Annotated in this window: 55 protein-coding genes (2 of these 55 cut by a window edge); 21 read left to right on the forward strand and 34 right to left on the reverse strand. The window is 70.4% G+C overall.

Annotated features, from left to right (window positions below):
• Nucleotides 1-1,007: the 3' portion of an ROK family protein gene (locus tag ACIA1L_RS12275; RefSeq protein WP_396072721.1), read on the forward strand. The gene continues 106 nt to the left of window position 1, outside the view; only the last 1,007 of its 1,113 coding nucleotides appear in the window; the start codon falls outside the window, past its left edge; it ends in the stop codon at nucleotides 1,005-1,007.
• Here ACIA1L_RS12275 and ACIA1L_RS12280 read toward each other — a convergent pair whose 3' ends face one another.
• From ACIA1L_RS12280 to ACIA1L_RS12290, 3 genes are read right to left on the reverse strand one after another with little or no spacing between them, the layout of a single operon-like run.
• A complete protein-coding gene (locus ACIA1L_RS12280) occupies nucleotides 1,008-2,153 on the reverse strand; it encodes a PQQ-binding-like beta-propeller repeat protein (protein WP_396072722.1) in 1,146 nt (381 codons plus the stop codon). It lies immediately after the preceding gene.
• A gap of 38 nt (nucleotides 2,154-2,191) precedes the next feature.
• The gene (locus ACIA1L_RS12285; RefSeq protein ID WP_396072723.1) at nucleotides 2,192-2,650 is read right to left on the reverse strand and encodes an SRPBCC family protein; all 459 of its coding nucleotides are present in this window, start codon (nucleotides 2,648-2,650) and stop codon (nucleotides 2,192-2,194) included.
• Between the two features lie 58 nt (nucleotides 2,651-2,708).
• Nucleotides 2,709-3,509: a hypothetical protein gene (locus ACIA1L_RS12290; RefSeq protein ID WP_396073048.1), complete on the reverse strand. Its 801-nt coding sequence runs from the start codon at nucleotides 3,507-3,509 to the stop codon at nucleotides 2,709-2,711.
• A 225-nt stretch (nucleotides 3,510-3,734) separates the two neighbouring features.
• On the opposite strand from ACIA1L_RS12290, the gene ACIA1L_RS12295 reads away from it, so the two are divergent.
• Nucleotides 3,735-5,042, forward strand: coding sequence for an ROK family protein (locus ACIA1L_RS12295; protein ID WP_396072724.1), 1,308 nt, complete (start codon nucleotides 3,735-3,737; stop codon nucleotides 5,040-5,042).
• 67 nt (nucleotides 5,043-5,109) lie between these two features.
• Here the strand turns inward: ACIA1L_RS12295 and ACIA1L_RS12300 are convergent, their stop codons facing one another.
• The 5 genes from ACIA1L_RS12300 to ACIA1L_RS12320 all read right to left on the reverse strand — a co-directional run bounded on the left by ACIA1L_RS12300 (nucleotide 5,110) and on the right by ACIA1L_RS12320 (nucleotide 8,926).
• Complete coding sequence (locus ACIA1L_RS12300) at nucleotides 5,110-6,714, reverse strand: tetratricopeptide repeat protein (protein WP_396072725.1); 1,605 nt, start codon at nucleotides 6,712-6,714, stop codon at nucleotides 5,110-5,112.
• Between the two features lie 18 nt (nucleotides 6,715-6,732).
• Nucleotides 6,733-7,122: a PPOX class F420-dependent oxidoreductase gene (locus ACIA1L_RS12305; protein WP_396072726.1), complete on the reverse strand. Its 390-nt coding sequence runs from the start codon at nucleotides 7,120-7,122 to the stop codon at nucleotides 6,733-6,735.
• 68 nt (nucleotides 7,123-7,190) lie between these two features.
• The gene (gene ispF, locus ACIA1L_RS12310; RefSeq protein ID WP_396072727.1) at nucleotides 7,191-7,676 is read right to left on the reverse strand and encodes a 2-C-methyl-D-erythritol 2,4-cyclodiphosphate synthase; all 486 of its coding nucleotides are present in this window, start codon (nucleotides 7,674-7,676) and stop codon (nucleotides 7,191-7,193) included.
• Nucleotides 7,677-7,680: 4 nt separating this feature from the next.
• Nucleotides 7,681-8,385 (reverse strand): 2-C-methyl-D-erythritol 4-phosphate cytidylyltransferase, encoded by a 705-nt coding sequence (gene ispD, locus ACIA1L_RS12315; protein ID WP_396072728.1) that lies wholly within the window; start codon nucleotides 8,383-8,385, stop codon nucleotides 7,681-7,683.
• A gap of 55 nt (nucleotides 8,386-8,440) precedes the next feature.
• The gene (locus ACIA1L_RS12320) at nucleotides 8,441-8,926 is read right to left on the reverse strand and encodes a CarD family transcriptional regulator (protein WP_041832964.1); all 486 of its coding nucleotides are present in this window, start codon (nucleotides 8,924-8,926) and stop codon (nucleotides 8,441-8,443) included.
• Nucleotides 8,927-9,260: 334 nt separating this feature from the next.
• On the opposite strand from ACIA1L_RS12320, the gene ACIA1L_RS12325 reads away from it, so the two are divergent.
• Nucleotides 9,261-10,040, forward strand: coding sequence for a hypothetical protein (locus tag ACIA1L_RS12325; protein ID WP_396072729.1), 780 nt, complete (start codon nucleotides 9,261-9,263; stop codon nucleotides 10,038-10,040).
• A gap of 3 nt (nucleotides 10,041-10,043) precedes the next feature.
• On the opposite strand, the gene ACIA1L_RS12330 is transcribed toward ACIA1L_RS12325, so the two are convergent.
• From ACIA1L_RS12330 to ACIA1L_RS12340, 3 genes are read right to left on the reverse strand one after another with little or no spacing between them, the layout of a single operon-like run.
• Nucleotides 10,044-11,105, reverse strand: coding sequence for a type III polyketide synthase (locus tag ACIA1L_RS12330; protein ID WP_396072730.1), 1,062 nt, complete (start codon nucleotides 11,103-11,105; stop codon nucleotides 10,044-10,046).
• Nucleotides 11,106-11,116: 11 nt separating this feature from the next.
• Nucleotides 11,117-12,274: an acyl-CoA dehydrogenase family protein gene (locus ACIA1L_RS12335; RefSeq protein WP_396072731.1), complete on the reverse strand. Its 1,158-nt coding sequence runs from the start codon at nucleotides 12,272-12,274 to the stop codon at nucleotides 11,117-11,119.
• A complete protein-coding gene (locus ACIA1L_RS12340; protein WP_396072732.1) occupies nucleotides 12,271-13,005 on the reverse strand; it encodes a methyltransferase domain-containing protein in 735 nt (244 codons plus the stop codon). Before ACIA1L_RS12340 ends, ACIA1L_RS12335 begins: the two co-directional genes overlap by 4 nt.
• A gap of 47 nt (nucleotides 13,006-13,052) precedes the next feature.
• Here ACIA1L_RS12340 and ACIA1L_RS12345 point away from each other — a divergent pair, with 47 nt between their 5' ends.
• From ACIA1L_RS12345 to disA, 4 genes are all read left to right on the forward strand, one after another.
• Nucleotides 13,053-13,892, forward strand: coding sequence for a UbiA family prenyltransferase (locus ACIA1L_RS12345; protein ID WP_396072733.1), 840 nt, complete (start codon nucleotides 13,053-13,055; stop codon nucleotides 13,890-13,892).
• A gap of 82 nt (nucleotides 13,893-13,974) precedes the next feature.
• On the forward strand, nucleotides 13,975-14,757 hold the full coding sequence (locus ACIA1L_RS12350; protein WP_396072734.1) for a hypothetical protein: 783 nt from the start codon (nucleotides 13,975-13,977) through the stop codon (nucleotides 14,755-14,757).
• Nucleotides 14,758-14,808: 51 nt separating this feature from the next.
• Nucleotides 14,809-16,215: a DNA repair protein RadA gene (gene radA / locus ACIA1L_RS12355; RefSeq protein ID WP_396072735.1), complete on the forward strand. Its 1,407-nt coding sequence runs from the start codon at nucleotides 14,809-14,811 to the stop codon at nucleotides 16,213-16,215.
• A gap of 205 nt (nucleotides 16,216-16,420) precedes the next feature.
• Nucleotides 16,421-17,524 (forward strand): DNA integrity scanning diadenylate cyclase DisA, encoded by a 1,104-nt coding sequence (disA, locus tag ACIA1L_RS12360; protein ID WP_396072736.1) that lies wholly within the window; start codon nucleotides 16,421-16,423, stop codon nucleotides 17,522-17,524.
• 104 nt (nucleotides 17,525-17,628) lie between these two features.
• Here the strand turns inward: disA and ACIA1L_RS12365 are convergent, their stop codons facing one another.
• The 3 genes from ACIA1L_RS12365 to ACIA1L_RS12375 form a co-directional block, all read right to left on the reverse strand.
• Nucleotides 17,629-18,363, reverse strand: a complete 735-nt coding sequence (locus tag ACIA1L_RS12365; RefSeq protein ID WP_396072737.1) for an adhesin — start codon at nucleotides 18,361-18,363, stop codon at nucleotides 17,629-17,631.
• A gap of 82 nt (nucleotides 18,364-18,445) precedes the next feature.
• Nucleotides 18,446-18,997 carry a peptide deformylase gene (locus tag ACIA1L_RS12370; protein WP_396072738.1) on the reverse strand — a complete coding sequence of 184 codons (552 nt, stop codon included), beginning with the start codon at nucleotides 18,995-18,997 and terminating at the stop codon, nucleotides 18,446-18,448.
• A complete protein-coding gene (locus ACIA1L_RS12375) occupies nucleotides 18,994-19,497 on the reverse strand; it encodes a glycine cleavage system protein R (protein ID WP_396072739.1) in 504 nt (167 codons plus the stop codon). Before ACIA1L_RS12375 ends, ACIA1L_RS12370 begins: the two co-directional genes overlap by 4 nt.
• A gap of 25 nt (nucleotides 19,498-19,522) precedes the next feature.
• Here ACIA1L_RS12375 and ACIA1L_RS12380 point away from each other — a divergent pair, with 25 nt between their 5' ends.
• On the forward strand, nucleotides 19,523-20,425 hold the full coding sequence (locus ACIA1L_RS12380; protein ID WP_396072740.1) for an A/G-specific adenine glycosylase: 903 nt from the start codon (nucleotides 19,523-19,525) through the stop codon (nucleotides 20,423-20,425).
• On the opposite strand, the gene ACIA1L_RS12385 is transcribed toward ACIA1L_RS12380, so the two are convergent.
• The 10 genes from ACIA1L_RS12385 to ACIA1L_RS12430 form a co-directional block, all read right to left on the reverse strand.
• Complete coding sequence (locus ACIA1L_RS12385) at nucleotides 20,407-20,955, reverse strand: DUF4291 domain-containing protein (protein ID WP_396072741.1); 549 nt, start codon at nucleotides 20,953-20,955, stop codon at nucleotides 20,407-20,409. The genes ACIA1L_RS12380 and ACIA1L_RS12385 overlap by 19 nt on opposite strands.
• 88 nt (nucleotides 20,956-21,043) lie before the next feature.
• A complete protein-coding gene (locus ACIA1L_RS12390) occupies nucleotides 21,044-23,566 on the reverse strand; it encodes an ATP-dependent Clp protease ATP-binding subunit (RefSeq protein WP_396072742.1) in 2,523 nt (840 codons plus the stop codon).
• A gap of 405 nt (nucleotides 23,567-23,971) precedes the next feature.
• Nucleotides 23,972-24,325 (reverse strand): Lsr2 family protein, encoded by a 354-nt coding sequence (locus ACIA1L_RS12395; RefSeq protein WP_396072743.1) that lies wholly within the window; start codon nucleotides 24,323-24,325, stop codon nucleotides 23,972-23,974.
• Between the two features lie 468 nt (nucleotides 24,326-24,793).
• Nucleotides 24,794-25,555 carry a type III pantothenate kinase gene (locus ACIA1L_RS12400; RefSeq protein ID WP_396073049.1) on the reverse strand — a complete coding sequence of 254 codons (762 nt, stop codon included), beginning with the start codon at nucleotides 25,553-25,555 and terminating at the stop codon, nucleotides 24,794-24,796.
• A 195-nt stretch (nucleotides 25,556-25,750) separates the two neighbouring features.
• Nucleotides 25,751-26,611, reverse strand: a complete 861-nt coding sequence (nadC, locus tag ACIA1L_RS12405; protein ID WP_396072744.1) for a carboxylating nicotinate-nucleotide diphosphorylase — start codon at nucleotides 26,609-26,611, stop codon at nucleotides 25,751-25,753.
• The gene (locus ACIA1L_RS12410; RefSeq protein WP_396072745.1) at nucleotides 26,608-28,254 is read right to left on the reverse strand and encodes an L-aspartate oxidase; all 1,647 of its coding nucleotides are present in this window, start codon (nucleotides 28,252-28,254) and stop codon (nucleotides 26,608-26,610) included. The genes nadC and ACIA1L_RS12410 overlap by 4 nt, the downstream gene beginning before the upstream one ends.
• Before the next feature lie 61 nt (nucleotides 28,255-28,315).
• On the reverse strand, nucleotides 28,316-29,242 hold the full coding sequence (locus tag ACIA1L_RS12415; protein ID WP_396072746.1) for a septum formation family protein: 927 nt from the start codon (nucleotides 29,240-29,242) through the stop codon (nucleotides 28,316-28,318).
• Nucleotides 29,243-29,409: 167 nt separating this feature from the next.
• Nucleotides 29,410-29,838 (reverse strand): aspartate 1-decarboxylase, encoded by a 429-nt coding sequence (panD, locus tag ACIA1L_RS12420; protein ID WP_396072747.1) that lies wholly within the window; start codon nucleotides 29,836-29,838, stop codon nucleotides 29,410-29,412.
• Entirely contained in the window at nucleotides 29,838-30,671 is an 834-nt protein-coding gene (gene panC / locus ACIA1L_RS12425) for a pantoate--beta-alanine ligase (protein WP_396072748.1), read from the reverse strand. Before panC ends, panD begins: the two co-directional genes overlap by 1 nt.
• Nucleotides 30,668-31,561, reverse strand: a complete 894-nt coding sequence (locus tag ACIA1L_RS12430; protein ID WP_396072749.1) for a Rossmann-like and DUF2520 domain-containing protein — start codon at nucleotides 31,559-31,561, stop codon at nucleotides 30,668-30,670. The genes panC and ACIA1L_RS12430 overlap by 4 nt, the downstream gene beginning before the upstream one ends.
• Before the next feature lie 137 nt (nucleotides 31,562-31,698).
• Between ACIA1L_RS12430 and ACIA1L_RS12435 the strand changes: the two genes are divergently transcribed.
• The 4 genes from ACIA1L_RS12435 to ACIA1L_RS12450 all read left to right on the forward strand — a co-directional run bounded on the left by ACIA1L_RS12435 (nucleotide 31,699) and on the right by ACIA1L_RS12450 (nucleotide 35,431).
• Entirely contained in the window at nucleotides 31,699-32,673 is a 975-nt protein-coding gene (locus ACIA1L_RS12435) for an SAM-dependent methyltransferase (protein WP_396073050.1), read from the forward strand.
• Between the two features lie 14 nt (nucleotides 32,674-32,687).
• A complete protein-coding gene (locus ACIA1L_RS12440) occupies nucleotides 32,688-33,812 on the forward strand; it encodes an NADH-quinone oxidoreductase subunit D (protein ID WP_396073051.1) in 1,125 nt (374 codons plus the stop codon).
• A 74-nt stretch (nucleotides 33,813-33,886) separates the two neighbouring features.
• Entirely contained in the window at nucleotides 33,887-34,162 is a 276-nt protein-coding gene (locus tag ACIA1L_RS12445) for a hypothetical protein (protein ID WP_396072750.1), read from the forward strand.
• Nucleotides 34,163-34,852: 690 nt separating this feature from the next.
• On the forward strand, nucleotides 34,853-35,431 hold the full coding sequence (locus ACIA1L_RS12450; protein ID WP_396072751.1) for a hypothetical protein: 579 nt from the start codon (nucleotides 34,853-34,855) through the stop codon (nucleotides 35,429-35,431).
• A gap of 1 nt (nucleotide 35,432) precedes the next feature.
• On the opposite strand, the gene ACIA1L_RS12455 is transcribed toward ACIA1L_RS12450, so the two are convergent.
• From ACIA1L_RS12455 to ACIA1L_RS12465, 3 genes are all read right to left on the reverse strand, one after another.
• Complete coding sequence (locus ACIA1L_RS12455; RefSeq protein ID WP_396072752.1) at nucleotides 35,433-36,431, reverse strand: glycine betaine ABC transporter substrate-binding protein; 999 nt, start codon at nucleotides 36,429-36,431, stop codon at nucleotides 35,433-35,435.
• Nucleotides 36,432-36,634: 203 nt separating this feature from the next.
• Nucleotides 36,635-37,348, reverse strand: a complete 714-nt coding sequence (locus tag ACIA1L_RS12460) for an ABC transporter permease (protein WP_396072753.1) — start codon at nucleotides 37,346-37,348, stop codon at nucleotides 36,635-36,637.
• Nucleotides 37,345-38,067, reverse strand: coding sequence for an ABC transporter permease (locus ACIA1L_RS12465; protein WP_396072754.1), 723 nt, complete (start codon nucleotides 38,065-38,067; stop codon nucleotides 37,345-37,347). Before ACIA1L_RS12465 ends, ACIA1L_RS12460 begins: the two co-directional genes overlap by 4 nt.
• A gap of 2 nt (nucleotides 38,068-38,069) precedes the next feature.
• Here ACIA1L_RS12465 and ACIA1L_RS12470 point away from each other — a divergent pair, with 2 nt between their 5' ends.
• Nucleotides 38,070-39,221 (forward strand): ABC transporter ATP-binding protein, encoded by a 1,152-nt coding sequence (locus ACIA1L_RS12470; RefSeq protein ID WP_396072755.1) that lies wholly within the window; start codon nucleotides 38,070-38,072, stop codon nucleotides 39,219-39,221.
• A gap of 13 nt (nucleotides 39,222-39,234) precedes the next feature.
• On the opposite strand, the gene ACIA1L_RS12475 is transcribed toward ACIA1L_RS12470, so the two are convergent.
• The 6 genes from ACIA1L_RS12475 to folP all read right to left on the reverse strand — a co-directional run bounded on the left by ACIA1L_RS12475 (nucleotide 39,235) and on the right by folP (nucleotide 42,995).
• Nucleotides 39,235-39,516, reverse strand: coding sequence for a hypothetical protein (locus ACIA1L_RS12475; protein WP_396072756.1), 282 nt, complete (start codon nucleotides 39,514-39,516; stop codon nucleotides 39,235-39,237).
• A 20-nt stretch (nucleotides 39,517-39,536) separates the two neighbouring features.
• Nucleotides 39,537-40,712 carry an ABC transporter permease gene (locus tag ACIA1L_RS12480; protein WP_396072757.1) on the reverse strand — a complete coding sequence of 392 codons (1,176 nt, stop codon included), beginning with the start codon at nucleotides 40,710-40,712 and terminating at the stop codon, nucleotides 39,537-39,539.
• A 72-nt stretch (nucleotides 40,713-40,784) separates the two neighbouring features.
• The gene (locus ACIA1L_RS12485) at nucleotides 40,785-41,264 is read right to left on the reverse strand and encodes a DUF3180 domain-containing protein (RefSeq protein ID WP_396073052.1); all 480 of its coding nucleotides are present in this window, start codon (nucleotides 41,262-41,264) and stop codon (nucleotides 40,785-40,787) included.
• 35 nt (nucleotides 41,265-41,299) lie between these two features.
• Entirely contained in the window at nucleotides 41,300-41,827 is a 528-nt protein-coding gene (folK, locus tag ACIA1L_RS12490) for a 2-amino-4-hydroxy-6-hydroxymethyldihydropteridine diphosphokinase (RefSeq protein ID WP_396072758.1), read from the reverse strand.
• Complete coding sequence (folB, locus tag ACIA1L_RS12495; RefSeq protein WP_396072759.1) at nucleotides 41,824-42,183, reverse strand: dihydroneopterin aldolase; 360 nt, start codon at nucleotides 42,181-42,183, stop codon at nucleotides 41,824-41,826. The genes folK and folB overlap by 4 nt, the downstream gene beginning before the upstream one ends.
• Nucleotides 42,180-42,995: a dihydropteroate synthase gene (gene folP / locus ACIA1L_RS12500; RefSeq protein WP_396073053.1), complete on the reverse strand. Its 816-nt coding sequence runs from the start codon at nucleotides 42,993-42,995 to the stop codon at nucleotides 42,180-42,182. Before folP ends, folB begins: the two co-directional genes overlap by 4 nt.
• 393 nt (nucleotides 42,996-43,388) lie before the next feature.
• Between folP and ACIA1L_RS12505 the strand changes: the two genes are divergently transcribed.
• Genes ACIA1L_RS12505 through ACIA1L_RS12535 form a run of 7 tightly spaced genes read left to right on the forward strand, consistent with a single transcriptional unit; the run spans nucleotide 43,389 to nucleotide 52,377 of the window.
• Nucleotides 43,389-43,682, forward strand: a complete 294-nt coding sequence (locus ACIA1L_RS12505; RefSeq protein WP_396072760.1) for a hypothetical protein — start codon at nucleotides 43,389-43,391, stop codon at nucleotides 43,680-43,682.
• Nucleotides 43,683-43,695: 13 nt separating this feature from the next.
• Nucleotides 43,696-44,058: a hypothetical protein gene (locus tag ACIA1L_RS12510; RefSeq protein ID WP_396072761.1), complete on the forward strand. Its 363-nt coding sequence runs from the start codon at nucleotides 43,696-43,698 to the stop codon at nucleotides 44,056-44,058.
• Between the two features lie 43 nt (nucleotides 44,059-44,101).
• The gene (locus ACIA1L_RS12515; protein WP_396072762.1) at nucleotides 44,102-48,121 is read left to right on the forward strand and encodes an ATP-binding protein; all 4,020 of its coding nucleotides are present in this window, start codon (nucleotides 44,102-44,104) and stop codon (nucleotides 48,119-48,121) included.
• A gap of 1 nt (nucleotide 48,122) precedes the next feature.
• Nucleotides 48,123-50,084, forward strand: a complete 1,962-nt coding sequence (locus ACIA1L_RS12520; RefSeq protein ID WP_396072763.1) for an MFS transporter — start codon at nucleotides 48,123-48,125, stop codon at nucleotides 50,082-50,084.
• A gap of 6 nt (nucleotides 50,085-50,090) precedes the next feature.
• Nucleotides 50,091-50,642: a hypothetical protein gene (locus ACIA1L_RS12525; RefSeq protein WP_396072764.1), complete on the forward strand. Its 552-nt coding sequence runs from the start codon at nucleotides 50,091-50,093 to the stop codon at nucleotides 50,640-50,642.
• Nucleotides 50,639-51,775: a M23 family metallopeptidase gene (locus ACIA1L_RS12530; RefSeq protein ID WP_396072765.1), complete on the forward strand. Its 1,137-nt coding sequence runs from the start codon at nucleotides 50,639-50,641 to the stop codon at nucleotides 51,773-51,775. Before ACIA1L_RS12525 ends, ACIA1L_RS12530 begins: the two co-directional genes overlap by 4 nt.
• Nucleotides 51,775-52,377, forward strand: coding sequence for a hypothetical protein (locus ACIA1L_RS12535; protein ID WP_396072766.1), 603 nt, complete (start codon nucleotides 51,775-51,777; stop codon nucleotides 52,375-52,377). Before ACIA1L_RS12530 ends, ACIA1L_RS12535 begins: the two co-directional genes overlap by 1 nt.
• On the opposite strand, the gene ACIA1L_RS12540 is transcribed toward ACIA1L_RS12535, so the two are convergent.
• On the reverse strand, nucleotides 52,378-52,818 hold the full coding sequence (locus ACIA1L_RS12540; protein WP_396072767.1) for a hypothetical protein: 441 nt from the start codon (nucleotides 52,816-52,818) through the stop codon (nucleotides 52,378-52,380).
• A gap of 285 nt (nucleotides 52,819-53,103) precedes the next feature.
• Here ACIA1L_RS12540 and ACIA1L_RS12545 point away from each other — a divergent pair, with 285 nt between their 5' ends.
• Nucleotides 53,104-55,415, forward strand: partial view of an FtsK/SpoIIIE domain-containing protein gene (locus tag ACIA1L_RS12545; RefSeq protein WP_396072768.1) — the 5' portion only. It continues 274 nt past the right edge of the window; 2,312 of the gene's 2,586 nt are visible here — the first part of the coding sequence; it begins with the start codon at nucleotides 53,104-53,106; the stop codon falls past the right edge of the window.

Here is a 55,415-nt window from a genome sequence, read left to right on the forward strand (position 1 = left end):
AGCTGGTCGGGCGGCTGGGCCAGGCCGAGCTGCTGGCCGAGGGTCCAGCGGCCCCGAGCGGGGCGCGCGGCCGCCCCACCACCGCGCTCATTCCGCATCCGCGCGGGCCACTGATCGCGGCCGCGTCCATCACCCACGAAGCCTGGCGGACCGACATCGTCGAGCTGGGCGGCGGCATCCTCGCCACCGCTGGCGAAGAGCTGGGCGGTCGCGACGGCACGGCGGTCGTCGCCGCCATCGGTGCGGCCGTCGCCGAGTTGCGCCGCCGATTCACCGGCCGGATCCGCGGCATCGGCATTGCGGTGCCGGGCACGGTCTCTCGCGATCTCATGCTCGATGCCAGCAACCTCGGTTGGCATGACGTCGACCTGGCCGCCGCCTGGCCGGGCGCCGAGATCTTCGTGGCGGGCAACGACGCGACGCTGGCCGCTTCGGCCGAATCACACCGCGGCGTCGCCGTCGGCGCGTCTGTCGCCCTGCACCTGCGGATCGAAGCCGGGCTCGGCGGCGCCGTCGTCAACGGCGGGCAGGTCCTCGTGGGCGCGCTGGGCGCGGCCGGCGAGTTCGGGCACATGCCATTCGGCGACCCGGCCGTCCGCTGCCCGTGCGGCGCCTACGGCTGTTGGGGCACGGCCGTCGCAGGCTCGGCCTTGGCGCGCCTGCTGGGCCACGAGCAACCCCGCGACGCCATTTCGTACGCCCGCCGAGTGATCACCTCGGACAGCCCAGAGGCGGCCGCCGCCACGGCCACCGTGGCAGCCGCGCTGGGCCGGGGCATCGCGGGCCTGGTCAACGGTCTGGACCCGGATCTCGTGACGTTGGGCGGTCTCGGGGTGGACCTGCTGACTGCCGCCCCCGACCGGATCGAGGAGGCGTACCGGGCCGGCCTCATGGGCTTCCGTCGCGCCTCGCCCCCGCCGGTGTGGGCAGCCACGCTCGGCGACGACGGCCCGTTGGCCGGTGCCGCCGAGGAAGCCTGGACCGCCCTGCTCACCAACCTGGGCTAGCTAGATCGCGGCGACGAGCTCCGGGTCCATCGTGTAGTAGTGGTCGTGCTCGTCCGGGTCAGCACCTGCGGTCGGGCGCAGTCGTTCGATCGCCACGAAGGTGTCAGTCACCTGCCACAGGTGCGGCTTCCACGGCGTTTTCGCCTCGTCGCTCACGTAGGCCCGGAACCGTGCGAGCTGCGTTCCGGTACGCCCATCCAGGGTCACCAGCTCGTACTCCGGCGTGAGCAGGACGACCTTGTTCGCCCGTACGCCGAGCACTTGGGCGGTGCCGACCCACCGCCAAGTGGCCGTGCCGGAGGCGGTGACCGCGCCGTCGGAGGTTTGCAGGACAACCCCGCCCGCAGCGGTGGCACCGGCCTGGTCCAGGGCCGGAGCGCGTGCCGGGCGGCGGTCTGCGGCGAGCCAACCCTGGCCCGAGGCGTCCCGCAGCCCCTGGCACGCCGAACGGGCCACGTCGCAGCCGACCGGCGCAGACGGGCCGGTGGGCCAGCCGCGCACCGGTTCGCCGGAGAGGACGTCCCAGGCACCGCCAGCGCACACGAAGCGTCCCCCGGCGGTGACGAACGAGTCGTCGGCGCAGCCCGCGGGGATGGCGGCACTCCAGCGTCGGGAGCCGTCTGCGGCCGACCAGGCCAGCAGTTCCAGCCCGGACGCGACCAGCACGCTGGTGCCCGCCACGTGCAGCCCGGGCGGCGCCCAGACCGGCTCGGCCCCGGTCCGTCCGGCGAACTCCGGCCCTGCCGGTCCCGGCGTTCGCCAGGCGACCGTGCCGGTCCGCGCGTCGAGCGCCACCAATTCCCCGTCGGTCCACCGGCTCACCACGGTGCTGCCGACCGCCACCACGCCGCTGACCTGGGCCGGCCAGCGCCGGAACGACCAGTACGGCGTGCGCATCTTGCGCGTCTCGACCGGGCCGTCCGCCTTCACGATGCGCTGCCCGGCGAACACCCGAACCCGCCCGTCGACGATCAGCGGCGCCATCATGCTCTTGCCTGTGACGCCGGGTGCGAGCACCGAGGAGACCGGGTAGGACCCGGTAGCGGCTTCGAGCACTTCGGCGGGTCCGAGCACCCGCCAGCTGATCAGACCGCCGGCCGCGAGCACGACGATGGCCGCGAAGGCGCGCAACAGGTTCCGGGTCACCCTCGGCACAGTAATGTCCGGGTTCACCCCGCGGGCAGTCAGGCGGCTGCGGCGAGGTCGTCCAGGTCGCGGCGGAGTGCGCCTTCGACCGTACGCGCGGCGAGCCCGCCGAAGACCAACGCCAGGAACCGTCCGGCCGGGGCGGTCGGCGCACCGTCCTGCACCACGGTGACCATCGTGTCGCCCCGGTGCCGGCCCTCGACGACGGGCACGAAGGTGTAGGTCATCCGGTAGTCGGCGCCGATCCCGGGGGACGCGACGACGAACCGCTCGGGGGCCACGCACTCGCGTACCCGAAATTCCTCGGTGATCTCTCCGCCGTCGACCATCGTGCGGGTCTCGCGCCACGCTGTCTCGGCACCGAACGTCCCGCCGGTCAGCAGCTCGACCCGGGTGACCGTGGACAGCCACTCGCAGCGGCGGGGCAGGTCGGTGAAGACCCGCCACACGTCGGCGATCGGCGCCTCGACCAACCGTGTCACCGCGACCGTGGACATTGCGTGACCTCCCGCGTACACGGTACGGCGACTCGTCCGCCGAAGACAGACATTCCGGTTACCGATCCGCGCTCTTTCCGCTGGCGCGGCCATCGCTGATCAGTCCCAGCCGGATCAGCTCGGTCAACGGCTCCAACACGTTGCCCGCGCCGAACCCCACCCACAGGGGGCGTTCGTCGTCACGCCGGGCCCGGGCCGGTTCGACGAGCGGCAGCGGGTGGGTCGCCGCCAGCACCTCGGCGACCTCGGCCACTTCCCCACCCTCGTCCGCGAAGGCGGCGGCCACCAGGACGTTGAGGAAGCCGTGGTGGGTGAAGCCGGTCTCCGGATCGGTGTGCCGCAACGCGTGCCGCAGTCCCGCCGCGAGTTTGAACGACAGCCCCCGGTCCCGGCACGCGCAGATCACCGCGGCCAGTTCGACCGGGGTGGGGAACAGCTCGGCGGCCAGGCCGCCGACCCGAAATTTCGGAAAGATCGGCAAGCCTTGGGTACGGGCGGCAGCCACAGTGTCGAGCGCAGCGAGCAGGCCCCAACTCAACGGAATCTCCGCGTACACCCGGAGGTTCTTCGCACTTCCGGCGAGCTCGAGCAGCGCACCCAGCCCGGGTTGGGGGTCTTCCCCCCGGCGCGCGACCAGCGCTTCGACCTGGCGCACGTCGGCTCCGGCGGCGCGCAGCTTCGCGACGGCGATCGGCAACCCGGCGATGGTCGCGTCGTTGACGACGGCCACCGGCAGGTCCCGGACGCGGGGTTCCCCGTCGGCACTGGTCGCGGGCAGCAGCAGGGCACCCACCAGCGGGGCGTACCAGGCGGCCTGGTGTTTGCGATGGGTGACCAGCGACTCGGTGACACCACCCATCGCCGGGGGCAGGATGGACGCATCGTCGACGAGCCCGGCGAACAACGGCGGCACCGGCGTAGGCACGATTACTGAACCTAATCGACTTCGCCGCGACCGGACAGCTCCGTCCGGTTTGTGACTTTGCCAGCGCCGCCCGGTCGGTCGACAGTGGAGCTCAACTTGACTTCCGGCAAGCCCACCCGGTAATCGTTAAGGACCTTTCCAAATACCTGGGGGCTGTTGGTGACACGCCTAGCCGGCTCGTCCAAGCTGCTGCGCGCCATGAACGCCAGCGCCGCACTGGCCCACCTCTTCGAGCAAGGCCGGCTCACCCGTTCCGACCTGCGCAAACTCACCGACCTCTCCACCCCCACCATCTCCGAAGTGCTGCGCCGGCTCACCGACGCCGGGCTCGTGTCGGTCGTCGGCTACCACAAAGGACGGCCCGGCCCCAACGCGGAAATCTATGCCGTCGACCCCACCGCCGCGTACGCCGCCGCAGTATCCGTCCGCGACATCGGCACCAGCCGCGCCCCCGCCATCGTCGCCGCGCTCTGCGACCTCACCGGCACCGTCCGCGCCCGGATCGAACATCACGTCGACTTCCTGCGTACGGATCCCTGCACCGCCATCAGCGAAGCCGTCACCACCCTGCGCGCCAAAGCCGGCGTCGACGCCGACAGCATCCACCACGTCCAGCTAGCCATCGCCGGCTCGTACGACACCCGCGCCGAGACCATCCGGCACGTCGAAATTCCCGGCCTCGGCCGGCCCGGACTCATCCCGGAAACCGCCGCCGCCCTGGGCACCCAGGTGGGCGTGGACAACGACGTCAACCTCGCCGCCGTCGCCGAACGCCGCCGCGGCGCCGGCCGAGACGCCGACAGCTTCGCCCTGCTCTGGCTCGGCCAAGACGGCCTCGGCCTCGCCATCGACATCGCCGGCACCCTGATGCGCGGCGCCCGCGGCGGCGCCGGCGAGATCGGCTACATGCCCCTGTACGCCCCCGGCTCCACCCACCGCAAGATCGACCTTCAGGACCTCATCGGCGGGGCGGCCATCATGGCCCTCGGCCGGGACCACAACATCCCCGGCACCACCCCGGCCGACATCATCACCGCCGCCACCACCCCAACACCCGAACCGCCAGCCCTGCGCCCAGCCACGCCCGACCCAGCGGCACCGCACCAGCCCACGTCTGACGCGGCGGCACCGCACCAGCCCACGTCTGACGCGGCGGTGGGGGTTGCCGCGGGTCCTCGGGCCAGCGAGTTTGTCGGTGAGTTCGCGGATCGGATCGCTGTCGGGCTCGCTGCGGTGATCGCCGTGCTCGATCCCTCGCTCGTCGTGCTCGCCGGGCCCATCGCCCAGGCCGGCGGAGACCCGCTCCTCGCCGCGGTCCAGGCCGCGCTCGAAAGGGCCGCACCGCTGGAGAGCACCATCTCCCGCACCTCGGTCACGGACGACGCGGTCCTGCTCGGCGCCCTCGACGCCGGCCTCACCGCAGTCCGCGAAGACCTGATCGCCGCCATCCGCGACAATCAGTCCTGACCGCCCACACAGCTGGCCGGCACCACATCGCATACCGCCAGCTCAGTCGCAGGCTGCCGGGCTCGGGTCAGGACCGCCGGGTCAGCACGAACAGCTCGGCGAGCGCGGCGACCACCATTGCCGCGACTAGCGGCACCAAGCCACCGATCGCCGCGTGGAGCACCAGCAGGAGCGGCGCAGTCAACGTGGCGTAGGCCGCGCGGGAAAGCCGCCGGCTGGTTCGTTCGAGGACCGTACCGATCGAATCCGGGCGGACCTCCCGGCCCAGCCACACGGTCACCCCGATCAGGATCACCACGCCCATCATGCCCGCCCACGTCCGGGCAACGCCGGTGCTGGTCAGGGTCATCACGGCGCTGAGCACGGCTGCAATCAGCACACCGTTGCTGCCGATCAGCACAGCCTGCCGGACCGCTTCCGCCCACGCCTGGGACCGGTCGAGCACGGGACCGGTCGGGAGCACTACTTCGGGGTGCGGCACGTGGGCCTCCTGCCCCTGCCCCCACGACCGATCGCTGCGCCGCCGCTGCTTTCGCTGTTCCGTCTCACTCGCGGCAGATCCGCTCGTCTCCGCCCCGCCGTCCTGCCCCGCCGAGGCTGCGCCCCAGCCTGCAGCCTCCGCGTCCCGGCCGGTCGGCTCGGAAGCCTCATCGGACCCCCGACCCCCGCGGCGCCGATCTCCCGACCCAAGCTCCCCGGCGCCCGCAGCACGCCCGTCACCACCGGAGCCATCCCCAGCAGTCCCGGCGCCACTGCCGTCACCACCGGAGCCATCCCCAGCAGTCCCGGCGCCACTGCCGTCACCACCGGAGCCATCCCCGGCAGTCCCGGCGCCACTGCCGTCACCGCCGGGGCTGCCTCCATCGGTTCCTGCGCCGCGCCCGCCGCGGTGGGGCTGACCGCCGTCAGCTGCCGAGCCACGCCGGCCGTCGTCGGGCTTACTGCCGTCGCGGAATGGGCCAGCCGTCGGGCCGCCAGCTTCCCCGGCCGCGGGGTCGGCGTCGGTCCGGGTTGCCGGGTCGACTGCTTGCAGGGTCGCTTCGTCGGCCAGTTGCTCCAGCGCCAACGCCCAGCGCCGGCGTTCCAGGCGGACGACGCCGACCTCGCGCTGGGCGTCGCCGATGCGCTCGTCGAGGTCCAGGGCTTCGCTGTAGCCACGCTGAGCCAGGTCGAACAGGCGCAGGCGGGCGGAGACCATGGCGAGGACCAGGTGCGCCTCTGCGTCCCGGGGCGACAGCCGCACCCCGTTCCAGGCGGCGTTGAGAGCGTCCTGGCCGTTGCGGGACTCGCTGAGCAGCGCGGCACCCGTACGTTGCGCGAAGGGGTCCTCCGGCCAGCGGGTCAGGATCTCGGTCGCCACCTGGGCCGCCTCGGAGAAGCGGCGGTCGTCGGTCAGTGCCATCGCGCGTACGACGAGCACGTCGATCGGGGCGGGCGAGGTCTGCGCCGCTCGGTTGGCGGCGTCCAGCGCGGCGACGGCCTGCCCGGCTGCCACGTGCAGTCGGGCCAGGGTGACCAGCAGTCCGACGTCTCCCGGCGCCACGGAGAGGCCGGCCGAGATCTCCCCGGCGGCCTCGTCGTACCGGCCTAGATCGGCGAGGAGGAGAGCTCTGCTCCGGTACTCCTCGGGCGTCGTCTCGGGCTCGGACTGCGGGGTGGGCTCGCTCGACACCCACCGAGCGTAGGTCGTCTACTGCGAGATCACCTTGTTCGGGGTAAGCCGGCACACCACCCGCACCGCCTCCGGCGGATCAAAGGTGTACGGCCGGTCCGCATATTTCCGGCTCAACTCATTGATCAACTCTGCTCCGCCGGTGTTGTCGAGCGTGACCGACCCTTCGACGGTGAAGTACGAGTACGGCTGGGCCGGGTCGTACGCGCACACGGACACCCGCGGGTCCCGCTCCATGTTCCGTGTCTTCTTCCGCCCTCGTACGGTGGAAAAGAGCAGGTCGTCTCCGTCGCGCTTGACCCAGATGACGGTGGACTGCGGGCTGCCGTCCGAGTTGATCGTGGTGACGACGGCGAAGGTACGGCCGTCGACCAGCTTCCGCACGCTGTCGGGCAGGGAGGTCGTCATGTCCCGATCATGCCCTCAGCAGCCCACCTGAGGCGGTAAGTCCCGCAGGTGTGAATGAGCGCAGTCGGTCAGGGGGTGGCTCGGGGCGCCGCGTGGAGGAGAGCGGTGGCGATGGCCGCTAGTCCTTCGCCGCGGCCGGTGAGGCCGAGGCCGTCCGTGGTGGTGCCGGAGACCGTGACCGGGGCGCCGATCGCCTCGGTCAGGACCTGCTGGGCTTCCGCGCGTCGTTTGCCGATCTTGGGTTTGGTCCCGATCACCTGGATCGACACGTTGCCGATCTCATAGCCGTGTTCGCGGACGCGGTGCGCGGTCTCGCGCAGCAGGTCGACGCCGGGCGCCCCCGCCCAACGCGGTTCGGACGTGCCGAAGTTGCTGCCGAGGTCGCCGAGGCCCGCCGCGCTGAACAGGGCGTCGCAGGCGGCGTGCGCGGCGACGTCCGCGTCGGAATGCCCGGCCAGGCCGGCTTCTCCGGGCCACATGAGGCCCGCGACCCAGCACACGCGGCTGGGGTCGAAGGCGTGCACGTCCGTGCCGATGCCGATGCGCAGGTCCACGTGGTCAGGCTACGCGGAGCAGCGCCTCGGCGATCACCAGGTCCAACGGCCGGGTGATCTTCATGGCGAGTTCGGACCCCGGCACGCACACGACCGGTGTCCCCGCCTTCTCCACCAGGCCGGCGTCGTCCGTGTGACCTGTCCCACCCACGTCCTGCAGTGCGCGGTGGGCTTCGGCGAGGGTGTCGTGGCGGAAGCCCTGGGGGGTTTGCACACTGCGGAGGACCGAGCGGTCGACGGTGCCGAGGACGGTGTCGCCGGGGCCGACTTCCTTGATGGTGTCGACGACAGGAAGCACCGGAATCACCGCTGGGTGGCCGGAGCGCACCGCGGCAGCCACGGACTCCACCAGGTCGGGTGGGGTGAGGGCGCGGGCGGCGTCGTGCACGAGGACGATGTCGATGTCGGCGGGCACCGCGGCGAGCATGGCCGCGACGGAGTCCTGGCGTTCGGCTCCGCCCGGGACCACCACGACGGGGGCGACCGGGTCGAGCAGTGCGCGGACGGCGGCGACCTCGGTGGCTGGCGCGGCCACCACGATCATGCGTACGGAAGGGGCGGCCGCGACGCGGCGCACCGCGTGGACGAGGAGCGGCTCATCGGCGAGCGGGCGCAGCGCCTTGGGGGCGCCGGGGCCGAGCCGGAGGCCGGAGCCGGCAGCCGGAACGAGGACCGCGACGTCACCGCGAGCATTGAGCTGCGCAGTCACGTCGCGGTCCTCAGTCGGTTGGTGCTGAGAGGTGATGATCAGACCTTGGCGATGATCAGGCCTCGGTCAGGACCTTGTCGAGGAGAACTTCCGCCTCGTCCTTGGTGCTCTTCTCGGCGAGGGCCACCTCGCCGACGAGGATGTCGCGGGCCTTGGCGAGCATGCGCTTCTCCCCGGCCGAGAGACCACGCTCGCGCTCGCGACGCCAGAGGTCACGAACAACCTCGGCAACCTTGAGCGGGTTGCCGGAGGCGAGCTTCTCGAGATTGGCCTTGTAACGCCGCGACCAGTTGGTCGGCTCCTCGGTGTGCGGAGCGCGGAGGACGTCGAAGACCTTGCCCAGGCCTTCTTCGCCAACCACTTCGCGCACGCCGACGATCTCGGCATTCTCAGCGGGCACGCGGACCGTCAGGTCGCCCTGGGCGACCCGCAGGACGAGGTACTGCTTTTCCACGCCCTTGATCGTTCTAGTCTCGATTGCCTCGATGAGTGCGGCCCCGTGGTGGGGGTAAACAACGGTCTCGCCGACACTGAAAACCATAGGTTCGAAACCCCTTTCGCTGTGTCTAGGGTAACACGCTCAGGCAGCGATGTCCCACCCAGACGGTGACTGTTAGTGCAGCTCAGGGGGCCTGTGAGCCGTCTTTCTACCGCTTGACATGCGGCCCGAGAACTGCCTCAGTCACGGAGTGTGATGACATCGTGACCACTAGACCCAGCGAGTCGGATATTCCGGACCTGGTGTCTTTGTGAGGTCAAGCTTATCGCTAGGGACCGGAACCTCCCACCACTGGCGGTACAGGCCTCGGGTAGGGGAGGCTGGGTGCACGGTCCCCGCAGCACGTGAGACTCTGCGGCAGAGGGGAGGCTGAGCCATGGGCAGTAGGAGCGACAACGGTGGCGGCTGGCCGGGCGACGGCGGCTCCCCCGACGGCCTGCCCGACCTCCCCGAGGAGTGGGGCGTCATCGTCGTCCCCGACGACATCTCCGAGCTTTCCGACGAGGTCAGTGCCGTCCGAGCCGAGCTGCGCCGGACCCAGCGACCCACCCGCTGGGAACGCTTCACCGACCGCCCCGGCATCCGCACGCTGCGCCGCCTGGGGCCGGCCGGCATGCGCGCACCGGTGCTCATCATCTCGATGGCGATCCTCGTGACCATCGCCAGCCTCTTCGCCTCCGCCTGGCCCGGCCCGGCCCGCTCCCCGGCAACTCAGCGCACCGCCCAGACCACCGACGAGGGCCCCGAGTCACTGCCGGCCCTCGAGCTCATCGGTACGGACGGCAGCCCCGTGCCGCTACGAGGGCAGCTGCCGGCCGTCATCCTGCTCACCGAGGGTTGCGACTGCGCTCAGCTCGTCGCCGACATCACGGCAGCCGTCCAGCCGGGTGTCGCCGTCGTGACCGTGGTCGGCCCCGCGCCCGCACCGACCGCGCTTGCCCCGGCCACCAAGACGGCCCCCGCGGCAGCCACCGGCACTGAGCGCCAACTCCGCGATCCCACCGGCGAACTCCGCTCGGCCGCCCACCTCAACCGCCCGGACGGCACAGCCGCCGTGCTCCTGGTCGACCGCACCGGCAAGATCGTCCGCACGGTCCCCCGGGCCGCCACCATCGCCGTCTTCCAGCCCGACCTGGCCCGCCTCACCACAAACTGAGGGCTAGAGCCGGTCCAGCAGGACTCCGTAGAGCGTGAGGCCGGGACCGAAGGCCAGCATGACCACATGTCTCGGCGGAACCGGCCGGCGTCGGAGCTCGTCCAGGACCAACAGCACCGTCGGGGACGAGCAGTTGCCATAGGTCGAGAGCACCCCCCGCGACGCCGCCAGGTCATCGGCGGTGAGGCCCACCTGCTCCTGGACCACGTCGAGGATCCGGGGGCCGCCGGGGTGCACTGCCCAGCCGTCCACCGCGTCGACCGTCAGCCCGTTGCGGGTCAGCAGGTCCTCCACCAGCCGCCGAACGTGCAACGACAGCACCGCTGGCACCTCCGCCGACAGGCCCATACGAAAGCCGAGGTCGGTGACGTCCCAGGTCATGTGCCCGGCCGTGGTGGTGTCCGTGCGGGCGGTGACGTCCTTGATCGCGTACCCGTCAGCGGCGCCCGGGGTGAGCACGACGGCGGCCGAGGCGTCCGAGAAGAGCGCGTGGGAGACGATCTGCTGGATGTCGGCGCGGCTGTCCGGGGGCTGCAGGTGCAGGCTGGTCAGCTCGGTGCAGAGCAGGAGTGCAGGCTTGCCGCGGGCCGCCACGAAGTCCGCCGCCGCGCCAAGGCCGGGCAGCGCCGCATAGCAGCCCATGTGACCCACGAAGAGGCGTTGCAGGTCTGGGGACATGCCCATGTCGCGAGCCAGCAGAATGTCGAGGCCCGGCGTGGCGTAGCCCGTGCAGGAACACACCGCGAAGAGGCCGACTTCGTCGGCAGCTATGCCCGCGTCGGTGAGCGCACGGCCGACCGCTTCCTTACCCAACGGGACCGCTTCCACCTGGTAGCGGCGCATGCGGCGCTCGGTGGACCAGTCCGAGACGTCCTCGAGCAGCGGGCTGACCGCGGCCTGCCGGGTACGGACGCCGGAGTTCGCGAAGATTCGCTGCGCCAGGCCCCGCCGGCCACCCGCCGCGTAGTGCCGGGCGAAGAAGCCGGCCCACAGATCCTCCTGGACCGTCGAGGGCGGCAGCGCCACTCCCATGCCGGCGAGGACCGCACGACCACGTCCGTTCATGTCTGCCTCTTTCACCAGCGTGGGGCGGTGCCTTGGGAGTCCGGGTCGCCGCCGAGGGCTTCGACGCCAAGCCAGTCGGCACAGACGTCCGAGGTGGCGGGCTGGAGCGAGCCGGCGCGGGCGTCGCGGTAGAGGCGTTCGAGCGGATGGCCGCGGCGCATGGCGGAGGTCCCTGCCGCTTCCAACATCGAGGCGGCGACGTCGGCCGCGGTCGTGCCGGCGACCAGCTTGGCCCGCCACACCCAGCGGTTGGTGTCGGCGTCGCCGGGCGCCTCGTCGACTCGGCGGGCGGCTTCCATGACGACGAGGTGGGCCGCTGCTACGGCGGCGTCGGCCCGGCCGATGCGGGCGCGCACGGCGGGCAGGTGGCCCAGCTTGCGCTCGTCGACGTGTGCGACGGCGGCGTCCACGGCCGCACGGGCCACACCCACATAGACGGCCGCATAGCTGGCGACCATCCAGTGCGGCGCCAGCTGGGCGACCACGAGCGCCAGCCCTTCCACGCCGCCCAGCAGCGCCGACTCGGCGACGGCCACGTCCACGTGGACGTCGTGTGAGCCGGTCGCGCGCATGCCCAGGGCATCCCAGGTGGGTTCGACGGTCAGGCCGGCGCCGGCGGGCACCAGGAACTGGGAGACCTGCGCCGGGTCGGTGGCGCTGCGGGCCGCGATCAGGTAGGCGTCCGCATGCCCCGCCCCCGAGCAGAACGTCTTGCTGCCTTTGAGGTGGAAGCCGCCGTCGGTCCGCCAGTAGCGGGCGGCCATCTCGGAGAGGCGGGAGCCGGTGCCACGCTCGCTCATGGCTACCGCGTACCAGTGGCCTTCGGCGGCGGCGCGCAGGTAGTTGTCGCGGGCTTCGAGGGCGTCGGGTGGGAGGCCGAGCGCGTCGGCGAGCTCGTCGGTGACACCGCTGAGTGCGCCGGTGACCGAGGCGTGCATGTTGAACACCAGAGCAGTCGCACCGTTGCCGCGGGCGAGCTCGTAGGCGACCGCGGCGTAGTCAGCGAAGCCTGCGCCCCGGCCGCCGAGCCGAGTCGGGACCAGCAGTCCGAACAGGCCGGACCGGCGCAGGTCAGCGAAGTCGTCGACGGGAAACGACCCGGTGCGGTCGTACTGGGCGGCGCGGGCCGCGAACCTCGGCGCCAGCCGCCGGGCCTCGTCGGCCGTCACGCAGGCACCTGCCCGGTCGAAGCACCCTGTTTACGGCCGATGCCCTGGTAGAGCACCTGGGTGGACCGGGTCGGCACCATCCGACCCACTCGCCGCGACTGCGCCCCGGCCGGCAGGAAGAGCCAGCTCAGCAGGCCGGGTGCGCTCGGGCGCACGCCACGGACCCGCAGCCGTACGCCGTGCTTGGCGCAGTGCATCGTGAGATCTCCCGGGTCGACGAACAATTCAGGGTCGTGAATGCCCACCGGAGCGACGCCCAACCATTCGCCGACCGTGACGGCGATGAATCGCGCTTGCCGGGTCGCGTTGAGGGTGTCCAGGACGAGCAGGCCGCCCGGCCGCAGCACACGGCACAGTTCGGCCACTGTGGCCGACAGGTCGGGCACGTGCTCCAAGATCTCCCCCGCCACGACCACGTCCGCGGACTCATCGGCCAACGGCAGGGCAGCCACGTCACCGGCGATTGGTGAAACCCCGCGTGCAGCCGCCTGCTCCAGCCCCGACCGCCGCAGATCCACGCCCACGTGCCGATAGCCGAGGTGCTCCACATGCGGCGCGAGCAAGCCGCCGCCGCAGCCCGCGTCCACCAGCACCGCACCGGGGCGGACGGCTGCGGGCACCAGAGCACCGCGCGCCGCCGCCAGCCAGTGCAACAGCTCGAAACTGCCGCCCGGGCGCCACCACTCGCCGGCAAGGTCGTCATATTGGCGAGGATCGTTACGTACGGGCATGGGGACGAGCGTGGCACGGACGGGACACAACCACCACACTTGCTCGCATGCCCGATCTCATCGCCCTCGTCCGGGCGTCCCACGCCGAACCGGGCGGCGCCGTCACGCTCGCCATGACCCTGCTCGCCATCGGGGCGGGACATCGTGGCTGGGCGGTGGTCGGGGTCGCTGCCGCGATCGGCGCCACCCAGCTCTCGGTGGGCTGGGTGAACGACTGGCTGGACGCCGACCGGGATGTGTCCACGGGGCGCCGGGACAAGCCGATCGCGTCGGGGGCGGTCTCCCGCCGTACCGTGGGCATCGCGGGGTTGATCGCGTCCTTGACCATTCCGTTGCTGGGCTTGCCGTTCGGGCCGGCCGCGACGATCTGCCTCACCCTGGTCGGCATCTTCGCGCTGCTCTATGACTGGCCGCTCAAGTCGACGCCGCTGTCAGTCGTGCCCTACCTGGTGGCGTTCGGGCTGATGCCCGCCTTCGTGGTGCTGGCCCTGCCGGGTCATCCCTGGCCGCCGGTGTGGCTGGTCGCGGCCGGCGCGCTGCTCGGCGGGGGTGCGCACTTCGCCAACGTCCTGCCGGACCTGGCCGATGACGCTGCCACCGGAGTCCGCGGGCTGCCCCATCGGCTCGGCCCGGCCCGATCGCAGCTCGCGGCCGGCGGGTTGCTGCTCGCTGCGACGCTCACGCTGGTCTTCGGACCCCCCGGACCGCCGTCGTGGGTCGGCATCGCGGCCGCCGCAGCCGCCGTCGTGGTCCTGCCGATCGGTTGGTACGCCGGCAAGCAGGCGTTGCGCCGCGGCACCCGTCAGGTGTCCATGTTTCGTTCGGTGATCGTTGTTGCCCTGCTCGACGTGGCATTGCTGGTCTTCAGCGGTGGGGTCAACACCTGAGATGGCCGGGTCGGCGTACGCGCCCGATCTCCGCCCTCTAGGCTGATCGGCGGAGGATTCTCGATTTTCTTGGAGGACTGTGATGCGCTCGCTGGGAACCCGCCGCGCCTTCCTGGCCGCGGGGGCCGCCACGGTGGCCGCGGTCGCGCTCGCCGGCTGCAGCGCCGGTCAGGTCGCTGAGACCGCCCTCAAGCGGGCCTCCAACCCGGGCGTGAACGTGGACAACTCCAACCGGAGCATCGTCATCCGCAACCTCTCCGTGCAGTACCCGGGGACCGCGGGCTACGCGGCTGGTGCCGACGCGCCGCTGGAGCTGGGCATCTTCAACCAGACCAAGCAGACCATCACCGTGCAGGTGAGCAGCCAGCCGGCCGCGGACCAGGCGAACCGTAAGGGTCTTGCCGCGGCCCGTCAGGTGGGCCTCGTCGGTGGCAGCGCCGCCCGGCCGTCCGGGGCGCCCAGCGCGCTGCCGGAGCCGTCGGGCAGCCGTCCGCCAGCCCGGCCGATCAACACCGAGCAGGTCCCGTCCGCGGACCCGAACAGGTCCGTCCCGGTTCAGGCCCCGTCCGGCACGCCGACGAAGCCGGCCACGCCCGCCCGGCCCGCGGTGATCGAGATCGGCCCGCTGGGCTCGGCGACCTTCCTGCCGGGCGACTCGGAGCAGCTGGTGGCGCTCGGCCTCACCGGCAAGCTCATGCCGGGCAACGCGCTCACCCTGGTGTTCGAGTTCAGCGACGGCTCGAAGCCGCTGATCGTGCAGGCTCCGGTCAGCACCCCGCTGGTGCCGGCGTCTCGTGGCCCGGCGGCGACGGACGGGCACGGCGAGGAAGCCACCGGTGGCGGGCAGGAAAACTCACACGGCTGAGAAGCCCATCGGGTCGGGTAATTGTCGTAGGGCCGGGCTAGCGTGGCGCGTGTGACGACTTCCCGCACCCGCTCGGAGCCGCGGCCCGCCTATCAGTGCGACGCGTGCGGGCATCAGCCGCCGAAATGGCTGGGCCGCTGCCCGGAGTGCAGCGAGTGGGGCTCGATTATCGAGTCCACGACCGGCCCGGTGGTGTCCGGTCGGGTGGTCAGCTCCCGGCTGCCCGCCGAGCCGGCCCGTCCGATCGCGACGATCAGCGCCGCCCCGGCCAAGGCTGTGCCCAGCGGTGTTTCCGAGCTGGACCGGGTGCTCGGTGGCGGCCTGGTTCCGGGTGCGGTGGTGCTGCTCGCCGGCGAGCCCGGGGTGGGGAAGTCCACGCTCCTGCTCGACGTCGCCCAGCAGTGGGCGGTCAACGCCGGCACACCGTCGCTGGTGGTCAGCGGCGAGGAGTCGGTCAGCCAGGTGCGGTTGCGTGCCGAGCGGCTGGGTGCCCTGCACGACCGGCTCTACCTCGCCTCGGAAAGCGATCTCGGCGCGGTGATCGGGCACCTCGACGCGGTCAAGCCCGGCCTGCTCATCATCGACTCGGTGCAGACCATCTCCGCGCCCGGCACCGAGGGCGTGCCCGGCGGGGTCACCCAGGTGCGAGCGGTCACCGCCGCGCTGGTCAGCGTGGCGAAGGAACGCGGTGTCGCCACCGTCCTGGTCGGCCACGTCACCAAGGACGGCTCCGTCGCCGGGCCGCGCGTGCTGGAGCACCTCGTCGACGTCGTCCTGCATTTCGAGGGCGACAAACACTCGTCACTGCGGCTCGTCCGCGGCGTGAAGAACCGGTTCGGCGCGGCCGACGAGGTGGGGTGCTTCGAGATGCACGAGAGCGGCATCGTGAGCCTCGCCGACCCCTCGGGGCTGTTCCTGACCCGCTACAACGAGCCCGTGCCGGGCACCTGCGTCACGGTCGCGATGGAGGGCCGCCGGGCGATGGTCACGGAGGTGCAGGCGCTGATCGGGGCGCAGGTGCAAGGGTCACCGCGGCGGACGGTCTCCGGGCTGGACAGCGCCCGGCTCGCGATGGTGCTGGCGGTGCTGCAGCGCCGGATGGAGAAGATCAAGCTGCACGACCGCGAGGTTTTCGCCGCGACGGTCGGCGGCATCCGGATCACCGAGCCCTCCGCCGACCTGGCGATGGCGTTGGCGGTGGCGTCCGGTGCGCTCAATCTGGCGATGGCGCCGCACCTGGTCGCCATCGGTGAGGTCGGCCTGACCGGCGAGGTCCGGCGGGTCGGCGCGGTGGGCCGGCGGCTCGCCGAAGCGGCCCGGCTGGGCTTCCGGTTCGCGCTGGTGCCGCCCGGCTGCGGCCCGGGCGAAGGCGACAGTCCGCCGAAGGGGATGCGGGTCGTCGAGGTCGGCGACCTCCAGTCCGCGGTGCAGTGGGCAGCCCGGGCGTCCGCAGAATGACGAGCGCGGCACCAGCACCGACGAGCGCAGCACTAGCATCACTGAGCGTGAGCGACGATCACGCTATACCGCATCGACCGAACCGCGGGTCGGCGACCTGGATGACAGTCCGTAGAATGTACAGGTGCCGCTCGACCGCGATGCCTCCACCAACCGTCATACGAACGGGGCTGCCCCAGGTGTCAACGGATCGGCAGCCAGTCCGATGAGCCCGACCACGCCCGGCCTGACCGGCGGCGGTCTCAGCGCCGACCCACTCCGCGCCAACCTCGCCCTGATGGCGCCGGGCACCGCGCTGCGCGACGGCCTCGAACGCATTCTGCGCGGCCGCACCGGCGCCCTCATCGTGCTGGGCCACGACGAGGTCGTGGAGCGCATCTGCACCGGCGGCTTCCCCCTCGACGTCGAATTCTCGGCCACCCGGCTGCGCGAGCTGTGCAAGATGGACGGCGCGGTGGTCATGTCCAGCGACGGCACCCGGATCGTGCGCGCGGCCGTCCACCTCATGCCCGACCCCGGCATCCTGTCCGAGGAATCCGGCACCCGGCACCGCACCGCGGAGCGGGTCGCCAAGCAGTCCGGCTTCCCGGTGATCTCGGTGAGCCAGTCCATGCGGATCATCGGCCTCTACGTGAACGGCCAGCGGCACGTCCTCGACGATTCGGCCGCCATCCTCTCCCGCGCCAACCAGGCACTCGCCACCCTCGAGCGCTACAAGCTGCGCCTCGACGAGGTCTCCGGCACGCTGTCGGCGCTGGAGATCGAAGACCTCGTCACCGTCCGTGATGCGGTGGCTGTCGTCCAACGCCTCGAAATGGTCCGCCGCATCGCCGACGAGATCTCCGGCTACGTCGTGGAACTCGGCACCGACGGCCGCCTCCTCGCCCTGCAGCTGGACGAGCTGATGGCCGGCGTGGACTCCGACCGCACCCTGGTCATCCGCGACTACCTGCCGAGCGGCCGCAAGGCACGCACCCTGGACGAAGCGCTGGTCGAGCTCGACCTGCTCACCGCCACCGAAATGATCGACCTGGTGGCGGTCGCCAAGGCCATCGGCTACCCGGGCGCCTCCGACGCGTTGGACGCCGCGGTCAGCCCGCGCGGCTTCCGGCTGCTGGCCAAGGTGCCCCGACTGCCCGGACAGATCGTGGAACGCCTCGTCGACCACTTCGGCAGCCTGCAGCGGCTGCTGGGCGCCACGGTCGAAGACCTCCAAGCCGTCGAGGGCGTCGGCGACGCCCGGGCGCGCGGCGTCCGCGAAGGCCTGTCTCGGCTGGCCGAAGCATCGATCCTCGAACGGTACGTCTGAACGGCTCGCTAGGAGTGCCTGAGCCGCGCACGTAGCTCCTTGCGAATCTCATTGTTCGCTGCCGGGGTGACAGCCGGGGACGAACAAGAGACAGGGCAGCGAGGTCAGTCGACGAGCGTGACGGTGGCCGGGTCGCTCACCTTAGCGCCGAGCCGGCCCCGCACCTGGTACTGACCGGCCGGCGGCGCCGTGCCCGCAGCGAGACCGGCCGCGCACTTGTTCGACTGCCGGCCGTTCCAGGTCACGTTGTACTCACGCTCGCCGTTCGGCGGGAAGTCCCGGACGTCCGAGCCTTTGGCGTTGCTGCAGGTGTCCGACGACCACACCTTCGCCACGCCGGACTCGATGTAGAGCTCCTGAAGGTCCGCGCCGACATCGCGGGAGCAGGTCCGCGTGGACACGTTCTTGATCTTCAGGCGAATCTCGAAGGGGACACCGCGGCGGGCACTCGTACCCGCCAGGATCGGGGTCACCGAGATTTCCTGGTCGGTGCAGGAGCCGTCGGTCGGGACGGTCACGTTGGTGTCCGTGCCCTCGCCGCCGCCGGCGACTGCCGGGGGCACCGCAGCACCGGACTGGATTTCTTCCGGGCTCGGCCGGGACGGGGTGCCCGCTCCCGGCGGTGCATCCTCGAAGGACGGGTCCGGCGCGGGTGAACCGGAGGTGGGCACCTGGGCTGGACCTTGCGATGACTTCGTGGCGGCCTTGTTGCCACCAGGATCTTCCCCGCCGGAGCAGGAGAAGAACAGCACGATGACGCCGAGCAGCAGTGCACTGACCACTACAGCTCGACGCCGCCAGTACACGGCGGCGGGAAGGGGACCAACCGTCGTACGCATGATGGAAGCACCGTAACGCCGGCACCCCGCCGACCCGGTCGCGACGCGCCGGGTTATGCGACACCGACTCGTTTACTGATCGTTAGAGATACACCTTGCGCTGATAGATGGCGTGCGCGCCGGCCACCCGATCGAGGAACAGCTTTCCCGCGCAGTGGTCGATCTCGTGTTGCAGGGCGCGCGCCTCGAAAGCGTCGGTGGTGATGCGGATTGCTTCGCCCGTACCCGGAAGAACTCCCTCGACCACGACGCGGCCGGCGCGTTTCACATCTCCGGTCAGGTCCGGCACGGACATGCAGCCTTCGCGGCCCGGCCGCCAGCGGCTGGCCTCCACCACCGTGGCGTTGCACAGCACGAAAGTGCCGTGCGACGACGCGGTCTTGGGGTGCTGGGTGACGTCGACAACGAACACCTGGGCGCCCACTCCGACCTGCGGGGCGGCCAGCCCGACGCAGCCGGGCGACACCCGCATTGTGGCAACCAGGTCCGCCGCCAACTGGACGACTTCCGCGGCGGTGGGATCGACCTCGGTTCCGGGGCGGCTCAACACCTCAGCCGGAGCGGAGACCACCGGCAGGACTCGGCCTTCCACGCCGAGCACGTCGGGCTTCCAGTCGGCCAGTGCGTCGCTCACAGCACATCCGTTTCGGCGCGGCGCAGGGTCACGTCCACGCCCAGCTCGTCCGCCGCGGTGGCTAGCCGGACGGCCAGATCCTCACCCACGCCGGCGGGCAGGTCCACCTCGGCGACCAGCACATACAGCGGGCCACTCAGCCGGGTGGTCAGGTCGGTGATGTTGCCGCCGGCCGCTGCCACCACCCGGGTCACCGCGGCGACGATGCCCAGCCGGTCTGCGCCGTGCACACTCACGAGGTACGGCTCTCCCGCAGCGCCCGCCTCGGTCTCGGGCTCGACGGCCCGTACGGTCGCCAGCAGCCCACTGAGCGGCTCCAGCGCTTTCTCCACGTCCCCGGCGGTCGGCCCGGTGCAGATCAGCGTCATGGCGAAGTGCCCGCGCAGCCTGGTCATCGTGGAGTCGGACAGGTTGGCCCCGACCCCGGCGAGCGCTTCCGAGACGTCGGCGATGATGCCGGTCCGGTCCGGTCCTATGACGGTGATGGCGAGCTCGTTCATCCGGGCATTTTAAGCTTGCCCGGTTATGACGCTCGCAGACTTGGCCATCCAGTGGTACGACCGCAACGCTCGCGACCTGCCGTGGCGGGTTCCCGGCACCAGTGCCTGGGCGGTGCTGGTCAGCGAGGTGATGCTGCAGCAGACCCCGGTCGTCCGGGTGGAACCTGCGTGGCGTGCCTGGCTGAACCGCTGGCCGACGCCCGCCGACCTGGCCCAGGATCCCCCGTCCGAGGCGATCCGGATGTGGGGCCGGCTGGGCTACCCGCGCCGGGCGATGCGGCTGCACGCGTGCGCAGTCGCCCTCGTGGAACGGCACGGCGGACGGGTGCCGGACGATCTCGACCAGTTGCTGGCGTTGCCGGGCGTGGGGACGTACACCGCGCGGGCGGTGGCGACTTTCGCGTACGGGCAGCGTCACCCGGTAGTGGACACCAACGTGCGCCGGGTGGTGTCCCGGGCGGTGGCTGGTGATCCCGACGCGGGGCCGACGACCACGACCGCCGACCTGGCTGCCACGGCCGAGCTGTTGCCCGAGGAGCCGGCCCGAGCCGCCCGGGCCAGCATCGCCTTCATGGAGTTGGGCGCGATCGTCTGCATTGCCCGGTCGCCGCGCTGCACCGCATGCCCCTTCGAGGCGGTCTGCGCCTGGCGACTCAGCGGCGCTCCGGCGCCGACCGGCCCGACCCGCCGTCCCCAGAAGTACGCCGGCACCGACCGCCAGGTCCGCGGTCTTCTCCTCGAGGTGCTGCGGCATGCCACCGGCCCGGTCCCGCGGCAACGCCTCGACGTTGTCTGGGCTGACGACGTGCAGCGCGCCCGCGCCCTGGCGGGCTTGGTCACTGATGGCCTGGTGGAGCCGCTGGATTCCGACGCGGACCAGTTCGTCCTGGCCGGCGACCATCCGCCTCGTTATCCGGCGCTCGGATAGGGCCGTTCCTCCGGGAGCAGCGCCGGGTCCCGATCGGCGGCGATCCTCTTGACCAGTGGCGTCACCTCAGTGATGGAAACCGTCCAGTCGTCGACGTAGCGCCGGACCGCGTCGCCGCTGATACCGAGTTGCAGGGACCGGTACGGCAGGGCGTTCAGCTGGAGGTCACGCTCGGGGTCCCACTGCACCCGTACCGGGCTGGCCCGCAGTCGCCGCGCCCAGTCGGCGCGAGGCTCCGCACCGGAACGGTCGTGGTGGCTGAGGCAGGCGTGGGCAACCGCCCAGTCGAAGCCTTCTCGGGTGATCTGGATGGCAAGGACGCGTTCATGGCCGGGCTTGGTGGCCCAGCCGCAGCGGTACATCATCCACAGGAACGACGGCTTGATCCAGGTCATCCGCTCGCGCTTGAACGGCGGCACGAACCGCCCGGCCCGCAGTGCGGCGTCGGCGATCGGGTCGGAATAGGCCTGGTAAACGGTGACCGTGTGCTCGTCGTATCGAGCCCGGATCTGCCGACGGGGAACGTCCATCCGCCGATGATCGTCGTGCCCGCCTGGATCCGCACCGCAATAAGAACCGGCCCGACGCGAAAGCGCCGGGCCGGTTGAACGTGCGGTGTTACTCCTCGGACGTGGCCGCGCCCAGGTCGGCCGGCACGGCGTCGGGGACCGTGGCGCCGCGGTCGGCACCCTTGAAGACCAGCTTGGCCTTGTCGGTGTTTTCCGGGTCGCCCTCGCAGTCCACCACGACGATCTGGCCGGGGCGCAGCTCGTTGAAGAGGATCTGCTCGCTGAGGGTGTCCTCGAGGTCCCGCTGGATCGTCCGGCGCAGCGGCCGGGCGCCCAGCACCGGGTCGAAGCCCTTCTTCGCGAGGTACTTCTTCGCGTTCTCGGTCAGCTCGAGGCCCATGTCCTTGTTCTTGAGCTGGGTCTCGATCCGCGACGTGAAGATGTCGACGATCTCGAGGATCTCGTTCTGGCGGAGCTGGTGGAAGACGATCGTGTCGTCGATGCGGTTGAGGAACTCCGGGCGGAAGTGGTTCTTCAGCTCGTCGCCGACCTTGACCTTCATCCGCTCGTAGTTGGACTCCTCGGCCTCGGAGGCCTGGAAGCCCAACGACACCGCCTTGGCGACGTCACGGGTGCCCAGGTTGGTGGTCAGGATGATCACCGTGTTCTTGAAGTCCACGATGCGGCCCTGACCATCGGTGAGGCGGCCGTCCTCCAGGATCTGCAGGAGCGTGTTGAAGACGTCCGGGTGGGCCTTCTCGATCTCGTCGAAGAGGACCACGGAGAACGGCTTACGGCGGACCTTCTCGGTCAGCTGGCCGCCCTCGTCGTAGCCGACGTATCCGGGGGGCGCACCGACGAGCCGGGACACCGTGTAGCGGTCGTGGAACTCGGACATGTCGAGCTGGATCAGCGCGTCCTCGGAGCCGAACAGGAACTCGGCGAGGGCCTTGGACAGCTCGGTCTTACCGACACCCGAGGGGCCGGCGAAGATGAACGAGCCGGAGGGCCGCTTCGGGTCCTTCAGGCCGGCCCGGGTACGCCGGATCGCCTTCGAGACCGCCTTGACCGCGTCCTCCTGGCCGATGACGCGCTTGTGGAGCTCGTCCTCCATGCGCAGCAGCCGGGAGGTCTCCTCCTCGGTGAGCTTGTAGACCGGGATGCCGGTCCAGTTGCCCAGCACCTCGGCGATCTGCTCGTCGTCGACCTCGGACACGACGTCGAGGTCGCCGGCCTTCCACTCCTTCTCCCGCTGCGCCTTCTGGCCCAGCAACTGCTTCTCCTTGTCGCGCAGCTGGGCGGCCCGCTCGAAGTCCTGCGCGTCGATCGCGGACTCCTTGTCGCGGCGGACCTGGGCGATGCGCTCGTCGAAGTCGCGGAGGTCCGGCGGTGCGGTCATCCGGCGGATGCGCATCCGCGCACCGGCCTCGTCGATGAGGTCGATCGCCTTGTCCGGCAGGAACCGGTCGGAGATGTAGCGGTCGGCGAGCGTCGCCGCCGCGACCAGGGCCGCGTCGGTGATGCTGATCCGGTGGTGCGCCTCGTAACGGTCGCGCAGACCCTTGAGGATCTCGATGGTGTGCGCCAGCGACGGCTCGCCCACCTGGATCGGCTGGAAGCGGCGCTCGAGCGCGGCGTCCTTCTCGAGGTGCTTGCGGTACTCGTCGAGGGTGGTCGCACCGATCGTCTGCAGCTCGCCACGCGCGAGCATGGGCTTGAGGATCGAGGCGGCGTCGATCGCGCCCTCGGCGGCACCGGCGCCCACCAGGGTGTGGATCTCGTCGATGAACAGGATGATGTCGCCCCGGGTGCGGATCTCCTTGAGAACCTTCTTCAGGCGCTCCTCGAAGTCACCGCGGTAGCGGGAACCGGCGACCAGCGCGCCCAGGTCGAGCGTGTAGAGCTGCTTGTCCTTCAGCGTCTCGGGCACCTCACCCTTGACGATGGACTGCGACAGCCCCTCGACCACGGCGGTTTTGCCGACGCCCGGCTCACCGATGAGGACCGGGTTGTTCTTGGTCCGTCGGGAGAGGACCTGCATGACCCGCTCGATTTCCTTCTCCCGGCCGATGACCGGGTCGAGCTTGCCTTCGCGGGCGGCCTGGGTCAGGTTACGGCCGAACTGGTCGAGCACCAGGCTCGTCGACGGGGCGGCCTCGCCCGCGGCGGCGCCGGCTGCGGCCGGCTCCTTGCCCTGGTAACCCGAGAGCAGCTGGATGACCTGCTGGCGGACCCGGTTGAGGTCGGCGCCGAGCTTGACCAGCACCTGGGCGGCGACGCCCTCGCCCTCGCGGATCAGGCCGAGCAGGATGTGCTCGGTGCCGATGTAGTTGTGGCCGAGCTGCAGGGCCTCGCGCAGCGAGAGCTCCAGCACCTTCTTGGCCCGCGGCGTGAACGGGATGTGCCCGCTCGGCGCCTGCTGGCCCTGGCCGATGATCTCCTCGACCTGCTGCCGGACGCCTTCGAGGGAGATGCCGAGGCTTTCCAGAGCCTTCGCGGCAACGCCTTCGCCCTCGTGGATCAGGCCGAGCAGGATGTGCTCTGTCCCGATGTAGTTGTGGTTGAGCATCCGGGCCTCTTCTTGGGCCAGGACGACAACCCGTCGCGCTCGGTCGGTGAACCGCTCGAACATGCCCTCGTGCTCCTCACGTGCCGTGCGCCAATGCTGAGCCTGTCTCAACAGCTGGCGGGGCCAGCGCACGGGCATCGGTGATACCCGTGCTGTAACTCTATCGCCGCCGGGTGACTCTGCTGGGCCCTCGAGCCCTCTCGGGACGTCCTGCGCCGATGATTTCCCCAACTTCGCACGCTCAACGGCTGTTCCCCACCCCTGCGGAGTACGCGCACAGCGAAATCCAAGGCGTGATCATCGGCCGCCACGGCCTCGTCCACAGCCTGTGGACAACGCCGGACGCCCCTGTGGATAACTTACGCACGCGGAGCGCGGTAGGAGTGAAAAGCAGCAGGGTCCGCAGCGCCGAAGCGCTACGAACCCTGGAGAAAGCTTGGCGCCGCCCACTGGAGCGGCAGTGTGAACTCAGCGACCGGGACCCTTGGCGTGGAACTCGTCCACGATCTCCTGGGGGATGCGACCCCGGTCGGAGATGTCCTTGCCGCTCTTCTTGGCCCACTCGCGGATGGCCTTGTTCTGCTCCCGGTCGGCTGTGGCGCCGCCCCGGCCCCGCGCTGCCCGACCGCCGACGACCACGCCGCCGCGGGCAACCTTCGAACCGGCCGCCACATACTGCGCGAAGACGTCCCGCAATTTGCCCGCGTTCTTACCGGACAGGTCGATCTCATACTGAATGCCGTCGAGGGCGAACTTGACGGTCTCGTCGGCATCACCGCCGTCGAGATCGTCGACCAGCTTGTGAATGATCTGCTTGGCCACGCGCCGTTATCCTTCCACGAACACAGGTTCTTCAAGACAATGCCTTGGGAGAAGACAATAACGCTATCCCCATGTGATCCGTCAATGCGGGGCTCGATATCGACTTCTGCGCGTGCCCGTACCGAAGGCGAAGCATTCCCATTCTGCCGCCGGCCGCCGGCGCTGATTCCGCGGTAGGGCAAGGAAATCGCGCCGCGCGGGTCGGGTCGCAACCGTACTGGCTCGGGGAATGCGCCATGCCGATCGCCCAAAGGAAACCGCTGGTCAGAACGGGTCGAGTGGCCCAGTGCGGCGCGGCGTTACCGCAAATTCCGAACAAGGTAAAGATAGAAATCTGTGCACAACGCGTCGCTGTGCGTCACAAACTGCGACCGATGCATCCGGCGATGACCACAATTAATACGTAGGCCGGGCCTGCCACCGACGGTCGATCCGGACGATCACGGCGTTCACGTCCGGACCCGCCGATCAACCGACATTACGCTCATAGACCATCCGCAGACCGATCAACGTGATCATCGGTTCGTGCGCGGTGATGGTGCGGCACTCGTCCTTCACCAACCACGCCAGTCCGCCGGTGGCAATGACCGAGCGGACGGCACCGAGTTCGGCCGTCATCAGCTCGACGATCCGGTCAACCTGACCGGCGACGCCGTAGTAGAGACCGGACTGCAGGCACTCGACCGTGTTCTTACCGATGACCGAACGCGGTTTGGTGGGCTCCACCTTGCGCAACTGTGCAGCCCGTGCCGCCAGCGCGTCGAAGGAAATCTCGATGCCGGGCGCAAACGCCCCGCCGAGAAACTCACCCTTGGCGCTGATGACGTCGAAGTTGGTGGTCGTGCCGAAGTCCACGACGATCGAAGGGCCGCCGTAAAGCGCGTGCGCGGCCAGGGTGTTGACCACCCGGTCCGCGCCCACCTCCTTGGGGTTGTCGATCGCCAACTGCACGCCGGTCTTCACCCCAGGCTCGACGATGACGTTTGGCAAATCGCCGTAATAGCGCGCCAGCATCGTCCGCAGAGACCGCAGTGCCGCGGGCACGGTCGAGCAGGCCGCCACGCCAGTAATTTCGACCGCGTCGCCGGCCAGGAGGCCGCGAAACATCAGGCCTAGTTCGTCGGCGGTCGACCTGGCGTCGGTCTTGATGCGCCAGCTATGCACGAGCTTGTCGCCGTCGAAAGTGGCGAGGACCGTGTTGGTGTTGCCGATGTCGATGCAGAGAAGCACGATCAACCTTAGGGACGACCAGTCGATGCGGGACGACAAACCTTAAACCGTTTCCGGGTACGGGCGTCGGCGCCCACAACCGCAACACCGTCCCGCACCCGCACACCGGACCCGACCGAGCCGCATCCCCGGCCACGCTGCCGGGCCGAGAAGCTTCGTGCCGGGCGGAAACCGCCATGATCCGTAAGACGTGCCCTAGGCGCGCAGGTCCAGCGCGATGTCGAGAATCGGCGACGAGTGGGTCAGGCCGCCGACTGACAGATAGTCGACGCCGGTGGCGGCGTACTCGCGCGCCACCTCCAGGGTCAGGTTGCCCGTGGCTTCCAGCTCAGCGCGGTCGCCGACCTGCTCCACCACCGAGCGCAGCAGTGCCGGTCCCATGTTGTCGCAGAGCAGGAAATCGGCGCCCGCCTCGACCGCTTCCTCCGCCTCGGCCAGGGTGGTCACCTCGACCTGCACTGCGACGTCCGGAAAGCGCTCACGGACCAGCCGGTACGCCGCGGTGACGCTGCCCGCCGCGAGCTTGTGGTTGTCCTTGATCATCGCAACGTCGTAGAGGCCCATCCGCTTGTTGGTGCCGCCGCCGACGCGGACCGCGTACTTCTCCATGGCGCGCAGGCCCGGGGTCGTCTTCCGGGTGTCCAGGACGGTGGCCTTGGTCCCGGCCAGCTCGTCTGCCCACCGCCGGGTGTGGGTGGCGACCCCGGACATCCGGCAGATCAGGTTGAGGGCGGTCCGCTCGGCGGTGAGCAGGGCCCGGATCGGGCCGGTGACCACCGCGAGGACGTCGCCCCGGGTGACTCGGGCACCCTCGGCCACCCGCTGGTCGAAGGTCGCCCGGCCGCCCGAGGTCACCGCGAACACCTCCGCGGCGACCGGTAGCCCGGCCACCACCCCGGCAGCGCGGGCGACCAGCTCAGCGGTGCCCGACTGCTCCGAGCCGATGGTGGCTTCGCTGGTCACGTCCCGCGGCGGGTCACCCAGATCCTCCGCCAGCGCCGTGTAGACGACCCGTTCCACCTCGGCCAGGTCGAGTCCTGCATCCTGGTCGGTCATGCCATCTCCTCGAAGGTCTGCGCCAGTACGCCGTGCCGGTCGATCGAGTCCAGCAGGTGCCCACGCCACTCGTCGGCGGCGGTGGGATGGTCCTCGCGCCAGTGGCAGCCGCGCGTCTCGCGGCGGGCGTACGCCGAGGCGACCAGGGTGGTGGCTACGGTCAACAGGTTCGTCGCCTCCCAGGCGGCATTGCGCGGCTTGCCCTGCTGCTTGCCGAGGCGAGCCAGCTCAGCAGCCGTACCCTCCAGCGACTCGGCCGACCGCAGGACGCCCGCGCCCCGCGTCATCGCCCGCTGGAGCTCGGCCCGGACGTCAGGGGTGGCTACCCAGGCCGGGCCGCCGCCGGGTGCGACCGGGTCCGCCTGCGCGGGCAGGTCTCGGGCGATGTCGTCGGCGATTCGGCGGGAGAACACCAGCCCTTCGAGCAGCGAGTTGCTGGCGAGCCGGTTGGCGCCGTGGACGCCGGTGCAGGCGACCTCGCCACAGGCGTACAGGCCGGAGATGGAGGTGCGGCCGTGCAGGTCGGTGCGGACGCCGCCGGAGGCGTAGTGCGCCGCGGGGGCCACCGGGATCAACTCGGTGGCTGGGTCGACGCCGGCCGCGCGGGTGGACGCGACGATGGTCGGAAACCGCCGTTCGAGGAACTCGCCGCCGAGGTGACGCGCGTCCAGGTAGACGTGGTCCTGGCCGGTGGCGAGCAGCACCCGGTGAATGCCCTTGGCGACGATGTCGCGGGGGGCCAGTTCGGCGAGCTCGTGCTGCCCGAGCATGAACCGCTTGCCGTCTTCGTCGACGAGGTGGGCGCCCTCACCGCGCAGCGCCTCGGAGATCAGCGGGCGCTGCACCGAGGTGACGCTGGCGGTGACGAAGGACGTCGGGTGGAACTGGACGAACTCCACATCGGTGACGGTCGCCCCGGCCCGAAGCGCGAGCGCGACACCGTCGCCGGTGGAGACCGCCGGGTTGGTAGTGGAGGAAAAGACCTGACCCATGCCCCCGGTGGCGAGCACTACCGCGCGGGCCAGGATCGCCCCGACGCCGTCCTCACTGCCCTCGCCGAGGACGTGCAGGGTGATGCCGCAGGCCCGGCCGTCCGCGGCGCGTAGCAGGTCGAGCACCAGCGCGTGCTCCACCAGGCGGATCCACGGGTCGCGGCGCACCGCTGCATGCAGAGCTCGTTGCACCTCGGCGCCGGTGGCGTCGCCGCCCGCGTGCACGATGCGGTCGGCCCGGTGTCCGCCCTCGCGGGTCAACATGAGCGAGCCGTCGGCGTTGCGGTCGAACTCCGCGCCGATCCGCATCAGCTCTTTGATCCGGGTCGGGCCCTCCTCGACCAGTACGCGCACCGCCGCAGGGTCACACAGGCCGACTCCGGCGATCTCGGTGTCGAAGGCGTGCGCCTCGGGCGTGTCCAACGGGTCCAGCACGGCGGCGATCCCACCCTGTGCCCAGCGGGTCGAGCCGTCGTCGATGTTGACCTTGGTCACTACCGTGACGTGCAGGCCCTGTTCCCGCAGGTGCAGCGCGGCGGTCAGCCCCGCGATCCCCGAGCCGACCACCAGGACGTCCGTGGACTCGCTCCAGCCCGGATCGGGAGCGCGCAAGCGGCGGGGTAGCACCGGCAGCCCGGAGAGATGCGACATGTGCCCAGTCAACCGCGCCAGGACGCCGGATCCACGACCGGGGCGGCAAAAGTGCCGGGCGTTACTCGAACTGCACGGGGAGCGCCTTGTCGCCCTTGCCCTTGAGCGAGGATTTCAGCGCATTGTTGTCGACCCACAGGTAGCACCGCACCCCCCGGTCGCCCAGCGCCCAGACGTCGTCTCCGCCCGGCAGCGACACGACACCCGCGCGGTACTGCTGGTCGGCGTCATTGGGCACCCCCACATAGGAGGCGATTTTGCCCCGGCAGCCCGCGTGGAAGACGTCCCACTGGGCCGCGGATTCCGGATATTCCCGGTTACCCGCGTCCCAGACCCCGACAAACTCGGCGTTGTGCGGCTCCGCGCACCCGGCGGCGGGCATGGTGTCGATCTCACCGCTCTTGTCGATCTTAACGGAATAGCAGGTCAACAGCAGCGGAGAAGCCGTCTCACGCAGTGCGCCGCGCAGCGTGCCGACCCGCTGGACCAGCCCGCCGTCGTCCTCCACCGAGCTGCTGACGATGACCTCGCAGCGGTACCAGCGGGCGCCCCCGGTCCAGGCGGCGCGGGTCGGTTGGGTCACCCCGATCCACAGTCGGGCGGTACGCCACGGCCCACCCACGAACTCGGTGGTCTTCTTGTCACACACCTCGTACGCCGACCGCGCCGCCGCCGACGTGTCAGCCGGTGGCTCCGGAGCGTCCGCGGCCGGGCTCGGGTACTTGCCGACGTAGACGGTCTCGGTGCGGTGCTTGGTCTGACAGTCCACTTCCTCGTACGACGACCGCGGTCCGAACGTCGAGAAGTTGGCGAGGTGACAGGTCTCCGCCACCGGAGTGAAGCCGGTGGGCGCTCCGAGCGCGGCCCAGCCGTTCATGAGGTCGCCGTCGACCCCGGCGGGGTTGCTGCACCCGGCGAGGGCGGTCACCAGCACGCTCAACGCGGCAGCGATACCCCACCGGCGCCGCCGCCGGGAGTAGTGACGCATGAACTGAGCCCCCCGAGCCGCCGCCTGATGTCCGTTTCGCCGATGATATGGCAATCAGCCGGGACAGCAGGCGGCGTTCGAAAGACCGGACCGGCGGCCTCGGCCTGCGGACAGCGTCAGGTCGCCGCCCGCGCAGTGGAACAGACAGCGCCAGATCGCCGCACTTCTCAGTGCGCGGAGAGTGTCAGGTCGCCGCGGACCAGGTCGTCGGCCATGCCTTCGGCGGCGGCGGCTGGGTCCGTACCCAACTCGATGATCTTGTTGTCGGCATCGACGTGCACGATCCGGGGCTGATAGGACCGGGCCTCGGCCGAGTCCATCTGGCCGTAGGAGATCAGGATGACCAGGTCACCCGGGTGCACCAGGTGGGCCGCAGCGCCGTTGATGCCGATGACGCCGGTGCCGCGCTCGCCCGGGATCACGTAGGTCTCGAGGCGGGCGCCGTTCGTCACGTCCACGATCGCGACCTGCTCGCCGGGCAGCAGGTCAGCCGCCTCCAGCAGATCCAGGTCCACGGTCACCGAGCCGACGTAGTGCAGGTCGGCCTGCGTCACCGTGGCGCGGTGGATCTTGGACTTGAGCATGGTGCGGAGCATCAGGCGACCTCTCCCAGGTGCAGCGGTACGTTGTCGATCAAGCGGGTGGTGCCGACCTTCGCCGCCACCAGCAAGCGGGCGGGGCCGGTCGCGGGCGCGGGACCGAGCAGCGGGTCGGTCAGCGCCAGATAGTCCACCTGCACGCCCGGCTCGTCGTCGAGGATCTTCTGCGCCGCTTCGAGGACCCGCGTGGGGTCGTCCTGCAACGCACCCTCGCGCAGCGCGTGGGACAGGGTGAGAGCCGCCGTCCGCTGCTCGGCGGACAGGTACCGGTTGCGGCTGGACATCGCCAGCCCGTCCGGCTCGCGGACCGTCGGCACGCCGACGATCTCCGCGCCCAGCTCCAGGTCGATGTTCATCCGCGTGATCAGCGCAAGCTGCTGGAAGTCCTTCTCGCCGAACAACGCGACATCAGCGCGGGTGAGCCGGAGCAGCTTGGCGACCACGGTCAGCATCCCGGAGAAGTGGCCCGGGCGGCTGGCACCCTCCAGGATCGTGCCCAGCGCGCCCGCCTCGAGCGTCACCGACGGCGTACCCCCCGGATACATCTCGTCGCGGTCCGGCGCGAAGACCAGGTCGACACCCTCCGCCGTACACGCCTCGACGTCGGCGGCCAGCGTGCGCGGGTACTTGTCGAAATCCTCGTTCGGCCCGAACTGCAACGGGTTCACGAAGACCGTGACGAGCACGAAGTCGCCGCGCTTGCGGGCCTCCCGCATGAGCTGCCGGTGCCCCTCGTGCAGGGCACCCATGGTCATCACCACCGCGACCCGGCCCGACGCGGCGGCACGGGCAGCGGCAAGCTCGGCCCGGGTGTGAACGAGCACGGTCATGAAGGGCTCCCAACGGTCGCGTGTGCGGTGGCGAGAACATCCATCAACAACGCCGCATCCTGCGGGCGCAGGCGCCCCGCGGCGATAGCCCTATCGGCAGTGCGCCGGGCCAGAGCGAGATATGCCGGCGCCGACTCCGGCGTCAGCCGGTCCAAATGCTTGCGTACGGTCCCCGCATCGCCCCGCGACACCGGCCCGGTCAGCGCGGCATCGCCCAGCTCGAGCGCGTTGTCGAGCGCAGCGTGCAGCAGCGGCGACAGCACAGTCCCCGGGTTGCGAACCCCGGCGGCACGCAGCAGGTCCGCCGCCTCGTTGACCAAGGTGACCAGGTGATTAGCGCCGTGCGCGAGAGCCGCGTGATACAGCGGCCGAGCGTCCTCAGCAACCCACTCCGGCACGCCCCCCAGGTCGGTGACCAGGCGCGCGGCGAAAACCCGATCCCGGGCGGTCACCCCCCAGGCGATGCCGGGCAGGCGGTCCAGGTCGCCGTCCGCCCCGGTGAACGTCATCGCCGGATGCAACGCGATGCCGTCGACATCCCCGAGGATGGCGAGGCCATGCGCTCCGGAGGTGTGCGCGACGACCGTACGGTCGGAAAGTGCCCCGGTTGCGGACAGCCCTGCCACGACGCTGCCGAGATTGTCATCGGGCACGGCCAGGAGCAACAGATCGGTAGCGGCCCGGGCGACCTCGTCGGCGGGCAAGATCGCGGCCTGCGGCAGCAAGCGGCGGGCCCGTTCCCGGGAAGCGGCGGAAACAGCCGCGGTGGCAACAATCTCGTGCCCGGCGGCGGCAAGGGCGGCACCGAGAACCGCGCCCACCCGGCCAGCGCCGACAACACCGACGACCAGCGGGTGCGTACGCGATACGGCACGCTGCACTGCGCTCATGTGCGGATCCAGTCCTCGACAAGGGGGTACCGGTCGGGGAAAGTATGCGCCCTCGTAACACACCCGTGACAAGGGCGTGTGAACAACTGCACCGCCGTAGATTTACTCCCGTGACGAGTGTGGGCTGGCGGGTCGCGATGCAACGGGCCTTGTACGGCCCCGACGGCTTCTTCACCGGCCCGGCCAGCGGCCCCGCCGACCACTTCCGGACCAGCGTGCATGCCTCGCCGCTCTTCGCCGGAGCCCTGTTGCGCCTGATCTCGCAGGTCGACGCCGCTCTCGGCCACCCGCCGGTCCTGCAGGTGGTCGACGTGGGCGCTGGCCGCGGCGAGCTCCTGGCAGCCCTGGCCGCCGCAAGCGCATCCCGCGTGCCGGCCTTGGCGAGCCGGCTCCAGCTCACGGGCGTGGAGGTGGCTGGCCGCCCGGCGGGTTTGCCAGAGTCGATCGGCTGGGAGCGGGACATTCCGAGCGCGATCGTGGGCGTCCTGCTGGCGACCGAGTGGCTCGACAACGTGCCGCTCGACGTCGCCGAGATCGACGAGTCCGGCCGCGCCCGGCGGTTGCTCGTCGACCCGGCCACCGGCACGGAGTCGCTCGGCGCCGACGTCGACCCCGCCGAGCGGTTCTGGCTGGCCCGCTGGTGGCCCGAGGCCGGGCTGGGCGACCGCGTCGAGATCGGCTGGCCCCGCGATCTGGCCTGGGCAGACGCCGTCGCCTCGGTACGCCGGGGCTGCGCGCTGGCCGTCGACTACGGGCATCTACGCAGCGCCCGGCCCAGCTTCGGCACGCTCGCGGGCTTTCGCGACGGGCGAAAGGTCGACCCCGTGCCGGACGGGAGTTGCGACGTGACGGCACATGTGGCCCTGGACTCGGCAGCGGTCGCCGGCGGGGGGCCGTACCAGATAGTCACCCAGCGGGCGGCGCTGCGAGCCCTGGGTGTCGACGGCGGGCGACCACCGCTGGACCTTGCCCGCACCGACCCGGCGGCCTACCTGAGCGCCCTGGGCGCAGCAGGCGCGGCAGCCGAGTTGACCGATCCGACCGGGCTTGGCGGGCACTGGTGGCTGCTGCACGAGGTGGGAATCGAGCTTCGTGGGACGATTCTGCCGTGAGTGACTTGCGGGAAATGACGGTCGGGACCGGCGCCGGACTCGACACCGCCGACATGGTGCTCAACATCGGGCCGCAACACCCCTCCACCCACGGCGTGCTCCGCCTCAAACTGAAACTCGACGGCGAACGCGTCGTCGAATGCGAACCGATCGTCGGCTACATGCATCGCGGCGCCGAAAAGCTGTTCGAGGTCCGCGACTACCGGCAGATCATCGTGCTCGCCAACCGGCACGACTGGCTGTCCGCCTTTTCCAGCGAGCTCGGCGTCGTCCTCGCCGTCGAACGACTCATGGGCATCGAAGTGCCCGAGCGCGCAACCTGGCTGCGCATGGTCCTCGCCGAGCTGAACCGGGTGCTCAACCACCTGATGTTCCTCGGGTCCTACCCGCTGGAGATCGGCGCCATCACGCCGATGTTCTACGCGTTCCGCGAGCGCGAAACCATTCAAGCGGTCATGGAAGAAGTGTCCGGCGGACGCATCCACTACATGTTCAACCGGGTCGGCGGCCTCAAAGAGGAAGTGCCCGCCGGCTGGACCAAACGCGCCCGCGAGGCCATCGCACTCGTCCGCAGCCGGATGCCCGACATCGACCGGCTGATCCGCCGCAACGACATCTTCCTCGCCCGCACCGTCGGCGTCGGCGTCCTCACCGCCGAACAAGCCGCGGCCTACGGCGCCTCCGGACCGGTCGCCCGCGCCAGCGGCCTCGACCTCGACCTGCGCCGCGACGAGCCCTACCTCGCGTACGACCAGCTCGACGTGCCCGTGGTGACCCGGACCGCCGGCGACTGCCACGCCCGATTCGAGATCCTGCTGGACCAGGTGTACGCGTCGCTCGACCTGGCCGAACAATGCCTGGACAGGGTGGACCAGCTCAGCGGCCCCGTCAACGTCCGTCTGCCCAAGGTGGTCAAAGCCCCCGAAGGCCACACGTACGCCTGGACCGAGAACCCGCTCGGCATCAACGGCTACTACCTGGTGTCACGCGGCGAAAAGACCCCGTGGCGACTCAAGATGCGCACCGCGTCGTACGCCAACGTCCAGGCGCTGGCAACGCTCATTCCGGGCTGCCTCGTCCCGGACCTCATCGCCATCCTGGGCTCGATGTTCTTCGTCGTCGGCGACATCGACAAATAGCGGCCGCCCTACCAGCGGCGGCGGTCGCCCTGCGGCAGGTCCGACGAACCGTCCCGCCAGCCTCCGTCGTGCTCGTGACCCCGCGACCGGCCATAGGCCTGAGCCTGCCCGCGGCCCGGTTCCTGACGCGACCCCCGGCTGTGGCCCGGCAGGTCGAACTGATCGCCGCTGTGGCCCGGCAGGCCGAACCGATCGCCGCCCCGACGCGCGCCGTACTGATCGCTGCTACGGTCCGGCACGTCGAACTGATCGTGGTTGTGGCCCGGCATGTCGAACTGATCGCCGTCCCGGGGCGTGCCGAACTGGTCGCGACCTTGGACTGGCGCTGGGAAGCTGCGACCCTGGGCTGAGCTGTGGATTTGTCCGCGGCCCTGGCCCGGCTGCTGTCCCCACGGTTGCGGTGCAGCAGCAGGCTGAGCGCCCAGCCAACTCGATATCGAATCGGCCCAGTCCGGGTCTGCCGGAGGGTCCGACCGACTCGGCCGCGCCGAAGCATCCGACCGGATCCGCTCGGCCGCCGCATCCGACCAACCGGGCTCAGCTTCCGAGCCGGCGGCAAGGTCTGTGCTGGTGTCTGGGGCGGCGTGCCGGCGACGTGCGCGGCGTTCGGGGGCCGCGGTGTGCGTCTGGTGGTCCCGGTAGGGGGCCCGCGGACCGGGAACGGAAGCAGCACCCCGCTGCCCTGCGGGCGCGACAACGGCGCTAGGCCCCGACGCCGGCGCAGCATCAGCCGGGCTGGATCGCGTCATCGGCGCGGCACCAGCCGCGCCAGACCGCGCCGCCCGCGCAGCACCAGCCGCGCTGGGCCGGGCCATCGGCGCAGCATCAGCGGCGCTGGATCGGGTCATCGGCGCGGTGGGGTCCGAGCTGGACCGCGACGCCGGCGCAACGGCAGCAGAACTGGTCGACCGCGACGCCGGCGCAACGGCGGACGAGTTTGACCGCGACGCCGGCCCGACTGCAGGGGAATTAGCGACCGAGGCGGTGGCGGTGACGGGCCGGGGTGCACTGGCGGCACGCGGGTGGGGGGCGCCCTGCGGATGGGCGGCGGCACGCGGGTGGACGGCCGCCTGCGGGTGGACGGCCGCCTGCGGGTGGACGGCCGCCTGCGGGTGGACGGCCGCCTGCGGGTGGACGGCCTGCGGGTGGACGGCCGTCTGCGGGCTGAGCGGGGGCGATGTGGCGGGGCCACGGCTCTCGAGGTGGGCGATGTCGGCGCGGGCTTCGCGCAGATCACGCCGCAAGGTGTCGAGCTCATCGGCCAGCAGTTCTTCGACGTCCGACTTCGCCATGGCCGGGTCCCTGCGCAGCAACTGAGCGGCACCGATCAGCGCCACGCACACGGCGGTCAGCAGGACGGCGAACTTCACCGAACGACTGGCGCTGCCGAGCCCGACGACGAGCGCTGCCAGGAGGGCGAGGCCGGTGCCGGCCCAGATCAGCGTGCGCGGGAGGCGGTGCCACAGGTCGGTATCCCGGTCCAGCATGGTCGCAGATGCTACCCAGGTGGCACCAGTCAGGAAACTGGCAGAGAGCGACCAATGCGCGAACGTCCGCCCGCCGAGGGTGCTCAGCGGGCGGACAGGCAGCGGATCGATCTGGGCTGGCGGGCCGAGTGACTCAGCCGGCGGCTAGGGCGCCGTCCGAACTGAACACCAGGCCGACGCTGATCGTGCCCTGCTGCAGGCCGGTCTTGGTGAGCGGTCCGCCAACGTCCAGCGAGCTGAACTTGCCCGCCTGGAAGTTGTAGGTCTGCACCAGGCCCTGCTGGCACTTCGGGCGCTGCGGGCACTCCGGCGGACCACCCAGGACGGTGGCGGCACCCGAGCACTTGGTGGCGAGGTCGGACAGGGTCTTGACGCCGTACTTGCTGGCGAAGGTGTCCGTGGTGGCGAAGGCGTTCTGGTTCTGTGCCGACGCCGGGGTGCCGAAGTCCAGGCCAGACTTGTCGCCGAGCGCCTTCAGGTTGGTCATGGTGGTGTTCAGGTCCGGCGAGGACGGGTCTTTGGCGTCCTTGCCCTCGACCTTGCCGGACAGGAAGGTAGCCAACGTCGCGGCGTACTCGGGGACGACGTCGATCTCGCCCTTCTCGAGGGCCGGTTCGTACAGTTCGCGGTTGCCGATCTGCTGGACCTTGACCGTGTATCCGGCCGCGGTGAGCACGATGTTGTAAAGCTCGCCCAGCGTCTTGCTCTCGGCGAAGTTGGCGGCGCCGACGGTGAGGTCGCCGCCGGGTCCCTTGGCGAGGCCGGCGGTGAGGTTGTTGGCCGTCGCGAACTCCTGCGCGACCGTCTTGGACGACTTGCGGTCGATGTCGACGGCCTTGTTGAGCGCGATGAGCTTGCCTGTGTCCAGGGCAGCGGAAACCTTGTCCAGCGCGGCGACGAGCTGCGGCGAGGAGGACTTCTTGTGGATGGCCGGGACGATGTTGTCGGTGTTCTGCAGGTTCTTGTCGTCGGTGAGCACGACCAGGGTGCTGCCCGCGACCGGGGCGCACCCGGCGCCGGCGGCGGAACTGGGCGGGGCCGCGGTGCCGGACGAGCCGGACTCGCCGCAGCCGGCGAGGATGAGGCCGGCGGTCATCAGGGTGCCGGCCGTCAGGAGCAGGTGTCGACGCATACTGCCGCCTTCTGTGTCCCGGCACGACCGCTCCCGGCCGCGCCGCGTGTCCGACGGGCAGCCGAGGTTCCGATGCCCGCATCTTCGGTTGTACGCACCGGTCCACGAAGTCCGGATCGGCACCCTCGTTCCTAACCCCGGGGTACGACAACCTATGCCACGCGGAGCGCTACGTTGCGCATTCGTTATCTGAAAGGACGCGTTCAGCCGGCTGGGGCCGCGGCGGTCGGCCGTTGCCGCGTCCCGCGCAGGGCACGCGGTGTGACCAGGCGTTGCGTGCCGGCCAGCAGCGCTTCCACGAGGATCGCCAGCAGGGCGACGACGATGCCGCCCGCCACGATCTGCCCGCCGCCGCCGTTGCTCATGCCCACCCCGAAACCGGCCGCGATGATCTCGCCCAGCCCGCCGCCGTTGACGAACGCCGCCAGCGCCGCCGTCGCGACGACCTGCACTGCCGCCGTACGCAAGCCGGCAGCGAGATAGGGCACCGCCAAGGGCACCTCGACCCGCCAGAGCAACTGCCGGCCGGAAAGGCCCATGCCTTTCGCCGCGTCGCGGGTCTCCGGATCGATCTGCCGCAACCCGGTGTACGCGTTGGCGAGCAGCGGCGGCACGGCGAAGACCGCCAGCGCCACCACCACAGGCGGCTTACCGAAGCCGAGCGGGGTCAGCGGCAGGATGGTGAGCAGGGCCAGGGTCGGAATGGCGAGGGTGAGGTTGGCGAAGGTGACCACGGCACCGCCGCCGCGGCCGCGGTGGCCCAGCCAGATGCCGAGCGGCCAGCCGATGGCGCAGGCCAGCAGCACGGCCCACAGGCTGATCAGCAGGTGTTCCTCGCCGCGGTCCAGCAACCCGCCGGGGTTGGTCCAGTTCAGCGGGTCGTTGAGCCAGATGAAGCCTTCGCGGAAGTAGTTCACGCGCGTCGCTCCCGGGTCCAGGGCGTGAGCAGGCGGCCCAGCCCGGCCAGCGTCAGATCGAGCACCAGGGCGAGACCGACACAGAGCAGCGTGCCCGTCATGATCTCGGCCTTGTAGAAGTTGTTGCGGAAGCCGCCGAGGATCATCTCGCCCAGGCCGCCTTTACCGATAAGCGAACCCACCGTCACCAGCGCCACCGTCGACACGGTGGCTAGGCGCAGGCCGGTGAGGATGCCCGGCAGGGCCAACGGCAGCTCGATCCGCAGCAGTGTGCCGAGCCGGCCGTAGCCCATGCCGGCCGCGGCGTCCTTCACCTCGCCCGGGACCTGCGTCAGCCCGGCGAGGGTGTTGCGGACGAGCACCAACAGGGCGTACAGGACCAGGGCGATCAGGACGGCGGTGTCCTTGGTGGTGCCCACCGCCGGAGCGACCAGGGCGAGTAGTGCCAGCGACGGAATCGTGTAGAGGACGCCCGAGAGTGCAAGAATCGGGCCGGTCAGCGGTCGCCACCAGTAGGCGACGACCGCGAGCGGCAGGGCGACGATCAACGCCAGCAGCACCGCGCGGGCGGTGAGGCCGGCGTGGAACTGCACGGCGGAAAGGATGTCGTCCGCGTTGTCGTGGACATAGCGCCAGGAGAACCACGGATTGCCCGGCCCCTCGTCAGCGGGGGCGGCCAGGGGCCACGCGGGCACCGCGGCCCTCGACAGGAAGGACATACGTGGACGCTACCGCGATGAAGGTCACCGGCGCTGGCCGGACCGCGGCGTCTCTCACGCTCGAGAACGTCGGAAAGGTCTATCCGGACGGGACCGTGGCCGTCGGCGACATCAGCCTGGCCGTCCGGGCCGGCGAGCTGACCGTCCTCATCGGGCCGTCCGGCTGCGGCAAGTCGACCGTCCTGCGCATGCTGAACCGGCTGATCGAGCCGTCGAAGGGCCGCATCCTGCTCGACGGCCAGGACATCGCCGCACAGGACCCGGTCGAACTGCGCCGACACATCGGGTACGTCATCCAGAACGTGGGACTGTTCCCGCACCAGAACATCCGCGCCAACGTGGGGACCGTGCCGCGGCTGCTCGGCTGGAACCGCAAAAAGACCCGGGCCCGCGCCGACGAACTGCTCGACCTCGTCGGCCTGGACCCGGCCAGATACGGCCGCCGCTATCCGCACGAGCTTTCCGGCGGGCAGCGTCAGCGGGTCGGAGTGGCCCGCGCGCTCGCCGCGGACCCGGTCGTGCTGCTGATGGACGAACCGTTCTCCGCGGTCGACCCGATCGTCCGCGGCCGGTTGCAGGAGGAATTCCTCCGGCTCCAGGCCACAGTCCGCAAGACCATCGTGCTGGTCACGCACGACATCGACGAGGCGGTCCGGCTGGGCGACCGGATCGCGGTCCTCGGCGAAGGCGGGCGTCTTCTTCAGTACGCGCCCCCGGCCGAACTGCTCAGCGAACCAGCCTCCGAGGCGGTCGCCGAGTTCGTCGGGAACGACCGGGGCGTCCGCCGACTCGCGGTCACCAAGGTGCGCGACACCATGCGCCCGGTCGGCCGGATCGAGGACATCGAGCGGTTGCCGAAGGTCGACGCGAGCGGGACGCTCTACGACGCCCTGGCGGTGATGCTCACCAGTGACGCCCTGAACGTGGTCGCCATGGAGAAGGGCCGGGCGGTGGGGACGGTGTCGCGGTCGCTGCTGTTCGACGTACCCAATCGGTCCGAGGATGCCGATCTCCCCAGCGGGCCGGCCCGACTCGACGTCGCCGAAACCACCGAGTCGCCCGATTTTTCCGCCCCGGCCGAGGAATCTGAGCCGGCCGAAGAAGCCGAGCCGAGGCCCGAGTCGCCCGACCGCGAGGTTACGAAGCCGGCCTGAGGTCGGCGATGGTCTATTTCTGGAGGTAGTCGATGAAAGCGGCGCGAAGCAGCGGTTCCTGCTCGCCGTAGCCGTGACCGGTCAGCTCCCGCCACAGCGCGACGGCCTCGTCGATGGTCGGGCCGACCGTGTTCGGGGCGCCGTCGAGGCTGGCGGCGTCCTTCGAGTCGGGCAGGTGCTTGAACACCGACCAGAAGAAGCCGAGGTCGAGGTGTTCGCGGGCCTTCGCGAAGGCGCGCTCGCGCAGCTCCTCGGTGGGCAGGGCATCCAGCTCGGCGAAGGTCGCGTCGGTCATGGGGTCAGCATAGGGCGGGCTCAGCGACCGTTACCCCAGGAGTTCGGCTCGGCCGGTGACCAATCCTCGCCGCCGGTCCAGTCGTCGGCGGCCGGTTTTCCGTACGCCTCGACCAGCCGGGTCACCACCAGCCCGGCCCCAATGGTGACCGCGCCGACCGCGAACAGGGCAATGTCCAGGTCGCGCCGGGCCGCGTAGTCGAGGAACAGGGTGATCCCGGCCGTCGCGAGCAGCGTGCCGAAGATGCCACCGCGGCGGCCGTACGCGCTGGTGCCGGCCAGCAGGGCCACCCCGAACGCGATGCCGGTCCATTCCAGGCCGGTGCCGGGGACCACGGGTGCATCGGATCCGGCGGTGAACAGAATGCCGGCCACGACCGCGAAGACGGACGACACCACGAGCGCGGTCAGGACGGGGAACACTGCCCGGCCACCGGGTCGTACCGCCGGATCGCCGGTCGGGCGCATCCGGCCGACCATCCGCCGGACCGGCCACGAAGCGCCCGACGCGCCGCCCAGCACGGCCAGCAGCGCGAAGCCGCCGAACAGGAAGAATGCCTGGTCAGAGGGGTCGAAGGTGCCTTGGATGGCGGCCGGGGCGGTGCGCAGTTGGTCGTACACGATGACGCCCATGGCCGCGCCCAGCGAGGTCAGCCAGCCGGGCACGTGAAAGACCAGCACGACAATGGCGGCGATCAAGCCGCCGGCGGCGGCGACAATCAGCGCCGGGACGGCGGCCCGGACCAGACCTTGGTCACCGTTCTCCGCAAAGTGCAGCGCGGCAGCGAGGGAGATCGGACCGACCGCAAGATTGGGTACGCCCGCACACAACGAAAGCCCCGCGCCGAGGCCGAGCAACCCGATCGCAGCACCCGAAATGAGCAGTGTGTCCAGAGCGGGCCGGCGCAGCGCGTCCGCGTCGAGTTGGTAGAGCAGGAAGGCGATGGCGGCGACCGCCAGCAGCAGGACGATCTCCCAGCCGATGTGGACGCCGAGGCGGTCGCGATCGCCGGCGTCCCCGTTGTGCCGGCGGATCGGCTCGGGCAGCGGCTCGGTGATCCGGACCCCGCTGTCCGCCGGCTCCGGGTCGTAGCCCCGGGTGCGGAAGTCGGTTGCTGCCGCCCCGGCCCGATAGGCCGCCGGCCCCGCCGACAGCTGCTCGCCATCACGACGGTACGGGCTCTGGTCATAGGCCATCTCGCCCACCTCCTCCGCCGCACCCTACGGAAAACGAGGAGGTCTCGGATCAAGCCTTCGGACGAGTTCGGCCTACGGGTGACGGGCTCGGCGGCCGGAATCGTCCCCGTTTTTCTGGTCGGGTTCGTCCGGCACCCGGCAGGCACGTTCCAGCCACAGCGCCGCGCCCACGAGGGCCACCGACGCCACGACCCCGCCGATCGCCGCCGGCACGTCGTCGGTGGCGGCCTTGGTCGGCTCGAGTGCGAGCCAGGCCAGCAGGCCCGCGGAGAACCCGGCGAAGATGGCACCGGCCAGTGAGGACGCCTTGGCCAGCACGGCGTACCGGGCGACGGCCAGCGGGTCGGGCCGGGGCACGCCCGGTTTGTGCTGGATGCGGGCCGCGGTGTTCTGCGCGAGGATGCCCTCGATGGCCGCCAGCGTGCCCAGCACGACGATCGGCAGCCACGGCAACCGGGGCATTTGCGCATAGAACGAACTCAGCAGGAGCCAGCCGACCGCGGCCGCGGCCAGCGCGGCGATCACCAGCGCGGAAACGCTGGTGGGCCGCATCGACGGATCAGGCGCCGGACCGCCGGGATCGCTGCTCACTGGTCAGACTCTAGTGCCAAATCCGGCCGCGGAGTCAGCGCGTTCGCGTCGGCGGCCAGCTCCGGCAGGTTCAGCAGATCGGTCACCCACCCCCGACCCGGCACCTGAGCGTACGGCTGGATGTCGAGCCACGGTTTCAGGACGAAAGCCCGCTCGTGCACCCGCGGATGCGGCAGCGTCAACTCCTCGTCCGCGCTGGTCACGGGCTCACCGGCCGCGTCCCAGACCGCGATCACGTCCACGTCGAGCGTGCGCGGCCCGAACCGGCGCTCGGGATCACGGACCCGCCCGGCCGCGGACTCCAAGGCCCGAGCCATCGTCAACCAGGCCCGCGCGTCCGCCTCCGGGTCAACCGCCAGCACGACCCCGTTCAGGTACGCGGGCTGCTCGGTGTCACCCCACGGAGGGGTCTCGTACACGCCCGAGACCAGCACGACGCGCTCGCCGAGCCCCTCGACCGCGTCGCGCAGATAGGCGTATCGGTCGCCGAGGTTGCTGCCGATCGACAGCAAGGCGCGGGTCACCGGGTCCGCCGCAGGGTCACGGCGACATCGGCGAAGTCGTGCGGAATCGGCGCCTGCGGCTTGTGCACGGTGACCGTGGCCGCGCCGACCCGGTCGTCCTCCAGGCACACCAGGCACAGCCGGTCGGCCAGCGTTTCGATCAGGCTCACCGGGTCGCCGGAGACCACCTGGACCAGGCGCTCGGCCAGCTCCCCGTAGTGCACGGTGTCGTTCACGTGATCGCTGGCCGCGGCCGGGGCGAGGTCGAGCTCCAGGTCCACGTCGATCACGAAGTCCTGGCCGTCGCGGCGCTCGAAGTCGAAAACGCCGTGATGGCCGCGTACCCGAAGCCCGCGCAGCGAGATCCGGTCTGTCATGCGTGTGTCCTCTCCAGACGGGGGTTTCCGGTCGCTCCCCAGACGGCCAGCGCGTCCGCGGTGCCGCGCACGTCGTGGACGCGTACGCCCCAGGCGCCCGCCGCCACAGCCAGCACCGAAGTGGCGACAGTGGCCGCCTCCCGGCCGTCCACCGGGCGCGGCTCGCCGTCAGCGCCAGCCAACAGCCGGCCCAGGTACGTCTTCCGCGAGGCGGCGAACAGCACCGGGTGACCGAGGGCGACCAACCGGTCGAGGTGGGTGCTGAGCGCCCAATTGTGCTCGGCCCGCTTGGCGAACCCGAGCCCCGGATCGAGGATCAGCCGCTCGGGGTGCACACCGGCGGCGACCGCCTCCGCCACCCGCTGCTGCAGCTCGGCGCACACCTCGGCCACCACATCGGCGTAGTCGGCGTGATCCTGCATGTCGCGCGAGTGGCCCCGCCAGTGCATCAAGATCCACGGGCAGCCGGCGTCGGCCACCACCGCGGCCATAGCTGGATCGGCGAGTCCGCCGGAGACGTCGTTGACCACGATGGCGCCCGCCTCGAGCGCAGCAGCGGCCACAGCGGCTCGGCTGGTGTCGATGCTGAGTGGCACCCCGGCTGCGGCCAACTCCCGGATCACCGGCAGCACGCGGGCGGACTCGGTGGCCGCGTCCACTCGATCGGCGCCCGGACGGGTGGATTCGCCACCGATATCGACGATGTCGGCGCCGTCCGCGCGCAACGCGGTGCCCCGGGCCACGGCGGCTGCCACGTCCGAGTAACGGCCGCCGTCCGAGAACGAGTCCGGCGTGACGTTGAGCACGCCCATCACTACTGGGTGATCTTGACGAAGCAGCAGGTCGCCCGCGCCCCGCCGGGTCGTTGCGCTACGGGTCGGCTCAGTCACGCGACGACCGTACCGGGCCGACAGCTTTCGAACACCTGTACGATCGGGAATGAGTCACGTTCAGTCACGCCTTTACCTTGGGTAACGAATCAGGCAGCTTGTAGGTAAGAAGTACGGCCCGTACGCTTCGGAGCTAGGCATCATTAATGAACCGAAGAGAGCAGACGGGCGTGGGTAGGACAGCAGTGCCCTTAAGCACCGACTCCGCGTACTCGACGCGGTGAGCGGGAAGTAGCACCATATGGGCGTTGCCGCCAGGCTTAACAACTGCACTGTGCTCGGCGCCCTCACGCCGGGCACCCGGGAGGTTTACCGATGATCGCCACAGAGCTCGCCGCGCGAGTCGCGACGGCCGTGCAGAACGGCGCCACCCTCGCCGCGGAACCCAAGGGCATCAACACCGAAGGCGTCGTCACCTTCTTCGCCAGCAACATCGCCCCCATCCTGCTGGCCGTTCTCGGGGTCATCTTCATCGGCCGGGCCAGCCGCGGCGAGATCTCCAAGGTCCTCACCAGCAGCGCCATCGCCATCGTCGGCCTGGCCTTCATTGCGGGCGCCGCGACCCTGTTCTTCGTCGGCGACTACCTCATCAACCTCATCTTCAGCTGAGGCCCGAGCTCCCATGCGGCTGCGCACCGACGATGACATCTACCGGGCCCGCCTGGTCTACCTGGGTCCGCCCGGCTACACCCTGCCCATGCACCTCTCGTACGCCCAGTACGGGATGTTCGTCGTCCTCGTCCCGGTCTTCGTGTTCTTGCACTACCTGATCACCTGGGAGTTCGACGCGTTCCCGGCCTGGGAGATCGCCCTCGCCATGGTGACCACGTCCTATGTGTTCCGGCACGTGGACCCGGACCGACCAGCCCGGATGGTCATCCGCACGGCCCTCACCGACTGGAAACGCACCCGCGAGCCCGCCGTCGAGCAGCGCGACCCCCGCCTCGTCGCCACCCGCATCCGAGTAAGGGAGGAACTGGTATGACCACTTTCGCCCTTCTCGACACATGCCGGAACGGGGTCCTCGCATGACCGCTCTCCCACCGCCCGGGCAGCCCCGCGCGGAGCCGCCTCGCCCAGAAAACGCTGGTAACGCTCAGCGATCGCAGGAGCACTCTCCGGAGGACATCGCGGAACAGGTCCCGGGCCCGGACCACGGCTCCGTCGCCGTCTTCCAGGCCCCCCAGCCGATCCGCCCCCGCACCAACGGCACCCCGGCCCCGGTCGACCCGATGGACATCGACTCCCCGTTCCTCGACCTCTTCTCCGGCACGGTCCCCCAGCCGTCGACCGCACCACCCCCGGACGACCCGGACGCCGACTTCGACTTCGGCTTCGACTTCGACGGCGAAGACGCCCGCCGGTCCACCCCGGCACCTCCCGCAGCCGAGCCGCCCGCAACCCGGCCAGTCTCCGGAGCGCCGGAGGCCGCGCTGCCCGTGCAGCCAGTCGCTCCGCTGCCGCTCACCCCGCCTGTCTCGGCCCCGTCGACTCCGCCAGCGCTACCCGAGACATCAGTCCTGCCCGCCGCCGCACCTGGCATCGAGGCCGGCAAGGAGCACGCCGCACCGGCGCCCGACGTGCGCACGCCAGGTTTCGAGCGGGCTCCGGTCGGCCCGCAGGCCGACTACTTCGACGAGCGCGACGACGCAGGCAACCTCGGTCGAACCGGTCGGCCCGACGATCACCGACCGGACGCGACACCCCAACCCACCACGGCCACGACGCAGGCCCCGTTCTGGCAGCAGACCAACGGATCTCCCCCGGCCCCCGGTGTGCACCCGACCGGTCAGGCTCCTGCTCCTGCGCCGACCGGCCCGCAGCCGACCACTTCGCCGGCGCACACCTCCGGCCCGCAGCCAAACGCCAACTCACCGCAAACCGCCGGCCCGCGGCCAGACATCGAATCGTCGCACGCACCTGGGCCGCGGCTGGCCGGCGAGTCGGTCTCCCGCACCGGCCCGGTGCCCGTCGCGGAGCCACCGTCGACCGCGGACCCGCAACCGTTCCGCGAGTCGACTCGGCCCACCGTGCCGCTGCCGACCGGTCGGCCGGCTCCTCCTCCAGCTGCGTTGGACACCGGCTCGTTGCCGGCTGCCGTGCCGGGCGTTCACCCCGTGGGTGCCGTGCTGGACCCCACCGCCACCCCCGAGCTGTACTCGATGGAGCCGGTCGTTGGCGCGGGCCTGCATCAGACGGATCCGGTCGGGCCCTACCCGGTCAACCCAGCCGCGACCGGTGTCTACCCGACAGATGCGGCGGGAACCTCGGCGCCGTACCCGATGAATTCGGCCGGGCCGCACGCGTACCCGGGTAATGCTGTCGCCGAGCCGGAGCGGCACGCCGAGCTGGCGCCCATGCCGGAGAAGGCACCAGCGAAGCAGCGCGAGAAGGCGCCGGCGAAGCAGCGGCGCAAGCGCAAAGAGCCGGACAATCTGCCGGCGATTCCCCGCAAGGACGTCAAGCCGGCCCCGTTGCGGCCGCACAAGCTGAAGTTCAGCGACCGCGACCCCGCCATCGAGCTGGAAATCAGCGAGATCGCCGGGCACCTCACCTTCACCCAGAGCACCGTCACCGCCTGGTACTACCTGCCCGAGGTGCGCTGGGCGTTCCGGCCCGACGCCGAACGCGAGGCGTTGCTCTCCGCGATCTCCGAGCAGTACGCCGGCCTCGCCGGTTTCCGCCTGCACCTGCGCCGCACCAACCGGCCGTTCCCCGCCGACGAGTGGGCGCGCACGGTCGACTCGCTGACCGCGAAGCCACTGCCCGACGTCACCGGCGGCACCTCCTGGTCGGACCATCTGGTCGCCGCGCAACGGCACCTGCTGTCGGTCAACCACGCCGAAGGACAGACGTATCTCGGCGTGACGTTCGCACGGCGGTCGCTCGGTGACACGTTCTCCGAGCGGATCCTGCGCATCTTCGGCCGGGGCACCTCCGACAACGAGCGCCGCAAACTAGGCCGTACGGTCGAACAGTTCGACGAGGTGCTCAACGCGTTCGGCATGCGCGGGCGGCGGGTCACGCCGACCGAGCTCGAGTGGCTGCTGTTCCGCTCGGTCGCGCTGTGCATGGCACCGCCCGGCCCGCTGTCCCCCGTCTCGCACGGGCACTGGGAACGCGGCGACCTCCTCGCGCTGACCGAGCAGGTCGAGCGGTACCGAACCCCGTACGGATCGACAGTCAAGCTGGTCAACCGCATGACCGGCGAGGAGCGGCACGTCGCGGTGCTGTCCGTCGGGCGCATGGAGCCGCTGGAGATCCCGGAGAAGCACGAGCCGTGGATGCACTTCCACGAGCGACTGCCCTGGCCGATGGAGCTGTCCTCGCGGCTCGACATCCTCGGATCGAACAGCTCGTTCAAGAACCTCGAGCACCGGCTGCGCATGATCCGCTCGCAACAGCTGGACTACGCCGAGCACGGCATCGACGCCCCGCCGGAACTGGAACGCCTCGCCAAGCGGGCGCTGGTCATCGGCGACGAGATGACCACCGGACTGCCCGTCGAGTCGGCTCGCGCGCACGGCTGGCACCGCATCGCGGTCGGCGGCCGGACCCGCGAGGAATGCCTCGAACGGGCCCGGCGGCTCATCCAGCTCTACTCGCGCGAGCTGCGCATCTCGCTGCAACACCCGAAAAACCAGGACCAGCTCGCCCGCGAGTTCATCCCGGGCGAACCGATCGCCAACACCGGCTACGTGCGGCGCATGCCGGTGAAACTGCTGGCCGCCGCGCTGCCCCAGGCCGCGTCGACGGTCGGTGACCGCCGGGGAGACCTCATCGGGCGTACGGCGGGCACGTGCCGCCGGCCGGTCTTCCTCGACCTGCACTTCCCCATGGAGGTCCGGGAGCGGTCCGGTCTCGGGGTCTTCGTCGCGGAACCCGGCGGTGGCAAGTCCACGCTGATGGGTGCATTGGGCTACCTGAACGCCCGCCGCGGAGTGCAGGTCACCCTGCTGGACCCGTCCGGCCCGCTCGCCCGGCTGTGCCAGATGCCGGAGCTGCGGCCGTACTCCCGGGTGCTGAACCTGACCGGCTCCGAGCAGGGGACGTTGGCGCCGTACGCGCTGATCCCGACGCCGGTGCGCACCGAGTTCGCCACCGGCCCGTCGGGCGACCGCGAATACGAGATCGCCGTCTCCAACGCCCGCGCCGAGCGCCGCATGCTGGTTCAGGACATCTGCTCCATGCTGGTGCCACCCCAGGTCGCCAAGGAAGCATCGACGGCGACGCTGCTGCGGCATGCCGTACGCCAGGTGCCCGCCGAAGAGACCTCCACGCTGGACGACGTGGTGGCAACCCTGCAGGGACTGGACGACGACGAAGGCAAAGAACTCGCCAACCTGCTGCTGGACACCGCCGAGATGCCTCTGGCCCTGTTGTTCTTCGGCCGCCCACCCCAGCACCTGCTCGGCGCCGACGCGGCGCTCACCGTCATCACCATGGCCGGCCTGCGCCTCCCCGACCTGAAGATCGAACGCGAATACTGGTCAGCCGAGGAATCCCTGGCCCTACCCATGCTGCACACGGCCCACCGCCTGGCCGTCCGCCGCTGCTACGGCGGCTCGATGGCCTCCCGCAAGATGGTCGGCCTGGACGAGGCACACTTCATGGAAGGCTGGCGATCCGGGCGATCCTTCCTGGTCCGCCTCGCCCGCGACTCCCGCAAATGGAACCTCGCCGCCCTGGTCGCCTCCCAGAACCCGCGAGACATCCTCGGCCTCGACGTGCAGAACCTCGTGTCCACGGTCTTCGTCGGTCGCATCGCCGAAGACCAGGAAATCGCCTCCGAAGCACTGCGCCTCCTACGGGTCCCGGTGCACGACGGCTACGAGGCGACTCTGGCCTCGCTATCGCAGGCGGACACCTCGTCCTCCTTCCGCCTCGGCTTCCGCGAGTTCGTGATGCGAGACGTGGACGGCCGGGTGCAGAAGGTACGGGTCGACGTCTCGTACGTCGACGGCCTGCTGGACCACCTGGACACCACTCCGGCAGCAGCCAAGGCGGCACCCACGGCCATCCCGACCTTCTCCGACCTGGAGGCCTGACATGCTCCGCCGGGTAAGCGCCGCGCTGACAGCCCTGGCAGTGGCCTTCGTGGCGAGCATCGCCTGGGCTGTCCTGGCCCCAGCCCCGGCCACCGCCGGCCCCCTCCAAGCCCCGGGCGGCGCCTGCAGCACCGAAGAGTGGAAACAGGACTTCAAAACCTGCGTCTCCCGCCTCGCCGACGTCAGCGCGGACCGCGCCCAGTGCCTCAAGCCACCCACTCCCAGCACTCCGGACTCCGGCCTGGCCGGCTGGTTCGCCGAACGTCCCGACTCGTCGACTCAACCTGGGCCGCAGGGCATTTACAGCCAGTACGGATATGCGGGTTACAGCTTCACCACCTATGACTTGGAAGGTGGCTGCGCCTCCACACTGATAGACCCTGAATACAAGTTCGAGACGACCGTGGCGAATGGCGAATTCATGATCGCTACCGCCATCATCGGCGCCTCGAACGCCATGCGCGAACGGGCGTGGAATCCCGAGACGCTGTGGGGCTGGGCAGATCCGCTCGTTGAAGAGGCCACCAAGGCCGTTTACGAGAAGGTCTTCAGTGTCTTCGGCGTCATCACTCTCGCTGTCGTCGGCCTGTACCTCATCTGGCGTTCACGACAGGCGGACATGGGTGCCGCGACGACCACAGCGGGGTGGGCCATCCTCGTCATGGTCATCGTCACCGCAATCGCCGCTTGGCCCGTCAAGTCAGCGAACATCGCCGACCAGAGCTTGATCGGCACGCTGGGGGTGGTGCACGACGCGGTGGGGCCGCGAGCCCAGGAGACACCGGCAGGCCTATGTGACGATCCGACGCCGGGTGCCTGTGCGGACAACCGTCCGCCCGCAGTCCGCGCCAGCGACACCGCGACTGACACGATGCTGTATCGCAACTGGCTCCGGGGCCTACTCGGATCTGCTGACAGCACGACGGCCCAGAAGTACGGTCGCGCGCTCTATGACGCACGCTCCTTGACGTGGGGTGAGGCACAGCGTCTGCGGGATAACCCCGAGACCCGGCAGGGCACGCTGGATCGCAAGAAAGCGCAATGGGAGCGGGTTTCCGAGCAAATCAAGACCGAGGATCCGGAAGCCTACGAGTATCTGCAGGGCGTGAACGGAATGGACCGCATCGGCGCCGGTTTCGTCGCCATGCTCGCGGCCCTCATGTTCGCAATGTTCGACCTGACCGCCTCGGTGCTGGTCCTTCTCGGCTTCCTGATCTTCCGATGGGCTGTCATCGCGGCACCGATTCTTGGCACGGTGGGTCTGCTCAGGCCGGCAAGCTCGGGCATCCGGCGGCTGGGTAATGCCGTCGTGGCCGCCGTCTTCAACATCGCGATCTTCGGCACGGGTGCGGCGATCTATCTGTTCGCCGTGGACTTGATCATGAATACGGCGAGTCTGGCCGGCTGGCTGCAGGTCGTGCTGGTGTGGTTGTGCGGAGTCGTCGGGTGGCTGCTGCTACGGCCTTACCGACGGATCACGCAGCTCGGCGGCAAGGACAGCACCGCAGCGGTTACCTCGGCGGGGTCGTGGCATCGGCGGTTCTTCCGGGACATGCGGGAGGCGGCGAAGCTGGATGTCGCCGATGCCGGCGGGACGAACGAGCCGCGGTTCGGCAAGGGTCGCACCGTCTTCGTCGAGCAGGGCAATCTTCGGCCCGAGGCGCGACTCGAGGATCCGGCGCACGCTGCTGCTGCGCGTACGGAATCGAATGTGGTGCAGGTGCGAGACGCGACCGCTCCCGCCGTGCGGCCCGATGGGCAGGAGTCCTCGCGGGATGCCGTGCCGACCGGCGATTCGCGACCGGTGCCGGCTGCCGCGACGCCGTCCCGACAGCGGCGGACGCCAGGGTGGACCGAACCCGATGTCGCCGACTCGCCCGCGTCCTACGCGATCTACCGGCCGGAAACCGGGAGTACGACAAGCGAATCGGCGCCGCCGCGGGTGCGGACCGAGGCTCGGTGAGTCGGCATGCCCAGGGTCCTCGAACGCGGCCTTACCGGGATATTCCGGTCGCGGTGGGGTGTGGCACTGGTGATCGCGGGGCTCATTCTCGCCGTGGTCGGCCTCGGCCGACTGTTCGCGGACAACGCTGACGACAGCGGGCGTCTGCTCGTACCGGTATCACCCGCACCCACCGTGAGTGTGGATCCCAGTTTCAATGACGACGGCGTCATCGTGGACGATGAGCCGCCGTCGCCGCAGACCAGCCCGGGAACGGCGGCGCCCGAGGCGGTGGCGTACGCGTTCGCATCGGCATGGGTCGACCACAAGGACATCTCCGCCCAGGCCTGGCATGACGGCCTGGTCCCGAACATCACCCAGAAACTCGCCGACGAACTGAACGGGGTGAACCCGGCCGACGTGCCCGCCGACCGCGTCGTCGGGCGGCCGACGCTGGTGCCGATCGGTGACGGCCTCGTCAACGCAGTCGTCACCGTGGATTCCGGCAAGCTGACTTTGCAACTCGTGGCGCCGGACGGCCGGTGGCTCGTGGACGGCGTCGACTGGGACGGGTCGTGACCGTGCGACGGCCGCGGATCGGCCTGCTCGTCGCCCTTGTCGCCACGCTAGCGCTGCTGTGCTGCGGCGGCAGTGTCAGCGCGGTGCTGCTCGGGGCGTTCGGCACGGACAAAGAGGATTTGAGTCTGTTCACGTCCGGCTGCGGAACCGGTGGCCCGCTGGACCCGGAGGGCAAGCTACCGAAAATACGGCCCTACGGCGCGACGCAGATGAAGAACGCCGCGATCATCATCAACGTCGGCGCGACGCTCAAGATGCCGCCCCGGGCCTGGGTCGTCGCGGTAGCCACCGCGATGCAGGAGTCCCGGCTGACGAACCTCGGCTACCTGGGCGACCGCAACGACCACGACTCGCTCGGCCTCTTCCAGCAGCGGCCGAGCAGCGGATGGGGCACGCCAGCCCAGGTCACCGACCCCACGTACGCTGCGACGAAGTTCTACGAGAAGCTGAAGACGATCGACGGCTGGGAGACGATGGCGCTGACCGAGGCCGCCCAGCGGGTGCAAATCAGCGCATATCCCCAGGCGTACGCCAAGCATGAGCTCCTCGCCACGCAGATCGTCAACGTGCTCGCAGACGGTGCGGCCAACGCGGTGGGCAACTCGCTGGCAATGGTGTGCGCCTCGGCAGCGGACATCGCCGCTTCAGGATGGACCAACCCGTACGCGGTCAAGGTCGACGCGAAGTACAAGTGGAGTGTCGGCTCCGGGTTCCGCATCCCGACCCGCCCCGACCACCACGGCGTCGACCTGATCGCCGGCTTCAACACACCCGTCCGCTCGGTCGCCAGCGGTGTCGTCTCCCGGGTCCTGTGCGACGAAACTTTCAGCGGAGCGATCGACTGTGACCGGGAGGGCTGGCCCGGCAAGGGCGGCTGCGGCTGGTTCGTGGAAATCCGGCATGCGGGGAACATCATGACCCGCTACTGCCACCTCATCAAACGGCCGGACCTGAAAGCCGGCCAGCGCGTCGTCGCCGGGCAGACCATCGCCCTCACCGGTTCGAGTGGGAACTCGTCCGGCTCCCACCTGCACTTCGAGGTCCACTTGAACAACGACACGTCCAGCTCCAGCGCCGTCGACCCCGTCCGGTTCATGGCCGAGCGCGGTGCGCCGCTGACCGGTTCCCAGTGATGGGTAGTCCGCTCCCGGACCCGTTCGCGGGCAGCTCCGACTGGGCGCCGCCCGCGCCCCGACCGGTCGTGCCCACTCCGGCCGTGATGGGTGGCAGCCTGCGCGGCAAGCGCGTCCTGGTTGGCCTGCCCGGCCACGGCTGGCGCACCGATCTGCGCGCCGACGAGAAGGTGGTGCAGGGCAGCCGCACCTACGTGCCGGTGATGCCAGAGGCCGAGTGGTACCGCGCCGAGGCCGAGCAGACCGAGGTGTTCGCGCCGCTCGTACCGGTGGAGCGGGTCTGGGTGGAAGAGTTGGGCATGGCGGGTGCCGCCGCGGCGCGCGCCGACGTGGTGTCCCGCCTGGTTTCGATGGACGAACCGCCGCGCCGCAACCCGGTAGCGGCCCTCGACGCGGACCGGCTCTCCGGCCGCCGCGTGATCCAGGTTCTCGACAGCGGCGGCGAACGCCGTGACCTGCGTGCGGTGACTGAACTCCACACCAGCGACGAGGGCGACATCTGCGCCCGCGTCACGACCGAACTGGACTGGTACCGCTGGTCCTGGACCGGCAAAACCCCGAGCACCCTGTCCGTTCCGGTCCACCTGCTCTGGGTGGAGTGATCAGGAGACCTTGCGGCTGCCGCAGACCCGCCAGCCATCGTCGTCGACGAGATCGAATGTCCAGGTTTCGGTGCGCCGACTGACGACGTTGCCGCTGGACGAACCCGCAATGGTCAGATCAGCACTGACACTTCGGGGGCCGGCGCCAGAACCCGCCACTCGCAGTGATTCCCAGCTCACGGAAACGGCTACGCCGAAGGCCTCCTCTCGCTTCAGCATTTCGCTTCGGAGGCCGGCGATCCCGGTGAGATCGGGATTCTTGCAGGTATAGAGCTCAGCTTCCTGGTCGCTGCGATTGACGAGGTAGGCGCCGAGGAAATTGTCGACGACGGCGTCGGGAGCGGAGCGCTTGATTTCGGTGGCTTCGTCGTAGAGAGAGATGAAGACACCGACGCCACCCAGGCAGAGCAGCGACACGATCCCCGCGACCAGCGCCAACACCAACCGCACCCGCCGGTTCCGAGGCTTTGCGGTCACGACCGCCGGACCCGAGGGTGGGACCGGCGGGACCGGCGGCGGGGTGGGCGGGTTCGCAGGCTGCACCCTTCAAAGGCTAGCGGTTTCCCCTGTGGACGCGACCACCGTCCGGGACGGAGATTTCCGTCGATATTTCGGGCCTGGGGCCGCTGCCCGACCTCGGGGCTGGGAAGATTGACCGTCGGCTGCGGGCCGGGGATCGATAACCGTTCGCAGGGTACGGTGTGAGCGCACACGGAGGTGAGGGCGGTGAATTCGACGGGGCGGATCGATCAGGCCGCTGCCCTGCACCGCCAGGCGGAGGCGACCGCCGTGGCTGCCGCTGTCGCGTTGGAGGGGCAGGTTGCGCCGGCCGCCGAGCTGCTGGAGCAGCATCGGCTGGCAGAAGCGTTGCGGGCTGCGGCCGGGGAGTTGGCTCCTGGGTGGCTTGGTTCGCCGCTCGACGCCCTCTCGCCCAGCACTCCGCTAGGTGGCGCTCACCCTCCGCAGTTTGTTCGGCTGGGTGTGGCCCAACCGCTGGATGATGCCCGGTTCCCCGCCATCGTGCCGTTGCTGGGCAGCGGGCATCTGACCGTCGATGCCGACGCCCGGGACCCGCGGGTTTCTGGCCTGTTGCGCAGCCTGCTGCTGCGTCTGCTCGCTGCCGCGCCCGCCGGGTCGCTTCTCCTGAGAGCCGTCGACGGTACGGGCGGAGGCACCGTTTTCGCCCCCTTCGACGCCCTGTCCGATGCGGGTTTGCTGTCGCCGCCGGCCACCGACCGGGCTGGGCTGCGGGAGATGCTCACCGAGGCGGAGAAGTGGCTGCGCCCGGTTCGGGGCGGCACGGTCCGCCGCAGCCGCCGCGATCGCGTGATGCTGCTGGTCATCGCGAGTCTGCCGGAGTTGACGGAGGGCGCCGACCTGGTACGGATCGCGGCGTTGGCCCAGCAGGGTCCGGAGTCGGGCCTGCATCTGGTGGTGGCGGGCTGGCCGCCGCCACCGTTGACTGCGGAGACCACGCAGGCGCCGCTGCCGCGTACCACGCAGGTGTCGGTGCGCAATCCGTATGCGGTGATCGGCAATCCGCCCGGCGCGACGTTCGGTTCGATCCCGGAGGCGGTGTGGTTGAACGCCCCGGTGTTCTTGGATGACGATCCGCCGCCGCACCTGGTCGACGCCGTGTGCCGGGAGTTGGCCGCCCATTCGGCTGCTGCCTCCCGGGTGACGCTGACCGACCTGTTGCCGGAGCCGGCTGACGAGGTGTGGGCCGGCGATGCGAGCGACGGTCTTGGCACCACGGTCGGCCATGACGGCGACACTCCGGTGTTGCTGCAGTTCAACGACCTTACTCCACACTGGATGGTTGGCGGTCGGTCCGGCGCCGGCAAGACGGCCTTCCTCATCAATGTTCTGTACGGTCTGGGCGCCCGGTACAGCCCCGACGAGCTCAACCTCTACCTGCTGGACTTCAAGGAAGGCGTCTCGTTCGCCGAGTTCGTGCCGACCGCCCGGGACCGCACCTGGCTGCCGCATGCACGGGCCGTGGGTGTCGAGTCGGACCGCGAATACGGCCTCGCCGTGCTGCGGGAGCTCGACGCAGAGATGACCCGGCGGTCGGTGGCTTACAAGCGGGCCGGGGTCACCAAGTTCGCGGATTTGCGGGCGGTGGCAGCCGAGGAGGGCCGCGGCAAACCGATGCCGCGGGTGCTTTGCGTCATCGACGAGTTCCAGGTGCTGCTGGCCGGCAACGATCCGATGGCCGGCGAGGCCGTGCAGCTACTGGAGTCCTTGGCACGCAAGGGTCGCTCGTACGGAATCCATCTGATCCTTGCCAGCCAGACGGTCCTCGGCGTCGAAGCCCTCTACGCGAAGCGTGATTCGATCTTCGGCCAGTTCCCGGTGCGCATCGCGTTGCCGGGCGGCGGCGACGTTCTGGAACCCACAAACGATTCGGCGGCCGGGCTACCGCTCGGCACCGCGGTCATCAACACGGCTGGCGGGCTGGGCGGTCCCCGGGGCGCAACCCGCGGTCACGAGCGCATGGTGCGGTTCCCCGACCCGCACGCCGACCGTACGGTGCTCAGCGACCTGCGGCACCGGCTGTGGGGCGCCCGGGATCAGGAGGCGCAGCCGCCGCGGATCTTCGCCGGGTACGCCCGCCAGCACCTCGCCGACGATCCGACCTATCGGGCGGCGTTGGCCGGGCGGGCGGGACGACCGTCGGCGCTGCTCGGCCGGGTCATCGACGTCAGCCTGTCCACCGCGGTGTTTCCGCTGGACGCTTCGCCGGGCCGGCACCTGGCTGTCCTGGGCTCACAGCTCGCCGGCGCGGAGGTGTTGGATGCGGCCGCCCGCGGGGTCGCCGCGTTCCATGCGCCGCGGACCGCGCGGTTCGTCATCTGTTCGTTGGTCGCGGAGGGCGATGCGCTTGCCAGGGAGCTGGCTGCCGAGATCGGCCACCGGCAGGAAGTGGTCGTGGTGGACGCCGCCGGCCTCAGCGCCGAGTTGGACGTCGAGCAGCCCGGCTACCGCGTGGTGTTCGGCATGGACGCGGTGAGCCCGGGCTCGTTGCCGACGCTGCG

The sequence above is a fragment of the Actinoplanes sp. NPDC051859 genome (assembly GCF_044452725.1).
Lineage (GTDB): Bacteria > Actinomycetota > Actinomycetes > Mycobacteriales > Micromonosporaceae > Actinoplanes.

Coding starts and splice junctions, on each gene's coding strand:
- panC (WP_396072748.1), bottom strand. CDS start 30,671: ATGACCGTGCTCGTTCACACCCGGGCCGAGCTTGCCGCTGCCCGTGCC.
- ACIA1L_RS12485 (WP_396073052.1), bottom strand. CDS start 41,264: ATGCGGCCCACCAGCGTTTCCGCGCTGGTGATCGCCGCGCTGGCCGCG.
- ACIA1L_RS12430 (WP_396072749.1), bottom strand. CDS start 31,561: ATGAGCGCAGTGCAGCGTGCCGTATCGCGTACGCACCCGCTGGTCGTC.
- panD (WP_396072747.1), bottom strand. CDS start 29,838: ATGCTCCGCACCATGCTCAAGTCCAAGATCCACCGCGCCACGGTGACG.
- ACIA1L_RS12380 (WP_396072740.1), top strand. CDS start 19,523: ATGACGCTCGCAGACTTGGCCATCCAGTGGTACGACCGCAACGCTCGC.
- ACIA1L_RS12475 (WP_396072756.1), bottom strand. CDS start 39,516: ATGACCGACGCGACCTTCGCCGAGCTGGATGCCCTGCCCACCGAGGAG.
- ACIA1L_RS12505 (WP_396072760.1), top strand. CDS start 43,389: ATGATCGCCACAGAGCTCGCCGCGCGAGTCGCGACGGCCGTGCAGAAC.
- ACIA1L_RS12385 (WP_396072741.1), bottom strand. CDS start 20,955: ATGGACGTTCCCCGTCGGCAGATCCGGGCTCGATACGACGAGCACACG.
- ACIA1L_RS12325 (WP_396072729.1), top strand. CDS start 9,261: ATGGGCAGTAGGAGCGACAACGGTGGCGGCTGGCCGGGCGACGGCGGC.
- nadC (WP_396072744.1), bottom strand. CDS start 26,611: ATGACCGACCAGGATGCAGGACTCGACCTGGCCGAGGTGGAACGGGTC.
- folP (WP_396073053.1), bottom strand. CDS start 42,995: ATGGGCGTGCTCAACGTCACGCCGGACTCGTTCTCGGACGGCGGCCGT.
- ACIA1L_RS12450 (WP_396072751.1), top strand. CDS start 34,853: ATGGGCGGCGGCACGCGGGTGGACGGCCGCCTGCGGGTGGACGGCCGC.
- ACIA1L_RS12320 (WP_041832964.1), bottom strand. CDS start 8,926: ATGGTTTTCAGTGTCGGCGAGACCGTTGTTTACCCCCACCACGGGGCC.
- ACIA1L_RS12535 (WP_396072766.1), top strand. CDS start 51,775: ATGGGTAGTCCGCTCCCGGACCCGTTCGCGGGCAGCTCCGACTGGGCG.
- ACIA1L_RS12305 (WP_396072726.1), bottom strand. CDS start 7,122: ATGACGACCTCCCTGCCCGACAGCGTGCGGAAGCTGGTCGACGGCCGT.
- ACIA1L_RS12525 (WP_396072764.1), top strand. CDS start 50,091: ATGCCCAGGGTCCTCGAACGCGGCCTTACCGGGATATTCCGGTCGCGG.
- ACIA1L_RS12350 (WP_396072734.1), top strand. CDS start 13,975: ATGCGCTCGCTGGGAACCCGCCGCGCCTTCCTGGCCGCGGGGGCCGCC.
- ACIA1L_RS12375 (WP_396072739.1), bottom strand. CDS start 19,497: ATGAACGAGCTCGCCATCACCGTCATAGGACCGGACCGGACCGGCATC.
- ACIA1L_RS12345 (WP_396072733.1), top strand. CDS start 13,053: ATGCCCGATCTCATCGCCCTCGTCCGGGCGTCCCACGCCGAACCGGGC.
- ACIA1L_RS12435 (WP_396073050.1), top strand. CDS start 31,699: ATGCAACGGGCCTTGTACGGCCCCGACGGCTTCTTCACCGGCCCGGCC.
- disA (WP_396072736.1), top strand. CDS start 16,421: ATGAGCCCGACCACGCCCGGCCTGACCGGCGGCGGTCTCAGCGCCGAC.
- ACIA1L_RS12285 (WP_396072723.1), bottom strand. CDS start 2,650: ATGTCCACGGTCGCGGTGACACGGTTGGTCGAGGCGCCGATCGCCGAC.
- ACIA1L_RS12340 (WP_396072732.1), bottom strand. CDS start 13,005: ATGCCCGTACGTAACGATCCTCGCCAATATGACGACCTTGCCGGCGAG.
- folB (WP_396072759.1), bottom strand. CDS start 42,183: ATGACAGACCGGATCTCGCTGCGCGGGCTTCGGGTACGCGGCCATCAC.
- ACIA1L_RS12365 (WP_396072737.1), bottom strand. CDS start 18,363: ATGCGTACGACGGTTGGTCCCCTTCCCGCCGCCGTGTACTGGCGGCGT.
- ACIA1L_RS12455 (WP_396072752.1), bottom strand. CDS start 36,431: ATGCGTCGACACCTGCTCCTGACGGCCGGCACCCTGATGACCGCCGGC.
- ACIA1L_RS12480 (WP_396072757.1), bottom strand. CDS start 40,712: ATGGCCTATGACCAGAGCCCGTACCGTCGTGATGGCGAGCAGCTGTCG.
- ACIA1L_RS12410 (WP_396072745.1), bottom strand. CDS start 28,254: ATGTCGCATCTCTCCGGGCTGCCGGTGCTACCCCGCCGCTTGCGCGCT.
- ACIA1L_RS12440 (WP_396073051.1), top strand. CDS start 32,688: ATGACGGTCGGGACCGGCGCCGGACTCGACACCGCCGACATGGTGCTC.
- ACIA1L_RS12415 (WP_396072746.1), bottom strand. CDS start 29,242: ATGCGTCACTACTCCCGGCGGCGGCGCCGGTGGGGTATCGCTGCCGCG.
- ACIA1L_RS12510 (WP_396072761.1), top strand. CDS start 43,696: ATGCGGCTGCGCACCGACGATGACATCTACCGGGCCCGCCTGGTCTAC.
- ACIA1L_RS12465 (WP_396072754.1), bottom strand. CDS start 38,067: ATGTCCTTCCTGTCGAGGGCCGCGGTGCCCGCGTGGCCCCTGGCCGCC.
- ACIA1L_RS12290 (WP_396073048.1), bottom strand. CDS start 3,509: ATGGGTGGTGTCACCGAGTCGCTGGTCACCCATCGCAAACACCAGGCC.
- ACIA1L_RS12330 (WP_396072730.1), bottom strand. CDS start 11,105: ATGAACGGACGTGGTCGTGCGGTCCTCGCCGGCATGGGAGTGGCGCTG.
- ACIA1L_RS12390 (WP_396072742.1), bottom strand. CDS start 23,566: ATGTTCGAGCGGTTCACCGACCGAGCGCGACGGGTTGTCGTCCTGGCC.
- ACIA1L_RS12515 (WP_396072762.1), top strand. CDS start 44,102: ATGACCGCTCTCCCACCGCCCGGGCAGCCCCGCGCGGAGCCGCCTCGC.
- ACIA1L_RS12520 (WP_396072763.1), top strand. CDS start 48,123: ATGCTCCGCCGGGTAAGCGCCGCGCTGACAGCCCTGGCAGTGGCCTTC.